Here is a 56,521-nt window from a genome sequence, read left to right on the forward strand (position 1 = left end):
ATCTCTCGCCGAGCCTGTCCGTCCGGGTCGGCGTGCCGGTCCATCTGAAGCACGAGCACCGGCAGATCACCGGCGCCTTCAAGCTGCGCGGCGCGACCAACGCCCTGCTCCAATTGACGCCAGAGCAGCGCGCGAAGGGCGTGACCGCTGCCTCGACCGGCAATCATGGTCGGGCGCTGGCCCATGCGGCGGCCGCCGAGGGCGTGCGCTGCATCGTCTGCATGTCGGCGCTGGTACCGCGCAACAAACTCGATGCCATCGCCGCGCTGGGCGCCGAGATCCGGATCGTCGGCCGGTCGCAGGACGAGGCCCAGATCGAGGTCGACCGGCTGGTCGCCGAGGAAGGCATGACCAATGTGCCACCCTTCGATCATCCGGCCATCGTGGCAGGCCAGGGCACGATCGGCCTGGAGATCGTCGCCGACCTGCCGGACGTCGAGACGGTGCTGGTGCCACTGTCGGGCGGCGGTCTCGTCGCCGGCATCGCCGCGGCGGTGAAGGGCCTGCGCCCGGATGTGCGGGTGATCGCCATCTCCATGCGCCGCGGCGCCGCCATGCAGGCGAGCCTCGCCGCCGGCCATCCGGTCGAGGTAGAGGAATTGCCGACCTTCGCCGATTCCCTCGGCGGCGGGATCGGTCTCGGCAACGCCTGGACCTTCGAGGCCGTGCGCAGCCTCGTCGACGAGGTGGTGCTGCTCGACGAGGCGGAAATCGCTGCCGGCATCCGCCACGCCTATACCGAGGAGCGCGAGATCGTCGAAGGCGGCGCCGCCGTCGGCATCGCGGCGCTTCTGGCCGGCAAGGTGCGGCCGAACGGGCCGACGCTGGCGCTTCTGTCGGGCCGCAACATCGACATGCAGCTGCATCGCGCCATCCTCAATGGGGCGAACACGCTGGAGGAGGCTGCCTGATGCCGCAGATGCGCATCCTCACCGAAACCGATCTGCGCGGGCTGGTGCCGCTCGATCTCGAGGCCATCGCCGCCGTCGAGGGCGCCTTCGAGGCGCTGGCGACCAAGGCCGTGGCGATGCCGCCGATCCTGCGGCTCGACATTCCCGAGCATCGCGGCGAGGTCGACGTGAAGACCGCCTATGTGCCGGGCCTGTCCGGCTTTGCCATCAAGATCAGCCCGGGCTTCTTCGACAATCCGAAGCTGGGCCTGCCGAGCGTCAACGGCATGATGGTGCTGCTGTCCTCCACCACCGGGCTGGTCGAGGCGCTGCTACTGGACAACGGCTATCTGACCGACGTGCGCACGGCCGCGGCCGGCGCGGTCGCCGCCCGGCATCTCAGCCGGCCGGATTCCAGCATCGCCGCAATCTTCGGAGCCGGCGTCCAGGCGCGGCTGCAACTGAAGGCGCTGACCCTTGTGCGGCCGATCACCGAAGCGCGGATCTGGGCCCGCGACGCCGGCAAGGCGGACAGAGCGGCGGCCGAGCTTTCGGCGGAGCTGGGGATCGCGGTCACCGCCGTCGCCGACGGCGAGCGGGCCGTTGCGGGCGCCGACATCGTGGTGACGACGACCCCGTCGGAAACGCCGATCCTGATGGCGGGCTGGCTGGCGCCCGGCCAGCACGTGACCGCCATGGGCTCCGATGCCGAGCACAAGAACGAGCTCGATCCGGCCGCCATCGCGCGCGCCGACCTCTATGTCGCCGACAGCCTGTCGCAGACCCGGCGGCTCGGCGAACTGCACCATGCGATCGCCGCCGGCGCGGTCTCTGCGGACGCGCCTTCCGCTGAACTCGGCGCCATCGTCGCCGGCCGCAATGCGGGTCGTCCCTCGCCTGAGGCCCTGACGATCTGCGATCTGACCGGCACCGGCGTCCAGGACACCGCGATCGCCACCCTGGCCAACGACCGGGCGGTCGCGGCCTCTGCCGGCACATCCTTTACCAGCTGACCCCTCCGACCACAGGTGCACCCATGCGTGAGCCGCGATTCAAGTTTACCCGACCGGAATATGCCGAGCGGCTGGAAAAGACCCGGGCGGCGATGGCCGAGAAGGACATCGAACTCCTGTTCGTGTCGGACCCGTCGAACATGGCGTGGCTGACCGGCTATGACGGCTGGTCCTTCTACGTCCACCAGGGCGTGCTGGTGCCGCCGGAGGGCGACCCGGTCTGGTTCGGCCGGTCGCAGGACGCCAACGGTGCGCGCCGCACCGCCTATATCGGCAATGACAACATCGTCGGCTATGCCGACCACTACGTGCAGTCGTCGGAACGCCATCCGATGGACTACCTCGCCACGGTGATCAAGGATCGCGGCTGGGCGAACCTCTCCATCGGCGTCGAGATGGACAATTACTGGTTCTCCGCCGCCGCCTTCCTGTCGATGCAGACCTATCTGACCGAGGCGCGCTTCGTCGACGCGACCGGCCTCGTCAACTGGCAGCGCGCGGTCAAGAGCACGCAGGAACTGGAATATATGCGCATCGCCGGGCGCATCGTCGGCGCGATGCACAAGCGCATCCTGGAGAAGGCCGAGCCGGGCATCCGCAAATGCGATCTCGTCGCCGAGATCTGGGACGTCGGCACGCGCGGCGTCGACGGCTATGGCGGCGACTACCCGGCCATCGTGCCGCTGCTGCCGTCGGGGCTCGACGCCTCGGCGCCGCACCTGACCTGGGACAATTTGCCGATGGAGCGCGGCGAAGGCACCTTCTTCGAGGTCGCCGGCTGCTACAACCGCTATCACTGCCCGCTGTCGCGGACGATCTTCCTCGGCAAGCCGCCCCAGAGCTTCCTCGACGCCGAGAAGGCGACGCTGGAGGGCATGGAGGCGGGCCTCGAGGCGGCCAAGCCCGGCAACACCTGCGAGGATCTGGCCAATGCCTTCTTCGCGGTACTCAAGACCTACGGCATCATCAAGGACAACCGCGCCGGCTATCCGATCGGCCTGTCCTATCCGCCGGACTGGGGCGAGCGGACCATGAGCCTGCGTCCCGGCGACCGCACCGAGCTGAAGCCCGGCATGACCTTCCACTTCATGACCGGCATCTGGCAGGAGGACATGGGCATCGAGATCACCGAGTCGATTGCCATCACCGAGACCGGCTACGAGCTTCTGGCCGACGTGCCGCGCCAGCTCTTCGTGAAGGACTGAGCCATGCGGCAGGACAATCTGGCGCCCTCGCCGCTGGTGGAGACGGTCGACTTTCAGGCCGAGGGCATCCAGCACGGCTTCCTGCGGATGCCCTACAGCCGCGACGATTCGGCCTGGGGCTCGGTGCTGATCCCGATCACCGTCGCCAGGAACGGCGACGGTCCGACGGCGCTCCTGACCGGCGGCAATCATGGCGACGAATATGAGGGGCCGATCGCGCTGTTCGACCTCGCCCGGCGGCTGACCCTGGAGGAGATCACCGGCCGGGTCATCATCCTGCCAGCGATGAACTATCCGGCCTTTCGCGCCGGCACGCGGACCTCGCCGATCGACAAGGGCAATCTGAACCGGCTGTTTCCCGGCTCCCCGGTCGGCACGCCGAGCCAGAAGATCGCCGACTACGTAACCCGCTATTTGCTGCCGATGGCGCATGTCGTGCTCGACTTCCATTCCGGCGGCAAGACGCTGGACTTCCTGCCCTTCGCCGCCGCCCATGCGCTGGACGACAGCCGGCAGGAAGAGGAGTGCATCGCGGCCGTGGCCGCCTTCGGCGCCCCCTGGTCGGTGAAGATGCGCGAGATCGACGCGGTGGGCATGTTCGACACCACGGTGGAACAGCTCGGCAAGGTGTTCGTGACGACCGAACTCGGCGGCGGCGGCACGGCGACGGCCCAGAGCGCCGGCATTGCCAAGCGCGGCGCGGCCAATCTCCTGCGCCATGCCGGCATCCTGTCGGGCGCGGTCGAGGAACGGCAGACCCGCTGGCTCGACATGCCGTCGGACGACTGCTTCACCTTCTCGGAGATCGACGGGATGATGGAGCCGCTGGTCGATCTTGGGGACTCGGTCCGCAAGGGCCAGCCGATCGGACGAGCCTGGCCGATCGACCGCACCGGCGTCGCGCCCTACGAATACACCGCCAAGATGGACGGCATCCTCGCGGCGAGGCACTTCCCCGGCCTCGTCAAGGCGGGCGACTGCATCGCCGTGCTCGGCGTCACCGACTGACGGCGCGCGAACAGCCGCGCAGTCAGCCGACCCAGTCGACCCGCGTCGCGAAGACATAGCCGGCGCCATAGACGGTGCGCACATGGACGGGCTTCTTCGGGTCCTCGTCCAGCTTCTTGCGAAGCCGCGAGACGCGCACGTCGACGCTGCGATCAAAGGCCTCCTCGCCGCTGGCCGAGAACAGCTCCAGCAGGAAGTCGCGGCTGAGCACCCTGCCCTGCGCTTCCAGGAAGGCGCGCAGGAGTTCGGCGTCGGAGCGTGACAGCGGCTGTTCGGCGCCGCCGGGCGCACGCAGGGTCAGCGAGCCGAAATCGGCCCGCCAGCCGGCGAATTCGGCAATGTCGGTGCGCGCCGTCGCGCCGGCGCGCTGCGTCGGGTGGCCCTCGCGGTTGCGCGACGTGCGCCGCAGGACGCTGCGGATACGGGCGGCCAGTTCCAAGGGCTCGACCGGCTTGGTCAGGTAGTCGTCGGCGCCGCTTTCCAGCCCCTGCAACCGGTCGTCCAGCGCGCCGCGGCCGCTGACGATGACGATCGGCAGGCCGTGGCGGCCGAGTTCGTCCTTCAGGAGCGCCAGCCCGTCGCCGTCGGGCAGGCCGAGATCGACGATGCACAGATCCGGCGGCGCGGCGCCGAGCTGGCGGCGGAACTCGGCGATCCGCTGGAAGGTCGCGACCACGAAGCCCTGCTCGGTCAGCTCGCGGGCGAAGACGGCCGCGAGATCGCGGTCGTCCTCGAGGATGAAGATGCGCTCATGCATCCGTCGGCACCCTCCGGGCACGGCTCGGCTCCGGCATGGTCAGGCTCCCGCCGTGAAAGCGGAGACGATGGCCCGCCGCTCGAACGGTTTCTGCAGGACGCGCACCCGCGGCGAGAGATCGGCCCTTATGCCGTCCTGGCCGAAGCCGGTCATCAGGACGATCCGCTTGCCCGGATGGCGGCGCTCGATCTCGGCAGCGAGGTCGATGCCCGACATGCCGCCCGGCATGGTGATGTCGCTGAGGACGAAATCGATGCCATCCACCGCTTCGAGAAGCTGCAACGCCTCGGCCCCGCCGCTCGCCTCGATCAGCCGGGCCCCGCAGCCGAGGAGATCGCGGCGCAGCACGGTGCGGACCTCCTCGTCGTCGTCGACCAGCAGCACGAAGCGGTCCTTCAGCCCGTCGGAGCAGTCCAGGGCCGCATCGCTTCCGGCTGCTGTCCTGTCTTCTGCCGGCACCTCTGCGGCGGGCAGGCGCAGGGTGAAAGTCGTGCCCTCACCGGGCGCCGTGTCGAGCGCCACCGTGCCGTGCGAGGCGGTGACGAAGCCCTGCACCATGGTCAGGCCGAGACCGGAGCGTTCGGTGCCGGTCTTGGTGGAGAAGAAGGGTTCGAAGATCTTCCGCCGCGTGGCCTCGTCCATGCCCTTGCCGTCGTCGGCAACGACGATCACGACCGCGCCGCTCGCCGCGTCGTTTTCCGCCGCCACCCGGATACGGCCGCCGGTCAGGCAGGCATCGGCGGCGTTGACCACGAGATTGATCAGGCTGGCTTCGAGCTGGGCGGGATCGACGAAGGCGTAAGGCGTGCCGTCGGTCTCCACCACGATGCAGGTGCCGTCATGCAGCGACGGGCGCACCAGTTCGACGATCGTGCGGATCGTCTCGCCGATATCGACCACGGCGGGCTCCAGCGGCTGGCGACGCGCGACCGCCAGAAGCCGCCGCATCAGGTCGGCGCCGCGCCGCGTGGCGCGGATGGCCGGCTCCAGCATCTCCGCCTTCAGAACCGGATCGTCGATCCTGGCCACGAGCGGCGTCAGATTGCCGAGAATGATAGTCAGGAGATTGTTGAAGTCATGGGCGATGCCGGACGAAAGCTGGCCGAGCGTTTCCATCTTCTGGGCCTGCAGGAGTGCTGCCGCGGCCTCCTTTTCCTTGGTGACGTTCACCGTCAGCACGTAGAAGCCGCGCGGCGTGCCGTCGGGGTCGCGGTCGGGCCGGAGAAAGGTCCGCGTGTCGAGAACCCGCCCGTCCGGAAAGGCGATCTCCTGGTCGAAGTCGAGCGCCTCGCCGGTCTTGGCGCGGGCGAAGAACGGCCGCACGCGGGCCATGGTGGCGGCGCTCAGCACCTCGTCATGGCGCAGGCCGGGGATCGCGTCCGGTGACAGGCCGTAGGCCCGGGCGAAGCGGCGATTGACGAAACGGAACACCTCGTCCCGGTCGAGATAGGCGATGCCGGCCGGCACCTCGTTGGCGATCAGCCGCAGCCGCTCCTCGCTGCGCCGGAGATCCTCGGTCTGACGCAGGAGCCGCTGCTCCAGCCGCAATTCGCGCCGGCGCTGGTCGGTGATGTCGGTATAGACGGTGGCAAAGCCTCCCTCGGGCAGCGGCCAGCCGCTGACCCGGATGACGACGCCGTTGGGCCGGGTGCGCTCCAGCGTGTGCGGCTCGAAGCGCCGGGCCGCCGCGACCCGGTCGGCGACCATCGCCTCGATGTCGCCATGGCCGTATTCGCCATGGGCCGCATTGTGCCGGACGATCGTCTCGAAATGCGTGCCCGGCTCGGCCAGCGCCTGCGGCAGGCCGACCAGTTCCACCAGCCGGCTGTTGGCGAAGACCAGCTTCAGATCCGGCCCGAACAGGGTGATTCCCTGATCGAGCCGGTCGAGCCCGGCCATCAGCATGGCGAGTGTTCCCGCCTGCCCCCGCTCGGATGCCGCGACGCCCGCGCCCGTCTGTCTCTCTCCCAACGCCGCCGATGCCTCCCTGTCCGGCCACGCGGCAGCCTAGCAAGGCGCAACCGCCATTGCATCGCTTCTGGAAAAACTCTCGCAACAATTGCCTGCCAGCGTGACACAGTGCCCTCGGGAGCGGGCATCGAAACGTGGGCCGCACGGCACAGCAGCCGGTGCCCCGCGGACAGGTCGGCGGGCAGAGGCCGACGGGAGGATGAATTGTGACGTCAGGCGAACGCCTCCTGGAGGTCCGTGATGTCTCGCTGCGCTTCGGCGGCGTGCGCGCCCTGAGCAATGTCAGCTTTCACGTCGAGGCCGGCGAGCTGTTCTCGATCATCGGGCCGAACGGCGCCGGCAAGACCTCGATGCTCAACTGCATTTCCGGCCGCTACAAGCCGACCGAGGGCGACGTCCTCTACAAGGGCGGCTCGCTGCTGAAGCGCTCGATCAACGATCGCGCCCGCCTCGGCATCGGTCGCACCTTCCAGAACCTCGCGCTGTTCGGACATATGAGCGTCCTCGACAACATCCTCGTCGGCCGCCACCACCGTCTGAAGAACAACCTTTTCACCGGCATGGCCTACTGGGTCGGCGGTGCCCGCACCGAGGAACTGGCCGAGCGGCGGCGGGTCGAGGAGATCATCGACTTCCTCGAGATCCAGCATGTGCGCGGCGAGCCGGCTGGCACCCTCTCCTACGGGTTGCGCAAGCGGGTCGAGCTGGCCCGCGCCATGGCGATCGAGCCGGAGCTGATCCTGCTCGACGAGCCGATGGCCGGCATGAATCTGGAAGAGAAGGAAGACATCGCCCGCTACGTCGTCGCGCTGAACCAGGAATTCGGCATGACCATCGTGATGATCGAGCATGACATGGGTGTCGTCATGGACCTGTCGGACCGGGTGATCGTGCTCGATTTCGGCAAGGTGATCTCCGCCGGCACGCCCGACGCGGTGCTGGCCGACGAGCACGTCAAGCGCGCCTATCTCGGCGAGGACGACGAGACGCTGGACGCGCTGGCCGCCGAGACGGGAGAACCGGCATGACCGCCCCCCTCGCCGTCAGCGGATCGGAGCTGCCCTGGCCGGACGACACGCCGGAGGTGAAACAGGCCGCCGGTCTCGACACCCTGCCGAAGCTTCTCGCCCACAACGCCCTCCTGCACCCCAAGGCCATCGCCCAGCGCGAGAAGGAATTCGGCATCTGGGTGCCCTATGACTGGGAGAGCGTCGAGACGCATGTCGCGCGCATGGCCGTCGGCTTCGCCGGCCTCGGCCTCGGTCCCGGCGACATCGTCGCGCTGATCGGCGACAACCGGCCGGAATGGGTCTGGGGCGAGGTCGCCGCCCATGCCTGCCGGGCGATGAGCCTCGGCATCTATCGCGACGCGCTGGAAGAAGAGATCCGCTACCTCTTCGACTACGCCCAGCCGAAGATCGTCGTGGCCGAAGACGAGGAGCAGGTCGACAAGCTGCTCGCCCTCGGCGACGCCATCCCGAGCGTCGTCGCCATCGTCTACACCGACCCGCGCGGCATGCGGAAATACAACGATCCGCGGCTGATCCCGATCGAGACGCTGGAAGCGGCCGGCAAGGACGCGCTCGACCTCTCCCCCAATCTGTGGCGCGACATGGTCGGCGCGACGCGCGGCGAAGACGTCGCGATCCTGTGCACCACCTCCGGCACCACGGCCCATCCCAAGCTGGCCATGTGGACCGGTACCGCCTTCATCGGCCATGCGGCGAGCTATCTGCGGGCCGACCCGCGCGGACCCGACGACGAATATGTAGCAGTCCTGCCGCTCTCCTGGGTGATGGAGCAGATGTATTCCGTCGCCTGGAACTTCCTTGCCCGGATGAAGGTGAACTTCCCCGAGGAAGAGCAGACCACCATGGCCGACCTGCGCGAGATCGGGCCGACCTTCGTCCTGTTCTCGCCGCGCGTCTGGGAAACGGTCGCCGCCGACATCCGCGCCCGGATCATGGACAGCAAGCGCTGGAAGCGCGCGATCTACGACTGGGGCGTCGCCAAGGGCATGGCCGCGGTCGAGCATGGCGGCCATTCGGGCGCTGCGGACCTTCTCCTGTTCCGGCACCTGCGCGACCGGCTCGGCTTCACCAATCTGAAATCCGCGGCCACCGGCGGCGCCGCCATGGGGCCCGACACCTTCCGCTTCTTCCAGGCCATGGGCGTGCCGCTCAAGCAGCTCTACGGCCAGACCGAGGCGATGGGCGCCCATACCATCCACAAGGATGGCGAGGTCGACAACGAGACGGTGGGCTATCCGATGCCCGGCTGCGCGCTGAAGATCCGCGACCCCGATCCCGAGGGGCTCGGCGAGGTGCTGGTCAAGCATCCCAACATGATGAGCGGCTACTACCGCAACGAGGCCGATTCCGCGGCCAGCCTCGATGCCGAGGGCTGGTTCCAGACCGGCGACGCCGGCTACCTGACCGAGAAGCGCCACCTCGTCGTCATCGACCGGATCAAGGATCTGGCAACGACGGCGAAGGGCGTGCGCTTCTCGCCGCAATTCATCGAGAACAAGCTGAAATTCTCGACCTATGTCGCCGAAGCGGTGATCCTCGGCAACCGGCGGGACTATCTGACCGCGATGATCTGCATCCGCTTCCCGATCATCTCGAAATGGGCGGAGGAGCGGCGGATCTCCTTCACCACCTATTCAGACCTCGCCGCCCGGCGCGAGGTCTACGACCTCCTGCGCGCCGAGGTGGAGCGGGTCAATGCGACGCTGCCCGCCCAGCAGCGGATCGCGAGGTTCCTGCTTCTCTACAAGGAGCTCGACGCCGACGACGGCGAGCTGACCCGCACCAAGAAGGTCCGGCGCAGCGTGATTGCCGAGAAATACGAGGACATCATCGCCCGCCTCTACTCCGGCGCCGACCACGTCGACGTCGACACGGTGATCCACTTTCAGGACGGCTCGAAGCAGCGGATCGTCACCACGCTGCCGATCGAGACCCTGGTACCGGATGCGGGCCACAGGCAGGAGGCAGCCGAATGAACACCGAACTCCTTCTCCAGCTCGTCATCAACGGCGTCATTGTCGGCATGCTCTACGGCATCGTCGCGATGTGCTTCGTGCTGATCTACAAATCGACCCAGGTGGTGAATTTCGCGCAGGGCGAATTCGTCGTCCTCGGCGCCTGGGTGTGCCTTGCCCTCGTGGTCTCCCTCGGCCTGCCCTTCTGGCTGGCCTTCGTCTTCTCCCTCGTCTTCATGACGCTGTTCGGCATTCTGGTGCAGGTGCTGCTGCTGCGCCCGCTCGTCGGCGAGCCTGTGATCTCGGTCATCATGGCGACGATCGGCCTGTCGATCTTCATGCGGGCGCTGATGAACTGGATCTTCGGCAACAACGCGGTGCGCTTCCCGCAGGTCTTCGACCGGAGCACCGTCTCCATCGGCGGCCTCAACGTCGAGACCGCCTATCTGATGAGCCTCGTCCTGTCGCTCATCGTCATGGTGATGTTCTTCTGGTTCTTCCGCTATTCGCGCTGGGGCCTCGCCATGCGCGCCACCGCCTACAACCAGCAGGTCGCCCAGTCGCTCGGCGTCAATGTCGGGCGCGTCTTCGCCATGGCCTGGGCGATCTCGGCGGTGGTGTCGGGGATCGCCGGCGTGGTCATCGGCCTCGTCAGCGCCGTGTCCAACTCGCTGGCGATCATCGGCATCAAGGTGTTTCCGGCGGTCATCGTCGGCGGCCTCGACTCCATCGTCGGGGCGATCGTCGGCGGCCTGACCATCGGGCTTCTGGAGAACCTCGCCGAATTCGTCGACGGCCAGTATCTGCAGGTCGGCAACATGTACCAGGTCGCGCCCTTCTACGTCCTGATCGTGATCCTGATGATCCGTCCCTACGGGCTGTTCGGCACGCCCGACATCGAGCGCATCTGATGGCCCACGTTCCCAATCCGCGCCCGGCGGGCGACTTCCGGACCAGCTACAAGGCAGACCAGTCGCTGTTCCGCACCCATTTCGAGCAATGGGCGGTGGTCACGCTGGTCGTGCTGGTGGCGCTGATGCCGCTGGTCTTCGGCGGCTATGTCCTGTCGCAGATGATCCTGATCGGCATCTACGGGATCGCCGCTTTGGGCCTCAACGTCCTCACCGGCATGACCGGGCAGATCTCGCTCGGTCATGGCGCGTTCTTCGGCTTCGGCGCCTTCGCCTCGGCCTGGATCGCGTCCAAGGGCATCCCCGTGCTCATCGCCATCCCGCTCGCCGGCCTGATGACGACGGCGGTCGGCATGATCTTCGGCATCCCGGCGGCGCGGCTGAAGGGCCTCTATCTGGCCATCGCCACTCTCGCCTCGCAGTTCATCCTGGAGGATTTCTTCGGCCGGGCGGCATGGTTCACGGGCGGCCCCTACGGCTCGCTGGCCGAGACCGCGACCCTGTTCGGCTTTCCGCTGAACACCGACGAGCGCTATTTCTACCTCGTCCTGTTCTGGGTGGTGATCTGCTTCCTGGCGGTGGCCAACCTCGCCCGCACCCGGGACGGCCGGGCGCTGGTGGCGGTGCGCGACCATTATCTCTCGGCCGAGATCATGGGCATCAACCTGACCCGCTACCGGATCATGTCCTTCGGCATCTCCAGCTTCTTCGCCGGCATCGGCGGCGCCCTCTACGGCCATTATCTCGGCTTCGTCTCCGGCGAGGGCTTCACCATTCTCCTGTCGATCGAGTTCCTGGCGATGATCATCATCGGCGGCCTCGGCTCGGTCTCGGGATCGCTGCTCGGCGCGGCCTTCATTCTGCTCCTGCCGCAGGTGATGGAGATCTTCGCCAACGGCCTCGCCGACGTGTTTCCCGCCATCGCCCAGGGCACCGCCTACATCAAGCAGATGTCGGTGGGTGCGGCGATCATCCTGTTCCTCGTGCTCGAGCCGGAAGGGCTTGTCCATCGCTGGCGGCTGATGCGGGCCAGCTGGAAGCTCTTCCCCTTCTCGCACTAGCCATCTTGCCCCGAACCCGGCGTCAGACCGGACGGGCACCCCGGGTCCGGCGGGCTTCGCGGCACCGCCGCCTTCGGATCGAACCAGTCCGCGAACGGGAGGAAGACATGACCAAACTGAAGATCCTGGCCGGCGCGGCGCTCGCCGCCGGCACCATGCTCGGCACCGCGCACGCGCAGGACAGCGTGCTCGTCGGCCATCTCGCCGACTATACCGGCCCGACCTCCTTCGTCGGCAAGCAGTATGCACCGGGCGTGACCGACGCCTTCAAGCAGATCAATGCCGATGGCGGCATCGACGGCACCATGGTCGAGCTCGACACGGTCGACTACGCCTACAAGGTCCCCGAGGCGATCTCGCTCTACAAGCGCTGGATCGGCAACGGCATGGTCGCGCTGCAGGGCTGGGGCACGGCCGACACCGAGGCGCTGATCACCTTCATCACCCGCGACGAGATCCCCAACATCTCCGGCTCCTATTCGGCCCACCTGACCGATCCGAGCGGCAAGAACCCCAACACCAAGCTGCCGGCGCCGTTCAACTTCTTCTACGGGCCGTCCTATTCCGACGCCTGCCGGGCGCTGGTGCAGTGGGCCTCAGAGGACGCCAAGGGCAAGGGCATCGACAACCCGACCTTCGTCCATACCGGAGACAACCATCCCTATCCGAACGCCCCCAAGGAGGCCTGCGCCGCCTATGCCGAGGAGCTCGGCATGACGGTCGCGCCGCCGGTGGTGGTGCCGCTGGCACCGGGCGACTTCAAGGCCCAGTGCCTGACCATCAAGGATACCGGCGCGCAATACGTCTACATGGGCAATCTCGGCGGTTCGGTCGTCTCGCTGATCAAGTCCTGCAACACGGTCGGCGTCGAGGCGACCTACATGGGCAACCCCTGGGCGGGCGACTACCAGACGGTGGAAGCGGCCGAGGCGCAGAACCTGATCTTCCCGACCTCGACGCCGTTCTACGGTGCCGACGTGCCGGGCATGGCGCTGGTCAAGACCATCCTCGAAAACGGCGGCGGGCAGGTCGGCGACCGGCCGACCCACCATTACCTGCGCGGCGTCTGCGCGGCCTACTACATGAAGGAAGCCATGGAGTGGGCGAAGGCCAATGGCGGCATCACCGGCAAGGGCATCCGTGACGGCATGTACCAGAAGAGCGAGTGGGTGCCCGAGGGGCTGGAAGGCGTCTGCCTGCCCTCGACCTGGACCCCCGAGGATCATCGCGGCCTGATGACCGTGGCGATCAATTCCGGCTCGATGACCGACGGCAAGGCGGAGATCGAGGAGATCGCCGAGATCGACCTGCCGCGCCGCGACGACTGGCTCGGCCAGTAAGCCCGACCGCATCGGCCGGGGCGCTCGATGTCCCGGCCGGCCGCATCCAGGGAAACGAAAAGGGTCGCCCCATGACCGTCGCAGAGCCACTTTCCGCCCCCGAGCCCCTGTCGGCGCCGGCCGAGGACATTCTCGCCCTCAACAATGTCGAGGTGGTCTTCAACGATGTCATCCTCGTCCTGCGCGGCATGTCGATGGCTGCCAAGCGCGGGCAGATCACGGCCCTGCTGGGCGCCAACGGCGCCGGCAAGTCGACGACGCTGAAGGCGATCGCCGGCCTGCTGCACACCGAGGACGGCGCCATCACCCGCGGCTCGGTCTCCTATGAGGGCCAGGACATCACCCGCATGTCGCCGGACCAGAAGGTCTGCAACGGCATCTTCCTGGTCATGGAAGGCCGCGGCATCGTCCAGGACATGACGATCACCGAGAACCTGCGGCTCGGCGCCTTCACCCGTCCGAAGGCCAATATCCGCGAGGAGATCGAACAGGTCTACGAGTTCTTCCCGCGGCTGCGCGAGCGCAGCGGCCTGGCCGGCTATCTGTCGGGCGGCGAACAGCAGATGCTGGCGATCGGCCGGGCGCTGATGGCCAAGCCCAAGCTGATCCTGATGGACGAGCCGTCCATGGGCCTGTCGCCGCTCCTGGTAAAGGAGGTGTTCGGCATCATCCGGCGGCTGAACCGCGAGCTCGGCATCTCGATCCTGCTGGTCGAGCAGAACGCCAACATGGCGCTGAAGGCGGCGGACTACGGCTACATCATGGAGAACGGCAAGATCGTCCTCGACGGCACCGGCGCCGAGCTCGCCGACAACGAGGACGTCAAGGAATTCTATCTCGGCGGCGGCGAGCGGCGCTCGTTCAAGAACGTCAAGAGCTTCCGCCGGCGCAAGAGATGGCTGTGACGGCGCCGCGCGCCCTGCCCCCGACCTGCACAGAACGATCCCGGAAGGCTCCGGCATGAGCGACTATTTCGACGACCGCGAGACCCGCGCCCCCGCCGCCCGCGAGGCCAACCTGTTTGAGCGGCTGCGCGTACAGTTGCGGCATGCGATCGCCACGTCGCCGCATTACGCCGGCAGCCTCGCCGACATCGACCCCGACACCATCGGCAACCGGGCAGCGCTGGCTGCGCTGCCGGTCCTCTACAAGTCCGACCTGATCGAGATGCAGGAGGCCCACTCACCCTTCGGCGGGCTGACGCCGCGCAGCGCCGGCGGCTTTCGCCGGCTGTTCCTGTCGCCCGGCCCGATCGTCGAGCCGGAGGCCGAACACGAGCACTGGCGCATGGCCCGGGCGCTTCATGCCGCCGGCTTTCGCCGCGGCGACATCGTCGCCAACTGCTTCGCCTACCATCTGACGCCGGCGGGCTTCATGTTCGACCACGCCGCCGCCGCGATCGGCTGTGCGGTGTTTCCGGGCGGCGTCGGCAATACCGAGACGCAGGTCGAGGCCTTCGCCCGGCTTGGGGTCCGCGGCTATATCGGCACGCCGGACTTTCTGAAGATCATCCTGGAAAAGGCCGATGCGGCCGGCGTGGCGCTGGGCTCGGTGACCAGGGCGCTGGTCAGTGGCGGACCGCTGTTTCCCAATCTGCGGCAATGGTACGCCGAGCGCGGCATCGCGGTGCGCCAGTGCTACGGCACCGCCGAACTCGGCCTGATCGCCTATGAGGCGGCCGGCCCCGGCGACGGCATGGTGATCGACGAGGACGCGCTGGTAGAGATCGTACGCCCCGGCACCGGCGATCCGGTTCCCGACGGCGAGGTCGGCGAGGTCGTGGTGACCACCTTCAACGCCGCCTACCCGCTGATCCGCTTTTCTACCGGCGACCTGTCGGCGGTGATGACCGGGCAAAGCCCCTGCGGGCGCACCAACCGCCGGCTGAAGGGCTGGATGGGCCGGGCCGACCAGACCACCAAGGTGCGCGGCATGTTCGTGCATCCGCGCCAGGTCGCCAACATCGTGCGGCGCTTCCCGCAGATCGCCCGGGCACGGCTGGAGGTCGGCGAGGATGGCGGCCGCGACACGCTGCTGCTGCATATCGAGAGCGCCGAGCGCGGCGCGGCCTTCGCCGAGACGGTGGCCGAGGCGATCCGTGCCGAATGCCGGGTGCGCGGCGAGGTCGCCTTTGCCGAGGACGGCGCCCTGCCCAATGACGGCAAGGTCATCGACGACAAGCGCGCCCTCGGCGTTTGAGTCGGGGGGCGTTGTCTAGAGGACGCCTACTGCGCTGCGGGGAACGCCGCGTCATAGGCGGCGACCGCCTTGTCGGCGCGTGTGCGCACCGTCGCCGCATCGTCGCCCGGCTTGTAGAGCGACGAGCCGAGCCCGAAATGCCGGACGCCGATGGCGCCATAGGCGGCAAAGTCCGCTTCCGAGACGCCGCCGACAGCACCGACCGCGAGGCCCTTGGGCAGCACGGCGCTGATCGCCTTGATGCCGTTCGGCCCGAGGACATTCGCCGGGAAGAATTTCAGCGCCGAGGCCCCTGCCGCCGCCGCTGCCAGCGCCTCGGTCGGGGTGAAGACGCCGGGCATGGTCACCATGCCGTGGACCGCCGCGCGATGCAGCACCGCCGGGTCGACATTCGGGCTGACCAGCAGCCGGCCGCCTGCCGCGTGCAGCCGGTCGGTGTCGTCCGGTGTCAGCACGGTGCCGGCGCCGATCAGCACGCCATCCGGCGCCATGCGGGCCGCGGCGGCGATCGAGGTGAAGGCGTCCGGCGAGTTCAGCGGAATCTCGATGGCCTCGAAGCCGGCCTCCAGCAGCGCGCCGACGACCGGCTCGCACTCGTCCGGCGTCAGGCCGCGCAGGATCGCGACGAGGTCGCGCTTCAGCGTCGGCCATGGAGCGGAGCGAAGGTCGGTCATGCGAGGATCTCCCTGGCGGCGGCGAAGAGGCCGCGGCGCACCGCCGCGTCCGCATCGGCGGCCACGGCTTCGATGCCCGCCAGTTCGCATGCCACCGTATAGATGTCGAGGAGCTGTCCCGAGGCGACCAGCGTGACCGCCGGCGTCGCGCCGAAGCGGCTGCGGGCGCCGGCGAATTCAAGGCCGAGAACGAGGCCGGAGAGTTGCGATCCGCCGTCGCCGCCCGCACCGACATCGAGGAGCCCGCCGGCCCGGATCGCGAACATGCGGTTGGTGGCTTCGGCGGGCGATTCCAGCCCGGCCCGGAAGCCGTCGGCAAAGCCGGCCCGATCGAAGGGCGCGGCCGGATCGGCCACCGAATGGCGCAGGATGGTGTGCTTGGCCACCGCGGCGAAGAGGTCGCCGGTGATGAAGGTGGCAAAGCCGGCGATGCGGCCCGCCTCCAGCGCGACCCATTTGGAATGGGTGCCCGGCATGCAGACGAGATCGCGGCCATCGCCGCCGCCCCGCTCGGGCAGGCCGAGGATCTGGGTCTCCTCGCCGCGCATGACATCGGGCGTCGACGCGTTGCGCTGCGCGACGCCCGGCAGGATGTAAACGGGACGCTCCAGCCCCGGCACGCGGCAGGCGCTCGCGGCGATGGAGGCGGCGGTCGCCGGGGTCTCGACATAGGGCGCCTCGACCCAGCCCTGGCGCGCACCGACCATGCCGCAGGCGATGACCGGCAGATCGGCGGCTGCACCGACGGTCGACAGATGCGCGTCGAGGATGGCGGCAAAGCCGTCCGGCCCGGCGGTGAGCATGCCCTCGCCGCTGCGGCGTTCGGCGAGGATCTCGCCGGCGGCGTCCAGCAGCCAGAGACGGAAGCTGGTGGTGCCCCAGTCGACGGCCGCGCAATAGGCGTTCATGCAGTGTCCCGGTTCGGTTGGTCGTGGAACGGCTCGACCGTCAGATGACGGCCCAGCATGAACGCGTCGGCGACATGGCGGAGCGGCGCGAGATCCACGTCGGACCCGCCGCTCGCCACCAGTTCGGCGAAGCGTGCATAGATGCCGTCATATTCGGCTTCGGCCTGATCGACCACCGATTCCCCGTCGATCCACAGGCGCGCGCCGCCCGACGACAGGAGAAGATCGCCGGCATCGGTGCCGACATGGATGTCCCAGGTCTGCGGCCCGGTCTGGCGCCAGTCGAATTCGGCAGTCATCGCCGCACCGGACGCGCCGGCAAAGCGCAGCGAGGCGGCGATGGGCGCGGCACGGTTCTCGGGGAAGGACAGTTCGCCGCCGGTCAGGAACATTGGCTCCGGCAGGATGTCCGTGACGATCGACAGGGCATTGATGCCCGGATCGAAGACGCCGAGCCCGCCCGGCTCCCAGATCCAGTCCTGGCCCGGATGCCAGTGGCGGACATCCTCCTTCCACTCCACCCGCACCGATCGCACCTGCCGTCCGGCAAGCCAGCGACGCGCGGGCGCGACGCCGGGGGCAAAGCGCGAATGCCAGGTGGCGAACAGGCTGACGCCTTGCGTCTCCGCCAGATCGGCGAGATGCACGACCTCGGACAGCGTGGCGCCGGGCGGCTTTTCCAGGAGCACGTGCTTGCCCCGGCGCAGCGCGTCAGCCGCCATGGCGTGACGCACCTGGGGCGGCACGCAGAGGGCGACCGCATCGATCTGCGGCATGGCGTCGAGCATCTCGGCGGGCGTCGCAAAGCGCGCGACCCCGTCGACAGACGCGCTGCGGCTCGCCGTCGCGACGAGCTCGAAGGCCGGGTTGCGGCGGATCGAGGGAATATGCTGGTCGCGGGCGATCTTGCCGACGCCGACGAGGCCGAGCCGGATCGGCGCGGTCATCGGGAGAGGCTCGCCGCAAGCCGACGATCGTCAGGCCGGGCCGCAGGCGGTTCTGGTTGGCGGCGCACCAGGCTCACCCCTTGTTCTTGTTGTAGACGTCGAAGATGACGGCGAGCAGCAGGACGAGGCCCTTGATGACCTGCTGGTAGTCGATGCCGATCCCCAGGATCGACATGCCGTTGTTCATCACGCCCATGATGAAGGCGCCGATCACCGCGCCGACGATGGTGCCGACGCCGCCAGACATGGAGGCGCCGCCGATGAAGACCGCGGCGATGACGTCGAGCTCGAAGCCGAGGCCGGCCTTGGGCGTCGCGGTGTTGAGGCGCGCGGCGAAGACGAGGCCGGCCAGCGCCGCCAGCATGCCCATATTGGCGAAGGTCAGGAAGGTCAGCCGCTCGGTCTTGATGCCGGAGAGCTTGGCCGCCTTCTCGTTGCCGCCCAGGGCATAGATGCGCCGGCCGACGGTCGTGCGCGAGGTGACGAAGGAATAGAGTGCGATCAGCAGCGCCATGACGATGAGGACGTTCGGGAAGCCCCGGAAGGTCGCGAGCATCCAGGCGAGATAGAGGATCGCGCCGACGACGATGACGATCCGCGCCGCGAAGAAGGCGAAGGGCTCGTCCTCGCCGCCATGGGCCTGGCTGCGCATGCGTGCACGCACCGCCAGGAACAGGATCAGCCCGGCCAGCGCCACGCCGAGAGCCAGCGACAAGAGGTTGATGTCCTCGCCGCCGAAGAGGTCCGGCAGGAAGCCCGAGGAGATCAACTGAAAGCCGCGCGGGAACGGCCCGACCGACTGGCCGGCCAGGAGCCAGAGCGTCAGACCCTTGAAGACCAGCATGCCGGCCAGCGTGACGATGAAGGAGGGAATGCGCCAATAGGCGATCCAGTAGCCCTGCATGGCGCCAATCACCGCGCCGACGAACAGGCAAATGACCCCGGCCAGGACATAGTTCATGTCCCAGTTGACGATCATCACGGCGGCCAGCGCGCCGACGAAGCCCAGCACCGAGCCGACCGACAGGTCGATGTTGCCCGACACGATCACCAGCAGCATGCCCAGGGCCATGATGATGATGTAGCTGTTCTGCAGGACGAGGTTGGTCAGGTTGATCGGCTTCAGGAGAATGCCGTCGGTCATGATCTGGAAGAAGGCCATGATGACGACGAGCGCGACGAGAATGCCGTATTCGCGCATGTGCCGCCGCACGAAGCCCCAGGACGCGCCGGGTGCGGCCCGGTCCTTTTCCAGATCGATCTGCTGCGTCGCCTGATCAGACATCGCTGTTTCCTCGGTTTCGGTGCCCGGCGCGGATGATCATCGCCATGATCTTCTCCTGCGTGGCTTCTGACGTGGGGAGTTCGCCGACGAAGCGGCCTTCGTTCATGACGTAGACGCGGTCGGTGATGCCGAGCAGCTCGGGCATTTCCGACGAGATCACGATGATCGCCTTCCCGCTGGCGGCGAGCTGGGCGATGATCGCGTAGATCTCATATTTGGCGCCGACATCGATGCCGCGCGTCGGCTCGTCGAGGATCAGCACCTCCGGACCGGCGAACAGCCATTTCGACAGCACCACCTTCTGCTGGTTGCCGCCGGACAGGTTGATGACCTCCTGGCCGATGCTCGAACTCTTGATGCGGACCCGGTCGCGATAGTCGCGCGCGACGGCCGTCTCCTTCTCGGAATCGAGCACGATGCCGTTGGCGACGCCCGGCAGATTGGCCAGCGGAATGTTGCGCCGGATCGTCTCCTCGAGGACGAGACCGTAGGTCTTGCGGTCCTCGGTGACGTAGCAGAGGCCGTTGTCGATCGCCCGCGAGATGGTCGAGACGTCGACCTTGCGGCCGTCGATCTTCACCTCGCCGGAAATGTTGACGCCATAGGCGCGGCCGAACAGGCTCATGGCGAGCTCGGTGCGCCCGGCCCCCATCAGCCCGGCAATGCCGACCACCTCGCCGCGCTTCACATGCAGGCTGACATCGTCGACCACCTTGCGATCGGAATGGATCGGGTGGTGCGCCGTCCAGTTCGACACCTCCAGCACCGTCTCGCCGATCTTCGGCTCGCGCGGCGGAAAGCGGTCGGTGAGGCTGCGGCCCACCATGTCGCGGATGATGTCGTTCTCGCTGATCGTGCCGGTGCCGCAGTCGAGCGTCGAGACGGCGCTGCCGTCGCGCAGGACCGTGATGGTGTCGGCGACCTTGGCGATCTCGTTCAGCTTGTGGGAGATCAGAATCGAGGAGATGCCGCGCGCCTTGAACTCCAGGAGCAGCTTCAGCAGCGCCTCGGAATCAGTCTCGTTGAGGCTCGAGGTCGGCTCGTCGAGGATCAGGAGCTTGACCTCCTTGGACAGCGCCTTGGCGATCTCCACCAGCTGCTGCTTGCCGAGGCCGATATCGGTGACCAGCGTCGTCGGCGATTCCTTCAGCCCGACCTTGGCGAGCAGCTCGCGGGTGCGCGAGAAGGTCTCGTTCCAGTCGATGATGCCGTTCGTCGCCCGCTCGTTGCCGAGGAAGATGTTCTCGGCGATCGACAGGAGCGGCACCAGCGCCAGCTCCTGGTGGATGATGATGATGCCGAGGCGTTCGGAATCGGAAATGCCGGAGAAGCGGCACTCCTCGCCCTGATAGGTGATGGCGCCGTCATAGGAGCCGTGCGGATAGACGCCGGACAGCACCTTCATCAGCGTCGACTTGCCGGCACCGTTCTCGCCGACAAGAGCGTGGATCTCCCCGGCCTCGACGCTCAGGCTGACATCGTCCAGCGCCTTCACACCCGGGAAGGTCTTGGTGATGTTGCGCATTTCCAGGATGGTCGTCATGGCGGCTCTTCCGGCAGATCGGCAGCCGCGGGCGGCGCCTCGATCCGAATGGATGGGTCACGGCGCTTCGGCCGTCCGTCTGGAAGCCGCGGCCGCTCTGGTGAACGGCCACGGCATGGCAAGGGCGGACGCCGGCAGGCGCCCGCCGGATCGCCCTACTTGATCTGGTCTTCGGTGTAGTAACCGCCGCCGACCAGGACCTCTTCCCAGTTCTCCTCGGTGACCAGCACCGGCTTGAGCAGGTAGGACGGCACCACCTTGACGCCGTTGTCGTAGGTCTTGGTGTCGTTGACCTCGGGCTCGTTGCCCTGCAGCACGGCCTCGACCATGTTCACGGTCACCTTGGCGAGCTCGCGGGTGTCCTTGAAGATGGTGGAATACTGCTCGCCGCGCAGGATCGCCTTGACCGAGGGGACCTCGGCGTCCTGACCGGAGACGATCGGCATCTTCTGGTCGCCCGAGCCGTAGCCGACGCCTTTCAGCGAGGAGATGATGCCGATGGACAGGCCGTCATAGGGCGACAGCACGCCATGCAGCTGCTGGTCGGTGTAATTGGCCGACAGGAGGTTATCCATGCGGGCCTGCGCCACCGCGCCGTCCCAGCGCAGCGTGCCGACCGTGTCCATGCCCATCTGGCCGGAGACGATCTTGACCTTGCCCTCGTCGATCAGCGGCTGCAGCACGCTCATGCCGCCGTCGTAGAAGAAGTAGGCGTTGTTGTCGTCCGGCGAGCCGCCGAACAGCTCGACGTTCCAGGCCTCGGCATCGGGGAAGCGCTGCTCCAGGCCGGCGACCAGGGACTCGGCCTGCTGCACGCCGACCTGATAATTGTCGAAGGTGGCGTAGTAGTCGACATTCTCGCTGTCGCGGATCAGGCGGTCATAGGCGATCACCGGAATGTCCATCGCCGCGGCATTGGCCAGCACGTTGGAGAGCGTCGTGCCGTCGATCGAGGCGATGACCAGCGCGTCGACGCCCTTGGTCACCATGTTCTCGATCTGGGCGAGCTGGTTGGGGATGTCGTCCTCGGCATATTGCAGGTCGGTGGCATAGCCGGCCGCTTCGAACTGCTTGACCATGTTGTCGCCGTCGGCGATCCAGCGGGCCGAGGATTTCGTCGGCATGGAGATGCCCACGGTGCCCTTGTCCTGCGCGCTCGCACCGAGCGGCACCGACAGCGCCATGACCGTCGCGGCAAGCCCCGCGATCAGCGTCTTCGTCACGTTCATGATTGTCCTCCCTGGACCTTGGTTCGGCGCATGACGCGCCCTCTGCAATGCTCCCGTCACGGCGCAGACCTTGCGCCGTGATCCCGTTCGCGGATGCCGGCATCGGTATCGCCGGCCTCGCCCGCATCTTCGCCCCGGCTGCCGTCATCGGCGTAGAGGGCGAGGATGACGTCGTTGAAGGCACTCTCGATGAGCCTTCGCATGAACAGTTCCGCCGCCTCCCGGTCGCCGGCGAGGATGGCGTCCATCACCCGGCCATGCTGGCGCAGCGTCTCCTCCTGCGGGTTCTGCCGCCAGGACAGGGAGAAGGAGATCGACAGGCTGCGCTCGATCATCGCGCCCAGCGACACCAGCATGGGGTTTCCGGTCGCCTCGAGGATGACCCGGTGAAAGGCGAGATCGGCGGCGATCAGCTCCGGCGAGCCGCGCGGGTTCTCGCGCATGCCGGCCATTGCCGCCTGGAGCCGCGCCGCCTGGTCCGGCGAGATCCGGTCGCAGGCGAGCCGTGCCGCCTGGGGCTCGTTGATCAGCCGCATCTCGTAGAGCGACTCGATGAAGGGGCGCCGGATCGCGGCGGTCAGGTGCCAGCCCATCACGTCCGGGTCGAGCATGTTCCACTCGATCCGCTCGCGCACCCGCGTGCCGACCTTCGGACCGACGCTGACCAGCCCCTTGGCGACCAGATGGCGGACGGCCTCGCGCACCACGGTCCGCGAGACTCCGTATTGCGTCTGCAACTCCTTTTCGGTGGGCAGTGCCTCGCCGCAGGCCAGCCGGCCGGACGCGATCCGGCGGCCGAAAGTGGCCGCCAGGCTCATGGTGCGGCTGGCCCGCTCTCCATGCATCGTCCGCGCATTCGCCTGAAGCACCTTGCCGAGCCTCCCCTCTCTGCAATGGTCGGATGATTGCGTGAAGTACCGTCCGGAGGCAACCGCAAATTGCTTCGACTATGGTCTATAGTCGTACCTTACCTCGCGGATCGGCGAGCCGTGTCGGTCGACGATGCCGACGGGGCGCCCCCGCTGCCGGCGCGGCCAGACCGGCCCATCCCGTCGCCGGATCAACGTATACATTGCAACCGCCGGGTGGATATGGCATCCCGGCGGGAACGCGATGGCGGCGAAGCCGCGGGGACCGGCTCGGCGGGACGGTGCGAACGGCCATCGGCGCGACTTCTGGGGGGATGTCATGAACAAAATCGATCTCGAAGGCCGCATCGCGATCATCACCGGCGGGGCGCGCGGCATCGGCTATGCCACGGCCGAGCGCATCATCGAGAGCGGTGGATCCGTCGTCCTCTGGGACATCGACGGCGCGGCGGTCGACAAGGCGGTCGCGGATCTGGGCGCGCGCGCCAGCGGCACGGCCGTCGAACTGACCGACGAGGCGGCCGTCGCCGCTGCCACGCGGCAGGCGATGGACGCCGCCGGCAAGATCGACATCCTGGTCAACAATGCCGGCATCACCGGCGGCAACGGCAAGACCTGGGACTTGGCGCCGGACGTCTGGCGCAAGACCATCGAGGTCAATCTGATCGCGCCGTACATTACCAGCCGGGCGATCGTGCCGCTGATGATGGACGCCGGCTACGGCCGGATCATCAATGTCGCCTCTATCGCCGGCAAGGAAGGCAATCCCAATGCCTCGCATTATTCCGCATCCAAGGCCGGCCTGATCGGGCTGACCAAGTCACTAGGCAAGGAGCTCGCCGGCACCGGCGTCCTCGTCAACTGCATCACCCCGGCCGCCGCGCGCACCTCGATCTTCGACCAGATGAGCCAGGAGCATATCGACTTCATGCTTTCGAAGATCCCGCTGCAGCGCTTTCTGGAGCCGGCCGAGGTCGCCGCGATGATCGCCTGGCTTGCTTCGGAAGACTGTTCCTTCACCACCGGTGCGGTGTTCGACATTTCCGGCGGCCGCGCCGTCTACTGATCCCTCCCCAACCCATCGACACAATGCGAAAGGACGCCATGAAACTCGTTCGCTACGGCCCTGCGGGCCAGGAAAAACCCGGCATGATCGACGTCGACGGCCAGCTGCGCGATCTCTCCGGCCAGGTCGCCGACATCTCCGGCGATATCCTGTCCGACGCCGGCATCGCCAGGCTCGCCGCGCTCGATCCGGCCTCACTGCCGGCGGTCGACGGTTCGCCGCGCTTCGGCCCCTGCGTCGGACAGACCAGCAAGATCCTGTGCATCGGACTGAACTATTCCGACCATGCCGCCGAGACCGGCGCCGAGCCGCCAACGGAGCCGATCGTCTTCGCCAAGGCGCTCAACGCGCTGTGCGGCCCGAATGACGACGTCGAGATGCCGCGCAACTCCGAGGCCCTAGACTGGGAGGTCGAGCTGGCCGTCGTCATCGGCACCAAGGCGAAATACGTCTCGGAAGCCGACGCGATGAACCATGTCGCCGGCTTCGCCGTGATGAACGACGTTTCCGAGCGCGACTTCCAGACCAAGCGCCAGGGCCAGTGGACCAAGGGCAAGAGCCACGACACCTTCGGCCCGCTCGGCCCCTGGCTGGTGACGCGCGACGCGGTCGCCGACCCGCACAACCTCTCCATGTGGCTCGACGTCAATGGCGAGCGCCGCCAGACCGGCAACACCAACACGCTGATCTTCAACGTGCCGCATGTGGTGTCGTACCTGTCGCAGTTCATGACGCTGATGCCGGGCGACGTCATCTCCACCGGCACGCCTCCGGGCGTCGCCATGGGCATGAAGCCGCCGCAGTATCTGAAGGTCGGGGACATCATGACCCTCGGCATCGAGGGTCTGGGCGAGCAGAAGCAGACCGTCATCGCCGCCTGAGCGGCCATGCACTGACATCGAAAGGCCTCCGTCGCGATTCGCGGCGGAGGCCTTTTGCATTCGGGCTGTAAAACGCCGCCGGCAACTGCGTCTTGCGCACCGCTGGCGCCTACAACGCCAGCCCCGCCGGGCGCTCGGCACCACGGCCCCTTAACGTTGGGGAATACGTGCGTTTCGACGCGAAAACCGGACACGTCTTTCTTGCGACCGATGGTCTATCGAAAGTACTCTTCGCTGCGTATTGGGCCTGACCCGGCCAGCAAACACCGGAGTCAGATGACGATCGTTCGCGCCCCTGCGGCACGAGAGCGGCAAGCGAGTGCCGGCGGCGTCCCTAGCCAACGCAACGAATGCAGTCACGAAATCCGCAACAATGGAAGGACCACCATGCGCGAGAGCACTGAATTCAAGAACCAGCGGGATGGCATGCGGGCAGCGTACCGCACGACGGGCAATGAGGAAGGCGCTGTCGCTCTATACGCCAGCTTCGAACGAGACGGTCGTGTGACCCGTCGTAGCGACGTTCGGGGTACTACCCCCGAACAGTATGCGCGCGCGCTACTGCATGACGGCCAGCGCAAGGGTTGGCTTTGACTGCGCGATTACAGGACAAGCACCATGCCCAAACGCCAGAACGCCTCAGGACGCTCCTCGTACAAGCACTTACGGTTCACCGCAAAGGTGCCAACCAACCCGCGCCGGCCCAATACCCACGGCGGTCGCGTGTTCGAGCTGATCCTCCGCAATCCCGGCATCGGATATTATGATCTGAAGCACAAAGCCATTGCCGTGGAGCAGGCCCTCGGCATACCGCAAGGCCGCATGTCTGGCCTCAGCAACCATCTCGCGTGGGACCTAAATCGCGGGCACATCGAGGGCGAAGGCTAAGGCCTTCGCCACCCGCGACCGACCTGAACACAGCCCACCGGCATGTGAACCGCGCTCGCCTCACGTGCCGCCTGCCTTCGATTGGCCAGAGACTAGACGAGCTGGATCGTCCAGGCGACGATCTCGGCCGAGACCTGTTCGAACGCCTTGTCCAGCGCTGCGACGAAGGCCGGGTTGCCGGCGCCGTTGACGGGGGCCTGGGCACTGAAGATGCGGGTGCGCACGACGGTGCCGTTGCGATCGTTCAGCACCTTCACCGAGATCTGCACCTCGGCGGTCGGCGCCCCGGTTACGTCCACCTCGAAGCGGCGGATCTCCATCACCAGCTGGTAGTCGATCGCCAGCCCCTGCCCCGGCACGCCGATGGCGCCGATCGAACCGGTGTTCTCGAAGGCCTGCAGCAGGCGCAGCTGGACGAGCCGCGGCAGGCGGTCGCTCCACTGGCTGTCGCCGAGGAACTGGATCGAGTTGGGCGACGGCTTGACGATGATCCGCTTGCTGTCGATCGTCTCAAGCGCCGTCGGCTCCGGAATGAGGAGCTGGCGCCGGGACTTGCCCTCGCGCACCTCGCTGAACGGCGGCGGCGAGATCTCGTAGGTGTCGGGCGGGGTCGACGCGCAGGCCGAAAGTCCGAGCGCCAGAAGCGCGACAAAGCTCGATTTCAGTGCTGCGCGCATAAAATTGGTACACCTTGACCCGGTCGCCGACAGCCCCGGTTGCTTGCATCCGCAACCCGGCCTGTCAACGAAAGCTTTCGTTTACCCACAGCCGCTAGCGGCGGGTGCGGCCGTCATACTGCTTCACATCCTCGCCGCCGTAGATCAGCCGGCTCGGATTTGTGGTGAAGTCCTCGACGGCACTGTCGATGCGATCGACCGTGCGATTGACGTTGCTGATCAGCCCGCGCACCTCGCGCAGGCCCTCGCCGGAGAAGCGCTGGAGATTGGCCGAGATCGGCGTCACCTGAGTCTGGATCGAATCCGCCGCCCCGCGCACCGAGCGCAGTGCCCGGGCCAGATCGACGCCCAGGCTCGTGCCGTCGCCGGCGCCCGCCAGCACCCGGTTGACCGAGTTCACGACGCTGTCGATGCGGCCCGACGCGGCCGAAAGCTGCTCGCTGGTCGTCTTGGCATTGGTGATGATCGCGTCGATGTCCTCGCGCCGGGCGCCGACATCATTGGCGACCTTGGCGATGGAATCGGCTGCGGCGGCGACGTTGCCGGTAGCGGCGGAGACGTTCTCGACCGCCGTGTTGACCTTGCCCGGATCGATCGAGGCGAGCAGCGTGTCGAACTGCGTCCGCGTCTCGGTGAAGCCGGTCAGCGTCGTGTCGAGGGTCTGCACCGTGCGGTCGACGCCGTCGATGATCGACTGGATCTGCTCGGTCTTGCCGCTGACGGCGCCGGTCACGCGCTGGACGTCGCCGATGGCCTGGTTGACCGTGGCGGAATCGACCGAACCGATGAGCGCGTTCGCCGAGGCGACCGCCTCGTTGAAGCCTGTGCTCGCCTGGGTGATGTTGTCGGTGATCGGGCCGAGGCTCGCCAGGAGCTTGTCCACGTCTTCGCTGCGCTCGACGATGGTGGTGGTGATCCGGTTGACGTTCTGCGCGGCGTTGGACGCGCCGGCAATCGCCGAATTGATCGCTTCCTTCTGGGCGCCGATGGTCTCGGCCAGCGACGAGACGTTCTCGGCCGCCGAGGAAATGCCCTCGATGGTCTTCGACACCTGCGCCGGGTCGATCGCCGCGACGACCGTGTTGGCCGATTGCAGCGTCGTGTCGAGCCGGTCCGCCACCGCCGTCGCCTTCTCGGCCAGCGGACCGAGATTGCTGACGAAGCTGTCGATGCCGGTGGTGTTGCGGCGGATCACGTTGCCGACCTCGCCTACGCTGTCGGCCGCCGTCTGCACCGAGGCGAAGATGCTGTCGAGATTGTCCGACTGGGCACGCAGCGTGTCGGAGACGGCGGCGACATTGTCGACCACTGTGCTGACCGACGTCGGGTCGACCGCGTCGAGAATGTTCTTGGCCTGCTGGATGGCGCCCGGCAGCTCTTCAGCCACCGTGTTCGCCGAACTCGACAACTGGCTGAGACTGGTGAGGAAATTGTCGATGTCTTCGGAGTTCTCCGCAAGGCTCGCCGTGAAGGTCTCGATGTTGCGCGAGGTCTGGGCGACGTTCTCGACGGTCGTCTCGACCGACGGCCCGACGGTGCCCACGAGGCTCTCGAACTGGCCGAGAATGCTGTTGGCGCGGTCGGCGATGTCGCGCGCCGTCGCCAGGATGTCGGTCACGTCGGACGGATTGGCCTTGATGACGGGCACGGTCCCCTGCTCGGCGGCTTCGCCGATGATGTCGGCCTCGTCGGCCTGGCCGCCCTTCAGCTCGACGAAGGCGGCGCCGGTGAGGCCCTGGAAGCCGATATTGGCCTGTGTCGATGCCTTGATCGGCAGGTCGGGATCGACCTCGGTGGTCGCGATGACGACTTCGGGATTGTTGGAATCCAGCCGCAGCGCCTTCACCGAGCCGACCGGCAGGCCGTTGAACAGCACCTGGCTGCCCTGCTGCAGGCCGGTGACCGAGCCCTCGATGCGCACCAAAAGCCGCACGCGTTCGCTGCCGCTGGTGGCGAAGATCGCCCAGTAGACGAAGCCGAAGGACAGGGCGATGACCAGCATCGTGAACAGCCCCACCCGGACGTAATTGGCTTTGGTTTCCATCAGGCGGCTCCCACGGGGGCATTGGCGGTTTGGGTCGGCTGGACGATCGTGCGGGCGCGCTTGCCCCGGAAATACGAATGCACCCAGGGATGGTCGAATTCCAGCATCATCGACAGCGGCCCCTCGACCAGCACCTTGCGTTCGCCGAGAACCGCGATCCGGTCGCAGGCCTGGAACAGGCTGTCGAGGTCGTGGGTCACCATGTAGACGGTGAGGCCCAGCGTATCGCGCAGGGTCATGATCAGCTGGTCGAAATCGGCGGCGCCGATCGGGTCGAGACCGGAGGTCGGCTCGTCGAGAAAGACGATGTCGGGGTCGAGCGCCAGGGCGCGGGCCAGCGCCGCACGCTTGATCATGCCGCCCGACAATTCGGACGGGAACTTGTCGGCGGCGTCCGGCGCAAGGCCGACGAGGTCGATCTTCAGCCGCGCCAGCTCTTCCATCAGGCCGGGCGACAGGTCGAGATATTCGCGCATCGGGACCTGGATGTTCTCCAGCACAGTCAGCGACGAGAACAGCGCGCCGTGCTGGAACAGGACGCCCCAACGACGCTCCACGGCCAGCCGCTCGGCATCATCGGCCCGCTCGTAGTCGGTGCCGAGAATCTCGATCGTGCCGGCCTGCTTGGGATTCAGCCCCAGGATGGTGCGCAGCAGGACCGACTTGCCGGCGCCCGACGGCCCGACGAAGCCGAGGATCTCGCCGCGCCGCACGTCGAGGTCGAGATTGTCGAGAATGGTCTTCTCGCCGAAACTCACGGTCACGCCGGTCGCGCGGATGATGACGTCGTCATCGTCCGGCGTGGCGCGGCCGTTGGGCGAAGGCCTATCAGAGTCCGATGGATGCATAGAAAATCGCGAACAGGCCATCCATCAGGATGACGAGGAAAATGGATTTGACGACGGATGCGGTGACGCGCAGGCCGAGGCTTTCGGCGCTGCCGCCGACCTTCATGCCCTCGGCCGAGGCGATCAGGCCGATCATCACCGCCATGAACGGCGCCTTGATGACGCCGGAGAACACGGTGAACATGTCGACGGAGTACTGCACGCCCTGGCCGAAGCTGGCGAAGCTGATCCCCGAATACATGTTCAGCGTCAGCATCGCGCCGAGCAGGCCCGCCAGATTGGCGATGAAGGCCAGAAGCGGCAGCACGATGACCAGCGCCACGAGGCGCGGAAACACCAGGACGCCGATCGGGTTCAGGCCGATGACGTGCAGCGCGTCGATCTCCTCGCGCATCTTCATCGAGCCGATCTCGGCGGTGATCGCGCTACCGGACCGGCCGGCGATCATGATCGCGGTCAGGAGCACGCCGATCTCGCGCAGGATGAGGATCGCGGCGAGATTGACGGCGTAGAGCTCGCCGCCGAAGCGGCGCAGCTGGAAGGCGCCCTGCTGGGCGATGATGGCGCCGATGAGGAAGCTCATCAGGAAGATGATCGGCACCGCGCGCAGGCCCATCTGCTCGACCTGCGCGAAGATCGCGGCGGGGCGGATCTGGGTCTTGCCGGTCAGGCGCTGCACGCCGCCGACCATCGCGCCGCCGATGATGTTGAGGGCGACGACCATCTCGTCCTTCACCGCGACCGATCCCCGGCCCGTGGCCGCGACGAGGTCGACGATGCGGTTGGTCTTCCGCTTTTCCGGCTGCGGCCGTTCCCGGTCGAGCGCCTTGCGCACGACGTCGAAGAGCGGCTGGTCGCGATCGCTGACCGCCTCCAGCCGGACGTCGCGGCCATTCGCTTCGAGGTCGCGGACGAGCTTTTCCAGAAGCAGTGCACCGGCCGTATCGATCCGCGCGACGTCGCCGCAATCGACGACGACCTGCCGGCCGAGATCGGCCGCGCCGGCCTCGGCGACGGTGTCCTCGACCGAGCCGACGGTGCGCGCCAGCCAGTCGCCCGACGCCCGCAGCACAAGCCCGCCGTCACGCTTCTCGCCTTCGAGAGCAGGCGCCACCGTGGAACGGCGGCCTCCGGCCGGACCGGAGGATGGGGCTACGGAGCCATCAAGCATCGATATGCGACTTCACTCCCTTGGAAGAACCTGCTCGAGAACCATGTCAGCGCCACAGGCGGGCACCACGCTTGACGCGGTGCCGATTCGCGGCGACGCAGAGCCGGGGCCTATCTGGCACCACCTTTAGGCGTCCAGTCACGTCTTGTCATGGAATGACCGCCGCAGCGGCGGCCGTTGAGGATGTTTTCACCATGCCGCGTCGTCTTTCAGTCACAGTCGAGCATTTCCCGCTGGCGCAGGAGTTCCGGATCGCCCGCGGCGCCAAGACCGAGGCGGTGGTCGTGACGACCCAGATCGGCGACGAGTTCGGCGAGGGCCGCGGCGAATGTGTGCCCTATGCGCGCTATGGCGAGAGCATCGACAGTGTCCGCGAACAGATCGAGGAGGTGCGCGCGGCGATCGAGGCCGGCGCGTCGCGCGAACGGATCGGCGAGCTGCTCCCGGCGGGTGCCGCCCGCAACGCGGTCGACTGCGCCCTGTGGGACCTGGAAGCCAAGTCGAACAGCCGCAGAGCCGCATCGATCATCTGCGGCAGCGCCCCGCGCCCGGTGGAAACGGCCTATACGATCGGGCTCGGCGATGCCGACAGCATGGGGGCCGCCGCCCGCGTCGCCAACCGCTCGCTGTTGAAGGTCAAGGTCGGCACGGACAACGATGTCGGCCGCATCCGGGCCGTTCATGCCGCCTCGCGGCACTCGAAACTGATCCTCGACGCCAATGAAGGCTGGAGCGCCGACAATATCCGCGAGCACATGCTGGCGGCGGCCGCGGCCAACGCCGTCCTCGTCGAGCAGCCGCTGCCTGCCGGTAACGACGCCATCCTCGCCGACATTCCGCATCCGGTGCCGATCTGCGCCGATGAATCGGTGCACACGGCGGACGATCTCGACAAGCTGGTCGGGCGCTATGACTTCGTGAACGTCAAGCTCGACAAGACCGGCGGCCTGACTGAAGGCCTGCGGCTGGTTGAGCGCGCCCACGAGATGGGCTTCGGCGTGATGATCGGCTGCATGGTCGGCACCTCGCTGGCGATGGCGCCGGCGGTGCTGCTCGCGCAGGTGGCCGAGTTCGTCGATCTCGACGGGCCCCTGCTCCTGGCCAAGGACCGCAGCGGCGGCCTCGTCTATACGGATGCAACCGTCTCGCCGCCGAGCCCGAAGCTCTGGGGCTAGGCGATTTGTCTCTGCCGAGGATGCAACGCATTTGGCGCTTGCGTCGAAGCGGTCAGCCGGCGAGCTGCAGTTCCGGCTGCACCTGCAGGGCCTCGGTCGCCGACAGGAAGATGTCGGCGCAGGCTTCCCAGCTATAGGCGAGCGAGCGCTCCAGCGCGTCGGCCCGCTCCAGCGTCAGCGCGGCAAGGCACGCCTCGCGCAGATCTGAGGAGATGCAGCCGGCCTTCGTGTCGCCGACGACATCCAGCGGTCCGGGCTCCGGATAGGCCGCCACCGGTACGCCGCAGGCCAGTGCCTCGATCAGCACGATGCCGAAGGTGTCGGTGAGCGAAGGAAACACGAAGACGTCGGCAGCGGCGTAATAGCTGCTGAGTGCCTCCCCGGTCTGGCTGCCGGCAAAATGCACGCCCGGATAGCGCCGGCGCAGTTCGGGCAGCATCGGCCCGTCGCCGACGACGACCTTGGAGCCCGGCAGGTCGAGATCGAGAAAGGTCTCGATGTTCTTTTCCGGCGCGACCCGCGAGACGGTCAGGAAGACCGGTCCCGGCAGTCCGAGATCGACCTTCGGCTGCGGCCGGAACAGGCTGCGGTCGACGCCGCGGGTCCAGGTCACGAGATTGGCGAAGCCGAGCCCCGCCAGCGTCTGGCGCATCGATTCGGTCGGCACCAGGCAGGCGGTGGCCGGCGCATGGAAACGCCGCAGCAGCGCATAGGTCAGGTTCTCCGGGATCGGCGCCCGCTTGCTGAGATATTCGGGAAACCGCGTGTGGAAGCTGGTGGTGAAGGGACGGCCGGCCCGCAGCGCCGCCCGGCGCGCCGCATAGCCGATCGGGCCTTCGGTGGCGATGTGGATGACGTCCGGCTGATAGTCGCGGATGATGCGGCCGAGCGCGTCGGCCGACGCCAGCGCCAGCCGGATTTCCGGATAGGTCGGACAGGCGACGGTGCGAAAGTCGGTGGGGCCGACGATGCGCACGTCCCTGCCCCGGCCGCGAAGCTGCTGGGCAAGGCTCGACAGCGTGCGCACCACGCCGTTGACCTGCGGCTCCCAGGCGTCGGTGGCGATCAGGATGCGGGTCATGTCAGGCCGCCTCGACGCGCGCCGCGTCTGGTTCTGCCGTCTCGCGCTCGGAGGCCGTCTCGGGCGCCGCTGAGCGCTCGCCGACCAGATGCGCCCAGTGGATGAGCTCGAAGGAGCCGTCATGGCGCTCGGCTACGGCGGTGCAGCTTTCGACCCAGTCGCCGGTGTTCACATATTCGACCGCGCCGTGGCGGGTCATCTGGGCATGGTGGATATGGCCGCAGATGACGCCGTCGCAGCCGTGGCGCGCCGCCTCGTCGGCAAGCGCGGTTTCGAAGGCGCCGATGAAATTGACGGCGTTCTTGACCTTCAGCTTGGCCCATTGCGAGATCGACCAATAGGGAAAGCCGAGCCGGCGGCGGACATAGTTGAAGACGACATTGATCGAGATCGCCATGTCGTAGGCCCAGTCGCCGAGATAGGCGAGCAGCCGGGCGTTGCGGACCACCACATCGAATTCGTCGCCATGCATCACCAGGAAGCGGCGGCCGTCGGCGGTGGTGTGAATGTCGGTGCGCTTGACCTCGACACCGCCGAAATGATGGCCGGGAAAATCGCGCAGGAACTCGTCGTGATTGCCGGGCACATAGACGATACGGGCGCCCTTGCGCGCCTTGCGCAGCAGCTTCTGCACCACGTCGTTATGGGCCTGCGGCCAGTGCCAGGAGCGTTTCAGCCGCCAGCCGTCGATGATGTCGCCGACGAGATAGATCGTCTCGGCATCGTGCAGACGCAGGAAGTCGACCAGCATCTCGGCCTGGGCCGCCTTGGAGCCCAGATGCACGTCGGACAGGAACAATGTCCGGAAATGCCGCGCCGTCGTCAGCTTGTGCATGGTCGCCATCCCGTGCCTTGCCCCGGTTAAAGCCTTTGCGTTGCTCGGGAAATGCACGATTCTGATTGCAGTCGTGTGACGCTCCGGCAGCTCGCTTCCGGCGGTGGACGAGCGGCGTGGTCCGGTTGCCTGCCGGGATCGATACGTTAGAAGAAGCGCGACACGTCGCCGCCGCCATCATCGCGCTGCGACGCCGGGATGGAGGAGCAGGAATGTCCGAACAGGAAACCGCCAAGGATCGGCCGAACATGGGCGATCTCGACGAACAGGCCCTCTTCTATCACCGCTATCCCAAGCCCGGAAAACTGGCGATCCAGGCGACCAAGACCCTGGGCAACCAGCGCGATCTGGCGCTGGCCTATTCGCCGGGCGTCGCCGCGCCGTGCCTTGCCATCGAGGCCGATCCGTCGCTGGCCGCGATCTATACCAGCCGCGCCAATCTCGTCGGCGTGGTCTCCAACGGCACCGCCGTCCTCGGTCTCGGCGACATCGGTCCCCTCGCCTCCAAGCCTGTGATGGAAGGCAAGGCGGTCCTGTTCAAGAAATTCGCCGACATCGACGTCTTCGACATCGAGATCGACGCCCACGAGATCGACCATATCTGCGACGTCGTCGCGGCGATGGAGCCGACCTTCGGCGGCATCAACCTCGAGGACATCAAGGCGCCGGAATGTTTCGAGGTCGAGTCGCGGCTGCGCGAGCGCATGGCGATCCCGGTCTTCCACGACGACCAGCACGGCACCGCGATCATCGTCGCGGCGGCGATCCGCAACGGCTTGATGCTGGCCGGCAAGTCGCTGGAGAACGCCAAGATCGTCACCTCCGGCGCGGGTGCGGCGGCGATCGCCTGCCTCAATCTCCTGGTCGAGCTCGGCGCCAAGCGCGAGAACATCACCTGCACCGACATCGAGGGCGTGGTCTATGAAGGCCGCGAGAAGCGGATGGACCGCTGGATGGCGGTCTATGCGAAGAAGACCGACAAGCGGACCCTCGCCGAGGTCATCGACGGGGCCGACGTCTTCTTGGGCCTGTCGGCCGGCGGTGTCCTGAAGCCCGAGCTCCTGGAAAAGATGGCCGCCAAGCCGATGATCATGGCGCTGGCCAATCCGAAGCCGGAGATCATGCCGGACCTCGCCAAGCAGGTGCGGCCCGACGCGATGATCTGCACCGGGCGGTCGGACTTCCCGAACCAGGTCAACAACGTCCTGTGCTTCCCCTACATCTTCCGCGGCGCGCTGGACTGCGGTGCCACCGGCATCACCGAGGGCATGAAGACCGCAGCGGTCGACGCCATCGCGGCGCTGGCCCGCGAGGAGGTTTCCGAGGTCGCGGCCAAGGCCTATGGCTCGGACACGCCGGTCTTCGGGCCGGATTATCTGATCCCCGCCCCCTTCGATCCGCGGCTGATCCTGAAAATCGCCCCGGCGGTTGCCAGGGCCGCCGAGGCCGACGGCGTCGCGGCGCGCCCGATCGAGGACATGCCGGCCTATCTCGACCGGCTGAACCGCTTCGTCTTCCGCTCCGGCCTGATCATGAAGCCGATCTTCCGCATCGCGACGGATTCCGGCAAGCGGGTGATCTTCTCCGACGGCGAGGACGAGCGGGTGCTGCGCGCCGCCCAGGTGCTTCTGGAAGAGAAGATCTGCGCGCCGATCCTGATCGGCCGTCCCGGCGTCATCGCCGCCCGGCTCGAGCGCTACGGCCTGCGCATCCGGCCGAACGAGGATTTCGAGGTCATCAACCCCGAGGACGATCCGCGCTACCGCGACTATGTCGACCATTATTTCTCGAAGGTCGGCCGCAAGGGCGTCAATCCGGACACCGCCCGCACGATCGTGCGCACCAACACCACGGTGATCGGCGCCGTCGCAGTGTCGCGCGGCGAGGCCGACGCGCTGGTCTGCGGGCTGGAGGGGCGTTTCCCGCACCATGTCCGCGACATCAGCCAGGTCGTCGGCGTGCGTGACGAGGCGCACAAATTTGCCGCCATGAGTCTCCTGATTTCGCAGGAGGACACCAAGTTCTTCCTCGACACCTATGTCCAGCGCGATCCGTCGGCGGAAGATCTGGTGGAGATGACGCTTCTGGCGGCGGCCGAGATGCGCCGCTTCGGCATCGAGCCGAAGGTCGCCCTCGTCTCGCATTCCAATTTCGGCTCCGACGACACCAGCGCGACCCGCAAGATGCGCGACGCCGTGAAGATGCTGAAGGCGCGGGCACCGGAACTGGAAGTCGACGGCGAAATGCATGGCGATTCGGCGCTGAACACGACGATGCGCGAGCGCACCATGCCGCAGTCGACGCTGAAGGGCGAAGCCAACCTGCTGGTCTTCCCGAATATCGACGCCGCCAACATCACGCTGAACGTGGTCAAGGAAATGACCGGCGCCCTGCATGTCGGGCCGATCCTGCTCGGCGTGTCGTCGCCGGCCCATGTGATGACGCCGTCGGTGACCTCGCGCGGCGTGGTCAACATGGCCGCCATTGCCACCGCCCAGGCGGTGCAGCTCAGCGACTGATCAGACGCGCCCGGCGAATCCTCGCCGGGCGCTCACCTAACCCAGGCGGGCGAGCGTGCGCTGCCGGCCAATGAGCGGCAGCAGGGCGGCGAGTTCCGGCCCGTGGTCGCGGCCCGTCAGCGCCAGGCGCAGCGGCATGAACAGCGCCTTGCCCTTGCGCCCGGTCGCCTGCTTCAGGGCGCCTGTCCATTCGCGCCAGGTCTCGGGGCCGAACGCTCCCTCCGGCAGACTGTCGCGCGCCGCCGTCACGAACTGCCGGTCCTCGTCGGAGAGCTCGGGCGTCCGGTCGGGATCGCCGAAGGCCACCTCGACCCATTCCGCCGCATCGGCAACACGCGCGCAGTTGGCCCGCACCGTCAGCCAGAACGCCTCGCCGTCTTCCGACGGTACGCCCATGGCCGCGAGCCGGTCCGCGACATCGGCGTAGAGCATGGCATGGACGAGATCGGCGTTGAGTCGGTCGAGCTCGGACGGATCGAATTTCGACGCCGATTGCGAGCTGCCCTCGAACTGCATCCGCTCCGCCAGCGCCGCGAGATCCGGCATGGCGTCAATGGCGCCCGGCAGGCCGACCAGCACCGCGAGGGACGCCACGGCCATGGGTTCGAGGCCGGCTTCGCGCAGCGAGACCAGCGACAGGGCGCCGGAGCGCTTCGACAGCCCCTCGCCCGACACCGTGGTCAGCAGATTGTGATGACCGAAGACCGGCGGCGTCAGGCCCAGCGCCTCGAAGATGGCGATCTGGACGCCGGTATTGGTGACGTGGTCGTCGCCCCGGATGACATGGGTCACGCCGACATCGCCGTCATCGACGATGGACGGCAGGGTGTAGAGATAGCTGCCGTCGCCGCGTATCAGTACCGGGTCCGACAGCGAGGCGAGATCGACGGTCTGGGGACCGCGCACGAGGTCGTCCCAGTGGATCTCGGTGCGCTGCGGCCGCAAGGGATCGTCGGCGAAGTTCGGCAACAGGAACCGCCAATGCGGCCTGCGCCCCTCGGCTTCCAGGGCCTGCCGCTCGTCGTCGGTCAGGCGCAACGCCTCGCGGCCATAGACCGGCGGCAAATTGCGGGCGGCCAGCCGCTTGCGCTTGCGGTCGAGTTCGTCCGGCGTCTCGTAGCAGGGATAGAGCAGGCCCGCCGCCTTCAGCCGCTCGGCGGCGGCATCGTAAAGCGCCAGGCGCTCGGACTGGCGGATGACGCGATCGGGCGCGAGGCCGACCCAGGCGAGATCGACGGCGATCTGGTCGGCGAATTCGGTGCGCGAGCGCTCCTTGTCGGTGTCGTCGAAGCGCAGCACGAAGCGGCCGCCCTGCCGCTGCGCGAACAGCCAGTTGAACAGCGCGGTGCGCAGATTGCCGATATGCAGATGCCCGGTGGGCGACGGCGCGAAGCGGACGGTGACGGTCATGGCCTCGACCTAGCGAACGCCGCGCCGGGTGGCAATCGGCACAGGTGGCGACGGGCCAATCAGGTCTCGTGCGGCTGCGGGTCGATGCGGTCGACGGTGCGGCCTGCCCCCGGCGCGGGCGCGTTGCCCAGATTCGCTTTCGGCGCCAGCCGGCCGGCAAGCAGCGCCATGGCGATGGTCATCACCAGGCAATAGACGCCCATCGCATCGATCTGCAACGGGTACGGCACGCCCAGATCGATGAGGATGCCGGTGACGCCTGGCCCGAGAGCCGAGGCCAGCACCATCAGAGCCACGGTCAGCGAGCGGATCGCACCGAGATGCTTGACGCCGTAGAGCTCCGGCCAGAGGGCGCCGAGCAGCGTCGAGGAGAAGCCGTTCGACACGCCGAGGCAGATCATGAAGACGAAGATCGCCGCCTCGGCGGTGAAATTGGCCGCGATGAAACAGGCGATCGCCAGCGGGATCAGGAAATAGGGCAGCAGCCGGAGCGCGCTGTAGCGATCGACCATCCAGCCGCAGACCAGCGCGAAGACGACGGTGACCGCCGACATCACCGCGAAGCCCGCGGCGAAGACCTCCAGCGACCAGCCGCGCAGCTCGGTCAGGTAGACCTGATGGAAGAACAGGGTGGTGCCGATGAAGGGCGGCGCCAGAACGCTCATCGACACGAGGTAGAAGCGCGGGCTGCGCAGGACCTCGGCCATGGTCCAGTCGGCAACATTCGGGATCGGCGTTCCGGGCGGCTCGGACTGGGGATCGCGCTCGCGATGGACCAGCGCGACGATGGTCGGGAGCGCGACGAGGATCAGGATCGCGGCGCTCGCGACCCAGGTGCCGCGCCAGCCGAAGGCACCGGCGGCGAGCACGAAGATCAGCGGAAAGAAGCCGGTGCCGGCGTGATTGCCGAGGGTGACCAGCGCCATGGCCCGGCCGCGATTGGCGGCGAACCAGCGCCCCGTGGTGGTCATGGAGATCTCGGTCATCATGCCCTGGCCGAACAGGCGCAGCAGGTAGATGGCAAGGATCAGCAGCGGCACCGAGCTCGACACCGCCATGGCCAGCGTTGCGATGGCGAGGCAGACGACGGTGACCGCCGCAACCCGCCAGGCCGGATAGCGGTCGAGGGTCCAGCCGAGAAACGGCAGCGTCGCGGCGCTGGCGAGGGTCGCCAGCATGTAGATCATGCCGAACTCGCCATTCGTCAGATTGTAGTCGCGGCGGATATCGCCATTCGACAGCGAGACGAAGAAGGTCTGGCCGAAGGACGAGAAGAAGCACAGGAGGAAGCCGCCGCCGAGCCAGCGCGCATTCGTGCCGATGAAGGTCAGAAACTGCATGGAACTCCGGGCCGTAGGCGGCATCGCCGGGCGGGCCCGAAGGCGGCGCGGCGGAAAAGACCGTCTCCCTTAGCATTTGCGGGGCCGCGCGCGCCAGAGCGCCCGTGTCGCGACATCGCAGAGCGTCAGCCAGCCATGGTTCCGAGGGTCAGACCGCGACGCGAATGGGCATGCCCGTCGCCAGCAACCAGCCGAACAGTAGCAGGCCGGCGATCAGGAAGACGCCACCGAGCACGAGCTGGCGCGCGGCATAGCGGCGTTCGGGCTCGAGCTCGGCACCGAAGGCACCGGCCCGCAGGACCTGGAAATAGTCGCCGAACTGGAAGCTCGCGCGGTGCCCCTTCGCCTTCCAGATGCGGCGCATGACGAGGAAATACCGCAGCATGAACAGCGCCCCGACGGCAACGCCGACGGTGGCGAGCGTATCGGGCGGTGGTATCTCCATCGGGTCGTCTCCTTGCGTGTCGGCCGGCGAAGCGGCGGTCAGATGCGGCGGGTGCGCGGTTGGGTGTCTCCTGTGTCCAGTCGCAGACCGGGCGTGGTCGGCGGCCGGAGCAGCGCAGTCCGGATCAGCTTCGCGGCGATCGCTTGTACCGTTGCCCGGTCGAATCCCGCCGCTGCGACCGCGTCGACATCGCCGCCGCAGGCAGCAAGCCGCTCCGCGACCATCTCGGCGTCCTGCGCACCCGTGTCGTCTGTCGACATTCCCGACGGGTTGGCGACCGGCCATTCGGGGATCGGCATTGCGTCCGCACCAAAACCATCGGTAGGACGATGGCCGCGGCGCCACTGTGCAAGGTCGGCGAGATCACTGCGGGACAGATCGGCGATCGGGTTCAGACCGGCGGCCCAAACGCCATCGGCCTCACCGTTGCCGAGGCGCAAAGCCGTCCGGCTTGCCGCCCCGAGCACAGCCGCGCCGGTGCGCTCGGCCAGGGCGACAAGCAAGGCCCCACGCATCTGCGCGCGCGCCGCTCTCGACGCGGCGACGCCCGACACGTGGTCGCCGGTATCCAATGCCGTGAAAACAGATCCCATCGGCGCGACGTGGCACGCAATCCCCAGCGCGGCAGCGCCGGCCATCACCGCGTCCGTATCGGCAGCTTCGCTGTCCGGGTCCGGCGTCAAGAGGCCCTGCACGCGCGACGGCCCCATCGCATCCACGGCCATGGCCGCGACGATCGCCGTGTCGGCGTCGCCATGCAGTCCGAGCGCGACCGTTTCCGCGCCCTGCACTTCGGCATGGGCGCGGATGGCGCTGACGCAGGCGCACCAGATGGCTTCCTCCGGCCCCGGCAGATCGACCACCTCCCGGGTCTCGCAGCGCCAGCCCGCCTCGGTCCGCTGCCAGTCGGACAGGAAGAGTCCGGCCGCGAATTGCGGGCCTTGCAGCGCCAGCGTCCGGTCGGCCTGGAAGGCGAAGCCGCCGCCATCCATCACGCCGTCGCCCGTCCCGCCGATGCCATTGACGAACACCAGCGGCAGATCGGTCTCGATCACCTGCCGCAACACCGCCTGATGGCGCCGGTCGATCCCGTCGCGGCGAAACGGCACGGCGCTGGGCGCCAGCAGCATCTCGGCGCCGGATTCGGCCAGGGTCTCGCAGACGTCGAGATCGCCCCAGAGATCGTCGCCGATGGGTATGCCGAGGCGGAGGCCGCGAAACGCCACGGGCCCGGGCATCGGTCCTGCCCGGTAGGCGGGCGGCGCCTCGAAGCTGCGGACGTGCGGCAGGTCGACCCGGTCGCGCCAGGTCAGGATGCGCCCGGCATCGAGGACAGCGACCGAATCGTACACGCCGTCATCGCTGCGGCGCGGGCTGCCGATCACAAGGCCGGGTCCGCCATCGCCGGTGTCGGCCGCCAATTGGTCGACCGCGTCCATGCAGGCCGACACGAAGGCGGCGGCGAGCGGAATGGCGGGATGCGGAGAGCCGGCCAGGAAGCTTGCGGGAAAGACGATGAGTTGAGCCCCCGCGCGAGCCGCCTCGTCGCGGGCCGCCCGTGCCTTCGCGAGATTGCCCGCGATGTCGCCCGGGATCGCCGCGATCTGGGCGATGGCGAGCCGCAGCCGTCCGTTGAGATTGTCGTCGTGCGGCATCGTCAGCCTGTTCCGGTTGTCGCCGCGCCGCGCCTTGCGGGATGGCGTTGCCGCCCCTTAGCAAGGCGGCTGGCCGCATGCGAGCCCACCCGGCATGCGAGCGCTCCGGCCCGTTTCCGGAACGCTGCGGACCGCACCTGTGCGACACCGTGCATAGCGAGAACGCACGAAGCCACTTTTTTGCGCCTCAAAACTCTGCAACAAGCGCCGCCAGACTGGAACGCGACGGGACGGTCGGCGGCTGCACGCCGTTTTCGCCGCGATGTTCGGAGCCCACGTGTACGAAATCCTGCGCCTCATTTCCGAATTCGGACCGATCATCGTCCTTGCCGGGACGTTCTTCGAAGGCGAGGTTTTTGCGATCATCGGCGGGTTTCTGGCCTATCGCGGCACCTATCCGTTCCAGATGATGATCGCGCTGGCCTTCGTCGGCTCCTTCATCGGCGACTTCGCCGTGTTCCTCTTTGCGCGCTATTCGTCGAATCACCGTTGGGTGGCGCGTTGGCGCAGCCGCAAGAAATTCGCCAAGGCTCTGCAGCTCGTCGAGCGCTACCAGGCGTTCTTCGTCATCGTGAACCGCTATATCTACGGCCTGCGCATGCCGGGGCTGATCGCACTCGGCCTGTCGCGCATCTCGATCGCCCGCTTCGCCATCCTCAATCTGATCGGCGCGGCGCTCTGGGCCGGCATCTTCACCAGCGTCGGCTATGTCTTCGGCTATTCCATCGGCTCGGTCTTCGCGCGGCTGGAAGTTATGGAGCGCGGTCTCGGCATCACGCTGGCGGTCATCGCCGTCGCACTGACCCTGTGGTTCGCCTGGCGGCAATGGGGACCGGCCCTCATCAGCCGGGTGCGCAACGGCCGCGGCCCGGACGACGACCAGCGCCGGCTGCCCTCCAAGCTCGCCCGGATCAAATCCCGATCGCAGCCTCTCCGCGGTCCAGGATCAGAGGAATGATCAGGTCCTCCTCGTCGGCGAGATGCCGCACGAGGCGATCGAGCAGCCGGCCGCTCGCTTCGGCATAGGCGTCGCCCGCATAGCGCGCTGCATCCGGCGGCACCGCCCCGCCGCCCGTCTCCTCGGCCAGAAACCGGTTCGCCGTTTCGGCGACCGCCATCAGGTCCGCGTGGATCACCTCATGGTCGTTCTCCAGGAGCTCGAAGCCCGGCGCGAGGCCGGTTTCGGCGCGCACGAAGACCGGAAAGTAGTGGTGGTCCTCGATCTGGTGATGCTCCTCGAGTTGGGTCAGGAAGAACTGCAGCCGCGGCGCGAACCAGCGGCGGAACGGGTCGAGCGCCACCTCGCCCTCGCGGTGCTGCGACAGCGCCTCCTGCATGGCCGCACCGAGTTCGCGGAACATGTCGTGGCGCTGCAGCCAGAACCGGGCCGTCGCGCCGAGATTGGCATGATCGGTCCATGTCTCCCGCGGGTATTTCCGCAGCAGTTCGGTCAGATCGGCCGGCAGGCCGGTGCGGGTGTCGAGGTCGAAACTCTGCTTCATCGCTGCTGAACCTGCGTGCTCATTCCCATGTCCGCCGTCAGCGGAACGCGAAGGCGTCCATGGACAGGACGCCGAAATCCCGGCTGGCATGCAGCCATTCGCCTTTGGCGCCCGACCCTGCCGCCCCGAGTGCGACATGCAGCGGCATGAGATGCTCGTCGGTCGGATGGTTCTTCTCGGCAAACGGCGCCCGTCGGCGGTAGTCGGCCAGGGCCGCCCGGTCGCCGGCAACGAGCCGGTCGCCCATCCAGTCGACGAATTGCGTCACCCAGTCGGGCGTCGCATCGACCCGGATGCCCTGCCTGATCCGGTCGAACGCTTCCGGCAGATTGTGGGTGAAGGACCCCGAGCCGATCACCAGCACGCCCTCGCCCCGCAGATCCGACAGCGCCCCGCCGAGGTCCAGATGATAGGCGGCATCGCGCGTCGGATCGACCGACACCTGCACGACCGGAATGTCGGCGCCCGGATACGCCAGCAGGAGCGGCACCCAGGTGCCGTGGTCGAAGCCACGCCCGGCGACGGCTTCCGCATCGAACCCCGCCTCCGCAAGAAGGGAGACGATCCGCTGCGCCAGTTCGGGATCGCCCGGCGCCGGATAGCGCATCTGGAACAGCCGCGGGTCGAAATTGCCGAAATCGTGGATCGTCTCCGGCGCCGCATCGCTCGTGACGCCGACGCGGCCGTCACGCTCGAAATGGGCGCTGGCGACGAGGATCGCGCGCGGCACCGGCAGGTCGGCGGCGAGCCTCCGCAGGAAGGCGGCGGCCTGCGTATCGGCGACGGCGGTATCGGGCGCGCCGTGGGAGAGGAAGAGCGTCGGCATCGCGGACATGGCGGGAACTCCGTTCGTGCCTCCCAGCCTAACCCGTCACGGGCGCGGCGGCAGGCCCGCATATCCCGACAGACCGTCCACCCCTCAAACGAAAACCGGGCGCATCGCTGCGCCCGGTTCCCATCTTATCCTGTGCGCCGGCCGTTGCCGACAGCGCGAAGTGGCATGAGCCTCAGCCGGCGGCGACCTTGCGGGCCGCGTCCTCGGCATGGTCCTTCTTGACCAGCTCGGCGACGAGGAAGGCCAGTTCCAGCGCCTGGTTGGCGTTGAGGCGCGGATCGCAATGGGTGTGGTAGCGATCCGACAGATCCTCGGCCAAGACCGGCCGCGCACCGCCGGTGCACTCGGTCACGTCCTTGCCGGTCATCTCGATATGGATACCGCCGGCATGGGTGCCTTCCGCCCGGTGGACGTCGAAGAAGGTCTGCACCTCCGACAGGATCCGGTCGAAGGGCCGGGTCTTGTAGTCGTTCAGCGTGATCGTGTTGCCATGCATCGGATCGCAGGACCACACGACCTTGCGCCCTTCCCGCTCGACCGCGCGGACGAGCTTGGGCAGATGCGCCTCGACCTTCTCGTGGCCGAAGCGGGTGATCAGCGTCAGCCGGCCGGCCTTGTTGTCCGGGTTCAGCCTGTCGATCAGGCGCAGCAGCGCATCCGGCTCCATGGACGGGCCGCATTTGAGGCCGATCGGGTTCTTGATGCCGCGGCAGAACTCGACATGGGCATGGTCTTCCTGGCGGGTGCGATCGCCGATCCAGATCATGTGGCCCGAGGTCGCGTACCAGTCGCCGGAGGTCGAATCGACCCGGGTCATGGCCTCTTCATAGCCGAGCAGCAGCGCCTCGTGGCTGGTGAAGAAATCCGTTTCGCGCAGCGAGGGATGGCTCTCCGCGTCGATGCCGATCGCCCGCATGAAGTTCATGGTCTCGGAGATGCGGTCGGCCAGCGCCCGATAGCGCTCCGCCTCGGGGCTGCCCCCAACGAAGCCGAGCATCCACTGATGGACGTTGTCGAGATTGGCGTAGCCACCCTGGGCGAAAGCGCGCAGCAGGTTCAGCGTCGCCGCCGACTGCCGGTAGGCCATCTCCTGGCGCTCCGGGTTCGGAATGCGCGAGGCCTCGTCGAACTCGATGCCGTTGATGATGTCGCCGCGATAGGACGGCAGCGTCTTGCCGTCGCGGGTCTCGTTGTTGGACGAGCGCGGCTTGGCGAACTGACCGGCGATGCGGCCGACCTTCACCACCGGCTGCGAAGCCGCGAAGGTCAGGACGACGGCCATCTGCAGGAAGGCGCGGAAGAAGTCGCGGATGTTGTCCGCGCCATGCTCGGCGAAGCTCTCGGCGCAGTCGCCGCCCTGCAGCAGGAATCCGCGGCCTTCTGCGACTTCGGCCAGCGAACGGGTCAGCTTGCGCGCCTCACCCGCAAAAACGAGCGGCGGATAGGTCGCCAGACGCTTCTCGGTGTCGGCGAGCGCCGCCGGATCCGGATAGTCCGGTACCTGCTCGATCGGCATGTTGCGCCAGCTCGACGGGGTCCAGTCCTTCGCCATCACATCACTCCTGACCGGTGCGCGCCGGCCGTTCTTCTCGTTGTTCGCTTTGCGAAATTGCGGCCGTGGACGTCACGATCTGACCATCCGCTCCGGCCGGGGCCGCGTTTAAGCATGTCCGGCTGAAATTGTCATCCTTCTCGGGTTCCGCGGCGTCAGATGGCCGGATCCGGATCGATCAGCCGTGCCCCGCGCGCCGCGACCAGCCGGTCGAAGAGCTCGGGTTCCCCGGGCTCCAGCGTCACCGGACGCGGGTAGCGCGGCGCGGCGCGATCCCGCAGCACCCGGGTCTCGAAGCCTTCCGTCTCGTCGACGAAACGGCGCAGGCCGTCGTCGCCGTAAAGGGTCCGGAACCCCTGCATCACCGCATCGAGATAGCTCTGCAGGATCGCGGCCTGCAAGTCGCCGGCATCGGCCGCGCCGCGATGCGCCTCGTAGATATAGATCGGAATGTCGGCGACAGGCGGTCCGTCTACCGTGAGCTTGGAGAGATCGACGATCCGCCGGGCATAGCCGGCCTCGCGCTCGTCCACCGACGGCAGATGGTCGGCGAGATCGTAGACGACGACGCCGTCGATGGCATGGGTGTCGTTCGGCTTGACCGACAGGAGCGCCATCTCGGCGGCAGCGTCGCGCGGCAGCCAGAAGCGCTGCCAGCCGGCCACGCTGGCACGGCGAATGCCGAGAAACTTCGTGCGCAGCGTCCGCCGGTTGACCAGCGAGCCATAGCCGAAATAGGCGACGACCCGCCCCTCGGCGGCCAGCCGCGGCAGGTCCGGGTGATCGTCGTGAATATCCATGGCGCGGCTCTAACGGAATGGGCGCGCAGATCAAGAGCGGCGGCCCCCTCGTCGCGGCGGTGTGACCGACGGTGCGGTATGCCCCGTCGCGATTTAAACGTTGACGTAAACGGAAGACTGGACACATTGGCGGCATGGATATCGCCGCGACTGCTCCCGCCTCCGCCCGCCCCGTTGCTGGGCGCGACCTCACCCTGAAGACGGCCGATGGCGTGACGCTGCCGGCGACGCTGTTTCGCGCCGAACCGGCCGGCGACGGGCCGGCCGTGCTGATCTCGGCGGCTGCGGCCGTCGAGCGCCGCTTCTATCGCGGCTTCGCACAGCATCTGGTCGACCAGGGCGCCCGCGCCGTTCTCACCTATGATTATCGCGGCATCGGGGCTTCCGCCCGTGATCGGGGCGCCGGCGCATACCGGATGCAGCATTGGGGCACGCAGGATTTTCCGGCTGCCCTCGCCGCGCTGGAAGCGGCCGCAGGTGAAGGGCCGGTCGTCGGCATCGGCCATTCCTTCGGCGGGCTCGCCATCGGCCTCAGCGGCCTCTCGGCGCGGTTCGACCGCTATGTGATGGTCGCCTCGCTCAACGGCTGGTACGGGCGCACCCGCGAGCCCCTGTCGGTGTTCGCCCGGATGAACCTTCTCGGCGTGCCGATGTCGCGGCTAACCGGTCGCATTCCCGGTTCGATCGGCTTCGGCACGGCGCTGGCCGGCCCGGTCTTTCGCGACTGGGCGCGCTGGTGCCGCCGGCGCGACTTCTTCTTCGGCGATCCGGCCGTTCCGGAAGCCGCCCGCTTCGCCGATGTCCGGCTGCCCTTGCTGTCGGTGGGGATCGAGGACGATCAATGGGGCACGCCGGCCGCCGTCGGGGCCCTGCTTCAGCGCTTCGAAAATGCCGAGCTGTCGGAGATCTGGCTCTCGCCACGCGACGCCGGCGGCCCGATCGGACACAACGGCTTCTTCCGGCGCGACATGCAGGCGAGCCTCTGGCCGGTCGTGACCGACTACCTCCTGACCGGCGTCGAGCCGGTCCGGCCCCCGTCGCCGGCCTGAGGGTTTCGCCTCAGCCGGTGATCTTCTCGCCGCCGCGGACCCGGTAGCTCGGCTCGTACATGGTCACCAGTTCCTCGGCGGCCGTCGGATGCACCGCCATGGTCGCGTCGAACTGGTCCTTGGTCACGCCCGCCTTCAGCGCGATGCCGAGCGCCTGGCTGAGTTCGCCGGCATCGGCGCCGAGAACGTGGGCACCGACGACCTTGCGGGACGCCGCGTCGACGATCAGCTTCATCATCATCTTGCCGCTGCGGCCCGACAGCGTGTTCTTCATCGGCCGGAACGAGGTCCGGTAGATCTCGATCTCGTCATAGGTCTTGCAGGCCTCGGCCTCGGTGATCCCGACCGTGCCGATCTCGGGCTGCGAGAACACCGCCGTCGGGATCGTCGTATAGTCCGGCTTCGTCGGATTGTTGCGGAACGCCGTCTCGACGAAGCACATCGCCTCGTGGATCGCCACCGGGGTCAGCTGCACCCGATGGGTGACGTCGCCCAGGGCCCAGATGTTGTCGACACTGGTGCGCGAATAATCGTCGACGACGATGCCGCCGCGGGAATCGAGCTCGATGCCGGCCGCCTCGCAGCCGAGATTCTCGGTGTTCGCCTTGCGCCCGATGGCCAGCATCACCTGGTCCACCACGCGCACCTCGCCGCTGTCGCAGCGCGCCTCCATGCGGCCGTCGTCGAGCTGCTTCACCTCCACAAGGGTATCCTGGCAGATGACGTTGAGCCCCTTGTCGACCATCGCCTGGTGCAGTTCGTGGCGCAGATCGTCGTCGAAGCCGTTGAGGATTTCCTTGCCGCGATAGACCAGCGTCGTCTCGACATCGAGCCCGTGGAAGATGTTGGCGAATTCGACCGCGATGTAGCCGCCGCCGAGGATCAGGATCGACTTCGGCAGCTCCGTCAGATGGAAGGCTTCCTCGGAGGTGATGCAATGCTCGGCGCCGGGCAGGCCCGGATGCGGGTTCGGCCGGCCGCCCACGGCAATGAGGATCTGGTCGGCGGTGACGACGCGATCGTCGGCCAGAAGCCGGATCTCGTGCTGGCCCTCGAGCACGGCGCGGCTGTTGAAGATCTCTGCCCCGGTCCTGGCGACATTGGCCGCATAGAGGTTTTCCAGCCGTTCGATCTCGCGATCCTTGTTGGCCATCAGGGTCGGCCAGTCGAAGGAGCGTTCGCCGAAGGACCAGCCATAGCCGGCCGCATCCTCATGCGCCTCGGAGAATTGCGACGCGTAGACGAAGAGCTTCTTGGGCACGCAGCCGCGGATCACGCAGGTGCCGCCGAAGCGGTATTCCTCGGCGATGGCGACCCGCTTGCCGAGCATGGCCGCGCGCCGTGCGGCGCGTACGCCGCCCGAACCGCCGCCGATGACGAAGAGGTCGTAGTCGTAGCTGTTGCCGCTCACGCTGGCGCTCCCGCTGCTGTCGCCGCCGTCATCCGGACCGCCGTCGAAACGGTCGCGCTTGCGGCGCATCGTCGTCTGTCGCCAAAGCGTGCGGCGAGCGCCGCAGGATCGACGGACGTCATATCGGCACGATGACGGACGGCCGCTCCGGCCGAACCCGCCTTCAGTGCTGCCGCATCTTTACTGCGCGGCGTCTGCCGGCGTCATCGGCTCGATCGGCGCCTGGGCTTCGCCGTTCAACGGCGCGTCGCCGGCCGTGCCGTAGAGCTCGTTCATGCCCTGGAAGGCGCTTTCGCGCAGATCACGGACGATGCCGTTGCTCCAGACCTGCGCCGCCGCCATCATCTCGCGGGTGGCCGTCGGGCCCTGCGCCAGAAGCTTCTTGCCGGGCTCGGACTGGTAGAAATCGGCGATGGCGCGCAGCTCTTCCTCGGTGAACAGCTTGGCGTAGACGCGGGCGACCTCGTTCTCCAGCGCCGCCCGGCGCGACGCGAGCGCCAGCGCCCGGTCGTCGACCATGGCGGAGATCTTCTCTTCCATGTCGGGATTGTTCGGGATCAGCTCCGACTTGGTCTGCGTCGCCGCATTCATCAGGATATTGTCGAACTGGTCCGTCGCGTCGATGGCCTCGATCGTGTCGCGGGCCGCGGCGAGATGGGATTCGGTGTATTCCTGGGCGATGGCGTTGGCCGGCAGCACCAAAAGCAGCGCTGCGGCGGCTGCGATGCGGCCCTGGCGTGTCACTCGACTAAACATCATGAACGTCTGTCTCCGTTCGGTTCGCTCCGACGCTGGTCGGACGCGTTCGGCGCTTGAGTATTGGAACTGGCAGCATGCTGGCAAGGGGAAGCCGGTCGCAGGCACGGCGCGAAGCGCCCGCCATGCTCAGGCTTCGAGCGTTTCCAGCCCGTCGTCCCCGGCCAGGATCACGGTGTTCGCCATGCCGAGGAACAGGCCGTGCTCGACGACGCCAGGCACCGCGAACAATGCCTGCGAGAGGGCTTCTGGATCGCCAATGCGGCCAAAAGATGCGTCGAGAATCAGGTGGCCGTTGTCAGTGATGAAGGGCTCGTCGCCGCTGCGCCGCAGGATCATGTCGCCTTCCAGGCCGAGCCCGGCCGCCGCCTTGCGGATGGCCAGATAGGTGGCGATCATGCCGAAGCCGTTGATCTCGATCGGCAGCGGAAAGGCGCCCAGCGTCTCGACCTTCTTGGAGGCGTCTGCGATCACCAGGAAGCGCTCTGACGCGGCCGCGACGATCTTCTCGCGCAGGAGCGCCCCGCCCCCGCCCTTGATCAGCCGCAGCGAAGCGTCGACCTCGTCGGCGCCGTCGATGGTGAGATCGAGCTCGGGCACGGTCTCCAGCGTCTCGGTCGGCACGCCCAGTTCGGCGCACAAAGCCTCGGTGCGGTTGGAGGTCGTCACGCCGACGATCTTCATGCCGTCGCGGACGCGCTCGGCGAGCACCCGCACGAAGGCTTCGGCGGTCGAGCCGGTGCCGATCCCGAGGCGCATGCCGTCCTCGACATGGGCCAGCGCAGCCTCACCGGCCATGGTCTTCAGTGTCGCCGAATCCGTCATGGGCGTTCAATCCTCCGCTTGCGCCTTCGAAGCGTCTAGACGGTCCGGCCGGGACTGTCGATGTCACGCCCCGGCCAGTTCCCTGCCAGGCTTGACCTTGCGGACGCGGATTGCGAAGCAAACGCCGATCCGCGGCGCCAGCGCCGGTTCCCGTCACCCGCAAGGACAGATCATGACCGGCATCGCCGTCTTCGACCTCGACGGCACGCTCGTCGACACCGCCCCCGACCTCGCCGCGAGCCTCAATCATTGCCTCGCCGCCAGGGGCATGGCGCCGATGCCGCTCGACGTCGTGCGCCCGCATGCCGGCCATGGTGCCCAGGTGATGCTGCGCGAGGCCTATCGCCGCGACGGCCGCGACCTCGACGACGCCGAGATGCGCGATCAGGTGACGCGCTTCATCGCCTATTACCAGGACCATATCGCCGACCAGTCGCGACTGTTTCCCGGCGTCCTCGAATCGATGGACCGGCTGGAAGCCGCCGGCATGCGGCTGGCGGTCTGCACCAACAAATACGAGCGGCTTGCCGGCCTGCTCCTGAACGCGCTGGCCGTCGCCGATCGCTTCGCCGCGATCTGCGGCGCCGACACGTTTGCCCGGCGCAAGCCCGACCCGCTGCATCTCCGCGAGACGATCGCGCTGGCCGGCGGGCGGTCCGACCTGTCGGTGATGGTCGGCGACACGGTGACCGACATCGACACCGCGGTGGCCGCGGGCGTGCCCTCGGTGCTGGTGGATTTCGGCTATGCGCCGGACGCGGCGGCAAGAGCCCGCGCCAGCGTCATCATCGAGGATTATGCCAGCCTCGATATCGGCCTCGTGGAACGGCTCGTCGCCAATGCGGGCGAGGCAACGCGAACGAAGCCGTGAATGGCGGTTGACGCGGGCCACGAAGCGGCACTATATCGCGGCGTCCCCGACGCGGCTCGCCGCGCCGGCTGGGGCGCGTAGCTCAGCGGGAGAGCACCTCGTTCACACCGAGGGGGTCACAGGTTCAATCCCTGTCGCGCCCACCATCTATTTCCAGACAGATATCGACCCCGAAAGCCGGCCAGCCTTTCCGGGATCAGCCGCTGTAGATCCGCGGCCTGCGGCTGCACGACCGCATGGCGGATCCGTCGCCGGTCAGCCCGGGCGCAGGGCGCGCAGGGCGTTGAGGATGACGGCGACGTCGATCACCTCCTGCAGGAGTGCCCCCTGCACGGGCGGCAGATAGCCCGCGGCGGCGGCGAGCATGCCGAGACCCGACAGTCCCAGCCCGACGACGACGCTCTGCAGCGCGATGCGGCGCGAGCGGCGGGCGATCGCCATGGCGTCGGCCAGCCCGTCCAGATCGTCGCGCAGGAGGATGATGTCGGCCGCCTCCGCCGAGGCGGCGGCGCCCTCGACGCCCATCGCCACGCCGAGATCGGCCGCAACCAGCGCCGGCGCGTCGTTGATCCCGTCGCCGACCATCATCACCGAGCCGCCGGCCTTTTCGCGGCCGACCAGCGCGATCTTGTCCTGCGGCACGAGGTCGGCGGCGACGGCGTCGAGGCCGAGGTCCCCCGTCACGGCCAGCGCGACATCGCGGCGGTCCCCCGTGGCCAGGACGATCCGGCCGACGCCGAGGGACCGCATCCGGGCGAGCGTCGCACCGACACCGTCGCGCAGGCCGTCCTGCATAAGGATGAGACCGGCGAGCCGGCCCTCCACCACCAGCGCGACGATCAGCGCGCCAGCCGGCACCGCCGCATCGAGCGCCGCAAGTTCGTCCGGCGCCATCGCCGACGCGACGTGATGGCGTCCGCCGACACGCATGGCGCGGCCATCGATCGTGCCTTCCACGCCCTCGCCCGCCACTTCGCGCCCGTCCTGCGGCATGACGAGGGCGAGGTCCCGGCGATGCGCCTCGGCGACCAGCGCCCGTGCGATCGCATGCTGCGACAACTGGTCGAGGCTTGCGGCCAGACGCAGGATTTCCGCCTCATCCCAGCCCTTGGAAGCGACGATCCGGGTGACCTTGGCAATGCCGTGGGTCAGCGTGCCGGTCTTGTCGACGACGAGCGTGTCGATCCGGCCGAGGGTTTCCAGCGCGCCGCCGCCCTTGACCAGGACGCCTCTTCCGGCCGCACGGGACATGCCGGCGACGATGGCGACAGGGACCGCCAGGATCAGCGGACAGGGTGTCGCCACGACGAGGACCGCGACGGCGCGCACCGCGTCGCCCGACAGCCACCACGCGCCGAGCGAGAGGGCGATGGTCACCGCCATGAAGCCCAGCGCGTAGCGATCGGCGAGCCGGGCCATCGGAGCCTTGGCCCGCGCCGCCTCCTCCACCATGCGCACGATGCCGGCATAGGTGCTGCGCGCCGCCGATTCGCCCGCCACGAGATCGAAGGCGGCGCCGACATTGCTGGCGCCGCTCATCGCGGCCTCGCCGTCGCTGCGCGCGACCGGCAGCGATTCTCCCGTCAGCGCCGACTGGTCGAGCAGCGCCGCGCCGGAGACGGTTCCGTCCACCGGCAGCACGTCGCCGAGATGGATCAACAGCCGGTCGCCGGGCGCGATGGCGGCGATGGGCACGGTTTCCAGCGCGCCGTCGCGATAGCGCGTCGCATGTTTTGGCACGCGGTCGAGCAGCGCGGTCATCTCGCGGCCGGCGCGGCCTTCGGCAAACGCCTCCAGCGCCTGGCCGCCGGCATACATCAGCGCCACCACCGCGGCGGCCAGCGTCTCGCCGACAAGAAGCGCCGCAAGCATCGCCAGTGCCGCGACGATGTCGAGGCCGAAATTGCCCTGCCGCAGGCTGACGACGATCTCGCCGACGAGAATGACCAGAACCGGGATCACGCCGGCCGTCCACGCCAAGTCGGCGATGTCGGGCCGGCCGATGCCCCAGGCGAGCAGGCCGACCGCCAGCCCGGTCAGCGCGCAGACGATCGCCCCGACCCGCGCCAGACGCCGGACCAGCGCCCCGTTCGGAGCAGCGGCCTTACGCCCGTCCCTCGCCTCAGCCATACGCGCGCTTCATTCCGGTCTTCCCTGCGATAAGACGATGCGTCGAAACACAGAACCACATGACATGCGAAAAACGTAATGTTTTCGCTCTGCGCGAACGGACGGGCGTCCGAAGGTCGCGGGATGACCTACTGCTCTCGATCTGCCACCTCCTCGGGAGCTGAAGCGGCACGACCTCGTTGCCACGTGCGAACGCCGCCGCATGTTGCGGCGGCGCTCCGTCTGACGTCATTCGCCCCGGCGCGGCCAGCTGCCGGGCAGATGCGCGCCGGGTCTCGTTGGCTCAGGCCGCGGCGGCGCGTTGGGTGCGGGCGCGATCCTCCATCGTCCGGCGGATCGTCACGGCCTGGCTCTCGGTCGCCTCGACATCGTCCCAGCTCAGCATCTGCCCCTCGGCGACGGCGCGCTTCAGCGGCATGTTGTGCGCCAGGCCGATCGGCAGGCCGCCCATGGCCAGGGAATCCTCGGCGCGGGCGATCCGGCCCCAGACGGTGAAGCCGCCCTCGCCGTCGAGCACATCGCCGGGCTTCAGGGCCTTCTTGGCGACGGCCACGACATCGGAGACGAGCCCGTTGGTCCGGCCGGTCGGCTCGCCGCGGAGCGCCGCGTTGGCGACGCTGACGCCGAGCTCCAGCCCGATGAGATGGGAGGGCCGGAACAGGGTCGCATAGCGGCCGGAACTGTCGGTGACGACCTGATATTCGCGGAAGCAGCGGCGGACGTAGTCGGCGCCGCGGCCATCGTCCTCCATCGCCTCGAAGGTAATGTAGACGCCCCATCTCAGATCGCCGAAGACGTGCCGGCCGTCACGCTCCAGGCTGGAGATCACCTCCACCATGCCGGCCTGTTCGAGAATGCCGCCGTGAGAACGCGGCTTCAGGATCTCGGCTAGGTCATGGGTGCCGACGGGGGGAAACAGCAGCCCGTCGCGCGGCGCCAGGAGGCCCGACGCGTTGGAGATCGCCGCCATCTCGAGCGCCGATTTGGTGCCGTCCAGAAACGAGTTGAACATCTGCGGGTTCATGCCGCCCTTCGCCGCCTCCTCGGGCGTCAGGCCGTAATAGTCCCAGACCGTGTCCGGCGTCGAGGCGGCGTATTGCGGCAGGTATTTGGTGCCCTTGCCGGCCGCCACGACGCGGAAGCCGCAGGTGCGGGCCCAGTCGATCATCTCGCAGACCAGCGCCGGCTGGTCGCCATAGGCCATCGAATAGACCAGCCCGGCGCGGTCGAACTCCTCGACCAGATAGGCGCCGGCCAGAACGTCGGCCTCGACATTCACCATGACCATGTGGCGACCGTGCTCCGCCGCCAGCAAGGCGTGCCGGATGCCGGCCGACGGATGGCCGGTCGCGTCGATCACCACGTCGAGGCCGTCGGCGCGGATCAGCGCCTCGCCATCCTCGGTGATGCAGGTCCGGCCCGAAGCCAGCGCATCCTCGAAGCTGTGCGTCGTCGCCGCCTCGGCGTCCCAGCCGGTGTTGGTCAGCGCCGCCTTCGCGCGGTCGGCGGACAAGTCCGCGATGCCGTAGAGATGCATGCCGGGAATGTGCCGGACCTGCGACAGGAACATCGATCCGAACTTGCCCGCGCCGATCAGGCCGACGCGAATGGACTTGCCGGCAGTCTGACGTGCGAGAAGCTTTGTGTAGAGGTTCATGGCGAAGGGTCTCCCTAGAAAATGATGCTCAAACGGCCCGGACAGTTCCGCTGGATCGGTGATGCGGGATCCGGCGATGCCCACGCGGAGCGACCGCCGCCGATTGCTGGGCGCCGACGTCTCCCGCCGGCGTCCCGGCGTGGGCGCTCGTTTCGCATCGGTGCAGGGCCTCCCTCCCCGGCCTGATGCGTGTCTCCCCGATCGGCGGCGGGCCTTCGCCCGATCCGATCGCGCGTCCATCCTCCCGGACGCACGATGGCCTGACGTCTGGAATACTGGCCGAAGAAGAGACGAGGCAAACGACTTTCGCCGGCGCATTGATTAGAATATCTAAATCCGATGCCGATCCCGTTCCGTGCCATTCTCGCCTTTCACGCCACCGCCCGCGCCGGCAGCATGGTCGAGGCGAGCGACAGCATCGGCGTCACGCCCTCGGCGATCAGCCAGCAGATCCAGCTTCTGGAAGCCTATTTCGGCATGCGCCTGTTCTCGCGGACCGGCCGTGGCGTCATCCTGACGGAAGCGGGCGAACGCTACTTCGACCTGATCCGGCACGAGGTCGAGCGCGTCGCGAGCGTCACCGAACAGATGCGCGAGCGCCATTCCTACACGGTGCTGAACGTGCGCATCGCGCCGACCTTCGCCAACACCTGGGTGCTGCCGCGCCTGCCGGGCTTCATCACGGCGAACCCCGACATCGAACTGCATGTCGACGCCACGAACGAGCCGCCCGACTACAGCCGCGAGGCGATCGACCTGGAGATCCGCCACGGCTCGGGCGGCTGGCCGGGCCTCTACACCGAGTGTCTGCGGGACGAGGAAATGTCGGTCCTGTGCGCGCCGGGCTGTGCGTCGGCCGGCTCGCTCGAAATCGCCGATCTGGCCCGCTTCCGGCTGCTGCATTCGGTCAAGAACGTCGTGCAATGGTCGCACTGGTTCGATGCCCAGGGCGAGGCGCCGCCCAAGGGCCTGCAACGCGCCCTCTTCGACCGGGCGCACATGTCGATCGACATGGCGGTCGCCGGTATCGGGCTGGCGCTGGAATCGGACCTCACCGCCCAGCGCGAGATCGCGGACGGCCGGCTGGTTCGCCCCATGCGGCACGAAACGCGCGTGACACAACGCTCGCTCTGGCTGGTCTGCCCCCACCAGCACCTCAATCGCCGCAAGGTGCAACGCTTCGTCGAGTGGTTGAAAGCAACGCTCGCCGAGTAAGGCCCACGCGGCATGGTCAGGATGTTTCCGGTCAGGCCTCGAGCGTCCGTTCGACCGCCGCAGCAGCTCGCACGACGCTCGCCTCGTCTAAGGCCGCGCCGGCGATCTGGAAGCCGATGGGCAACCCGCCACTGTCGGTCCCGCAGGGCAGGCTGATTGCCGGCAGGCCGAGCAGGTTCCACGGATAGGTGAAGCGCCAGGAGGTCTCCAGCACGCTCTCGCGCCGGCCATCCAGCACCACCTCGCGCTGGCCGATCTCCCAGGCGGTGATCGGCATGGTCGGGCCGACCACCACGTCGACCCGATCAAACACCGTCTGGAACTTGCCGGCCAGGAGCCGGCGGTAGCGTTCCGCCTGGAGGTAGTCGGAGCCCGTCACCAGCCGACCCATCTCGACCAGCAGCCTGACGTCCTCGCTGTAGTCGTCGATGGCGCCGGAGGTCAGATGCGGGAGATGGTAGGCGGTCGAGGACGACAGTTCGATGGCGAAGATCGCGCCGAGGCCACAGGCGAGTTCCGGCACCTCGAATTCGACGATCTGTGCGCCGGCAGCGGCCAGGCGCTCGATCGTCGCCTCAACCGCGGCTGCGACTTCGCTGTCCAGAGCCTCGAAGAAATGGTTGCGGCAGACGCCGATGCGCAGCCCCTTGGGCGGCGCGGCCGCGAGCGACGCCAGATCGGTGGGCGGCTCGTTCGCCGATGCCGCGTCGTCTGGATCGTGCCCCGACATCACGTCGACGAGCAGCGCCGCATCGGCGACGTTGCGGGTGAGCGGGCCGGCATGGTCCAGCGACCAGCTGTGCGGCACGATGCCGGAGCGGCCGATCCGACCGAAGGTCGGCTTGAAGCCCACCGTTCCGCAGAGACTGGCCGGGATGCGGATGGAACCGCCGGTATCGGAGCCGGTCGCGGCGAGGCAGAACCCGGCGGCAACGGCAGCCCCCGACCCGCCGCTCGATCCGCCCGGTACCCGCCCCTCGTCATGGGGGTTGCGGGCCGGCGGGGTCTCCATGCCCCAGGCGAATTCGTGCATCCGCGTCTTGCCGATGAGGATCGCCCCGGCCTTGCGCAGCCGGGTGATGGCGGC

General features: G+C 67.8%; 49 protein-coding genes and 1 tRNA gene (2 of these 50 only partly in view). 21 read left to right on the plus strand and 29 right to left on the minus strand.

Features of this window, described 5'->3' with window-relative positions:
- The 4 genes in view from eutB to doeB are tightly spaced (at most 23 nt apart) and all read left to right on the plus strand, a layout consistent with a single transcriptional unit that may run on beyond the window.
- Positions 1-911: the 3' portion of a hydroxyectoine utilization dehydratase EutB gene (gene eutB, locus ACEQX1_RS00605; RefSeq protein ID WP_370192832.1), read on the plus strand. The gene continues 76 nt to the left of window position 1, outside the view; 911 of the gene's 987 nt are visible here — the last part of the coding sequence; its start codon lies beyond the left edge, outside the window; its stop codon occupies positions 909-911.
- Positions 911-1,903, plus strand: coding sequence for an ectoine utilization protein EutC (gene eutC, locus ACEQX1_RS00610; RefSeq protein WP_370192833.1), 993 nt, complete (start codon positions 911-913; stop codon positions 1,901-1,903). Before eutB ends, eutC begins: the two co-directional genes overlap by 1 nt.
- Before the next feature lie 23 nt (positions 1,904-1,926).
- On the plus strand, positions 1,927-3,108 hold the full coding sequence (gene doeA / locus ACEQX1_RS00615; protein WP_188077137.1) for an ectoine hydrolase DoeA: 1,182 nt from the start codon (positions 1,927-1,929) through the stop codon (positions 3,106-3,108).
- Positions 3,109-3,111: 3 nt separating this feature from the next.
- A complete protein-coding gene (gene doeB, locus ACEQX1_RS00620; protein ID WP_370192834.1) occupies positions 3,112-4,116 on the plus strand; it encodes a N(2)-acetyl-L-2,4-diaminobutanoate deacetylase DoeB in 1,005 nt (334 codons plus the stop codon).
- A 22-nt stretch (positions 4,117-4,138) separates the two neighbouring features.
- On the opposite strand, the gene ACEQX1_RS00625 is transcribed toward doeB, so the two are convergent.
- Together ACEQX1_RS00625 and ACEQX1_RS00630 are read right to left on the minus strand one after the other, a co-directional pair.
- Positions 4,139-4,873, minus strand: a complete 735-nt coding sequence (locus ACEQX1_RS00625) for a response regulator transcription factor (RefSeq protein ID WP_370192835.1) — start codon at positions 4,871-4,873, stop codon at positions 4,139-4,141.
- A gap of 39 nt (positions 4,874-4,912) precedes the next feature.
- Positions 4,913-6,844: a PAS-domain containing protein gene (locus ACEQX1_RS00630; RefSeq protein ID WP_370192837.1), complete on the minus strand. Its 1,932-nt coding sequence runs from the start codon at positions 6,842-6,844 to the stop codon at positions 4,913-4,915.
- 206 nt (positions 6,845-7,050) lie between these two features.
- Between ACEQX1_RS00630 and ACEQX1_RS00635 the strand changes: the two genes are divergently transcribed.
- The 7 genes from ACEQX1_RS00635 (at position 7,051) to ACEQX1_RS00665 (ending at position 15,341) form a co-directional block, all read left to right on the plus strand.
- Positions 7,051-7,872, plus strand: a complete 822-nt coding sequence (locus ACEQX1_RS00635; RefSeq protein WP_024351099.1) for an ABC transporter ATP-binding protein — start codon at positions 7,051-7,053, stop codon at positions 7,870-7,872.
- The gene (locus ACEQX1_RS00640; RefSeq protein ID WP_370192840.1) at positions 7,869-9,851 is read left to right on the plus strand and encodes an AMP-binding protein; all 1,983 of its coding nucleotides are present in this window, start codon (positions 7,869-7,871) and stop codon (positions 9,849-9,851) included. The genes ACEQX1_RS00635 and ACEQX1_RS00640 overlap by 4 nt, the downstream gene beginning before the upstream one ends.
- Positions 9,848-10,741 carry a branched-chain amino acid ABC transporter permease gene (locus tag ACEQX1_RS00645; protein ID WP_228240866.1) on the plus strand — a complete coding sequence of 298 codons (894 nt, stop codon included), beginning with the start codon at positions 9,848-9,850 and terminating at the stop codon, positions 10,739-10,741. The genes ACEQX1_RS00640 and ACEQX1_RS00645 overlap by 4 nt, the downstream gene beginning before the upstream one ends.
- Positions 10,741-11,802 (plus strand): branched-chain amino acid ABC transporter permease, encoded by a 1,062-nt coding sequence (locus tag ACEQX1_RS00650; protein WP_024351096.1) that lies wholly within the window; start codon positions 10,741-10,743, stop codon positions 11,800-11,802. Before ACEQX1_RS00645 ends, ACEQX1_RS00650 begins: the two co-directional genes overlap by 1 nt.
- Before the next feature lie 107 nt (positions 11,803-11,909).
- On the plus strand, positions 11,910-13,142 hold the full coding sequence (locus tag ACEQX1_RS00655) for an ABC transporter substrate-binding protein (protein WP_188077141.1): 1,233 nt from the start codon (positions 11,910-11,912) through the stop codon (positions 13,140-13,142).
- Between the two features lie 71 nt (positions 13,143-13,213).
- Positions 13,214-14,047 carry an ABC transporter ATP-binding protein gene (locus ACEQX1_RS00660; RefSeq protein ID WP_370195415.1) on the plus strand — a complete coding sequence of 278 codons (834 nt, stop codon included), beginning with the start codon at positions 13,214-13,216 and terminating at the stop codon, positions 14,045-14,047.
- A 55-nt stretch (positions 14,048-14,102) separates the two neighbouring features.
- Positions 14,103-15,341, plus strand: a complete 1,239-nt coding sequence (locus ACEQX1_RS00665; protein ID WP_370195414.1) for a phenylacetate--CoA ligase family protein — start codon at positions 14,103-14,105, stop codon at positions 15,339-15,341.
- A gap of 26 nt (positions 15,342-15,367) precedes the next feature.
- Here the strand turns inward: ACEQX1_RS00665 and ACEQX1_RS00670 are convergent, their stop codons facing one another.
- The 7 genes from ACEQX1_RS00670 to ACEQX1_RS00700 form a co-directional block, all read right to left on the minus strand.
- The gene (locus tag ACEQX1_RS00670; protein ID WP_370196409.1) at positions 15,368-16,015 is read right to left on the minus strand and encodes a 2-dehydro-3-deoxy-6-phosphogalactonate aldolase; all 648 of its coding nucleotides are present in this window, start codon (positions 16,013-16,015) and stop codon (positions 15,368-15,370) included.
- Positions 16,012-16,923 carry a 2-dehydro-3-deoxygalactonokinase gene (locus ACEQX1_RS00675; RefSeq protein ID WP_370195412.1) on the minus strand — a complete coding sequence of 304 codons (912 nt, stop codon included), beginning with the start codon at positions 16,921-16,923 and terminating at the stop codon, positions 16,012-16,014. Before ACEQX1_RS00675 ends, ACEQX1_RS00670 begins: the two co-directional genes overlap by 4 nt.
- Complete coding sequence (locus tag ACEQX1_RS00680) at positions 16,920-17,870, minus strand: Gfo/Idh/MocA family protein (protein WP_370195411.1); 951 nt, start codon at positions 17,868-17,870, stop codon at positions 16,920-16,922. Before ACEQX1_RS00680 ends, ACEQX1_RS00675 begins: the two co-directional genes overlap by 4 nt.
- A 73-nt stretch (positions 17,871-17,943) precedes the next feature.
- The gene (gene mmsB / locus ACEQX1_RS00685; protein WP_188077147.1) at positions 17,944-19,155 is read right to left on the minus strand and encodes a multiple monosaccharide ABC transporter permease; all 1,212 of its coding nucleotides are present in this window, start codon (positions 19,153-19,155) and stop codon (positions 17,944-17,946) included.
- On the minus strand, positions 19,148-20,698 hold the full coding sequence (gene mmsA / locus ACEQX1_RS00690; RefSeq protein ID WP_024351088.1) for a multiple monosaccharide ABC transporter ATP-binding protein: 1,551 nt from the start codon (positions 20,696-20,698) through the stop codon (positions 19,148-19,150). Before mmsA ends, mmsB begins: the two co-directional genes overlap by 8 nt.
- 155 nt (positions 20,699-20,853) lie before the next feature.
- A complete protein-coding gene (chvE, locus tag ACEQX1_RS00695; RefSeq protein ID WP_370196410.1) occupies positions 20,854-21,927 on the minus strand; it encodes a multiple monosaccharide ABC transporter substrate-binding protein in 1,074 nt (357 codons plus the stop codon).
- Between the two features lie 56 nt (positions 21,928-21,983).
- The gene (locus ACEQX1_RS00700; RefSeq protein ID WP_370196411.1) at positions 21,984-22,796 is read right to left on the minus strand and encodes a FadR/GntR family transcriptional regulator; all 813 of its coding nucleotides are present in this window, start codon (positions 22,794-22,796) and stop codon (positions 21,984-21,986) included.
- A 319-nt stretch (positions 22,797-23,115) separates the two neighbouring features.
- Between ACEQX1_RS00700 and ACEQX1_RS00705 the strand changes: the two genes are divergently transcribed.
- From ACEQX1_RS00705 to ACEQX1_RS00715, 3 genes are all read left to right on the plus strand, one after another.
- Positions 23,116-23,862, plus strand: a complete 747-nt coding sequence (locus tag ACEQX1_RS00705) for an SDR family NAD(P)-dependent oxidoreductase (RefSeq protein WP_370195406.1) — start codon at positions 23,116-23,118, stop codon at positions 23,860-23,862.
- Between the two features lie 38 nt (positions 23,863-23,900).
- Positions 23,901-24,743, plus strand: a complete 843-nt coding sequence (locus ACEQX1_RS00710; protein WP_370196412.1) for a fumarylacetoacetate hydrolase family protein — start codon at positions 23,901-23,903, stop codon at positions 24,741-24,743.
- 618 nt (positions 24,744-25,361) lie between these two features.
- On the plus strand, positions 25,362-25,631 hold the full coding sequence (locus ACEQX1_RS00715; RefSeq protein WP_370195404.1) for a hypothetical protein: 270 nt from the start codon (positions 25,362-25,364) through the stop codon (positions 25,629-25,631).
- A 92-nt stretch (positions 25,632-25,723) separates the two neighbouring features.
- Here ACEQX1_RS00715 and ACEQX1_RS00720 read toward each other — a convergent pair whose 3' ends face one another.
- From ACEQX1_RS00720 to ACEQX1_RS00735, 4 genes are all read right to left on the minus strand, one after another.
- Positions 25,724-26,308, minus strand: coding sequence for an ABC-type transport auxiliary lipoprotein family protein (locus ACEQX1_RS00720; protein ID WP_370195403.1), 585 nt, complete (start codon positions 26,306-26,308; stop codon positions 25,724-25,726).
- Positions 26,309-26,402: 94 nt separating this feature from the next.
- Positions 26,403-28,352: an MlaD family protein gene (locus tag ACEQX1_RS00725; RefSeq protein WP_370196413.1), complete on the minus strand. Its 1,950-nt coding sequence runs from the start codon at positions 28,350-28,352 to the stop codon at positions 26,403-26,405.
- Complete coding sequence (locus ACEQX1_RS00730; protein ID WP_024351081.1) at positions 28,352-29,200, minus strand: ABC transporter ATP-binding protein; 849 nt, start codon at positions 29,198-29,200, stop codon at positions 28,352-28,354. Before ACEQX1_RS00730 ends, ACEQX1_RS00725 begins: the two co-directional genes overlap by 1 nt.
- Positions 29,181-30,314: an ABC transporter permease gene (locus ACEQX1_RS00735; RefSeq protein ID WP_035695022.1), complete on the minus strand. Its 1,134-nt coding sequence runs from the start codon at positions 30,312-30,314 to the stop codon at positions 29,181-29,183. The genes ACEQX1_RS00730 and ACEQX1_RS00735 overlap by 20 nt, the downstream gene beginning before the upstream one ends.
- A 251-nt stretch (positions 30,315-30,565) precedes the next feature.
- On the opposite strand from ACEQX1_RS00735, the gene dgcA reads away from it, so the two are divergent.
- On the plus strand, positions 30,566-31,546 hold the full coding sequence (gene dgcA, locus ACEQX1_RS00740) for an N-acetyl-D-Glu racemase DgcA (RefSeq protein ID WP_370194025.1): 981 nt from the start codon (positions 30,566-30,568) through the stop codon (positions 31,544-31,546).
- 52 nt (positions 31,547-31,598) lie between these two features.
- Here the strand turns inward: dgcA and ACEQX1_RS00745 are convergent, their stop codons facing one another.
- Together ACEQX1_RS00745 and ACEQX1_RS00750 are read right to left on the minus strand one after the other, a co-directional pair.
- Positions 31,599-32,627, minus strand: coding sequence for a glycosyltransferase family 4 protein (locus tag ACEQX1_RS00745; protein ID WP_370194023.1), 1,029 nt, complete (start codon positions 32,625-32,627; stop codon positions 31,599-31,601).
- Between the two features lies 1 nt (position 32,628).
- On the minus strand, positions 32,629-33,471 hold the full coding sequence (locus tag ACEQX1_RS00750; RefSeq protein ID WP_188077157.1) for a UDP-2,3-diacylglucosamine diphosphatase: 843 nt from the start codon (positions 33,469-33,471) through the stop codon (positions 32,629-32,631).
- 203 nt (positions 33,472-33,674) lie between these two features.
- Here ACEQX1_RS00750 and ACEQX1_RS00755 point away from each other — a divergent pair, with 203 nt between their 5' ends.
- The gene (locus tag ACEQX1_RS00755) at positions 33,675-35,981 is read left to right on the plus strand and encodes an NADP-dependent malic enzyme (protein WP_370196414.1); all 2,307 of its coding nucleotides are present in this window, start codon (positions 33,675-33,677) and stop codon (positions 35,979-35,981) included.
- 36 nt (positions 35,982-36,017) lie between these two features.
- Here ACEQX1_RS00755 and gltX read toward each other — a convergent pair whose 3' ends face one another.
- From gltX to ACEQX1_RS00775, 4 genes are all read right to left on the minus strand, one after another.
- Positions 36,018-37,391, minus strand: a complete 1,374-nt coding sequence (gltX, locus tag ACEQX1_RS00760; protein WP_370194020.1) for a glutamate--tRNA ligase — start codon at positions 37,389-37,391, stop codon at positions 36,018-36,020.
- Between the two features lie 59 nt (positions 37,392-37,450).
- Positions 37,451-38,731, minus strand: coding sequence for an MFS transporter (locus ACEQX1_RS00765; protein WP_370194019.1), 1,281 nt, complete (start codon positions 38,729-38,731; stop codon positions 37,451-37,453).
- 148 nt (positions 38,732-38,879) lie between these two features.
- Positions 38,880-39,176 (minus strand): hypothetical protein, encoded by a 297-nt coding sequence (locus ACEQX1_RS00770; RefSeq protein WP_370194018.1) that lies wholly within the window; start codon positions 39,174-39,176, stop codon positions 38,880-38,882.
- Between the two features lie 38 nt (positions 39,177-39,214).
- Entirely contained in the window at positions 39,215-40,831 is a 1,617-nt protein-coding gene (locus tag ACEQX1_RS00775; RefSeq protein ID WP_370194016.1) for a nitrilase-related carbon-nitrogen hydrolase, read from the minus strand.
- Positions 40,832-41,108: 277 nt separating this feature from the next.
- Between ACEQX1_RS00775 and ACEQX1_RS00780 the strand changes: the two genes are divergently transcribed.
- Entirely contained in the window at positions 41,109-41,789 is a 681-nt protein-coding gene (locus tag ACEQX1_RS00780; protein WP_009209888.1) for a DedA family protein, read from the plus strand.
- Here the strand turns inward: ACEQX1_RS00780 and ACEQX1_RS00785 are convergent.
- From ACEQX1_RS00785 to ACEQX1_RS00800, 4 genes are all read right to left on the minus strand, one after another.
- The gene (locus ACEQX1_RS00785) at positions 41,743-42,333 is read right to left on the minus strand and encodes a hemerythrin domain-containing protein (RefSeq protein ID WP_370194015.1); all 591 of its coding nucleotides are present in this window, start codon (positions 42,331-42,333) and stop codon (positions 41,743-41,745) included. The genes ACEQX1_RS00780 and ACEQX1_RS00785 overlap by 47 nt on opposite strands.
- Before the next feature lie 37 nt (positions 42,334-42,370).
- A complete protein-coding gene (locus ACEQX1_RS00790) occupies positions 42,371-43,168 on the minus strand; it encodes a dioxygenase (RefSeq protein ID WP_370196415.1) in 798 nt (265 codons plus the stop codon).
- A 172-nt stretch (positions 43,169-43,340) separates the two neighbouring features.
- Positions 43,341-44,720, minus strand: a complete 1,380-nt coding sequence (locus tag ACEQX1_RS00795; RefSeq protein WP_228240911.1) for a class II 3-deoxy-7-phosphoheptulonate synthase — start codon at positions 44,718-44,720, stop codon at positions 43,341-43,343.
- A gap of 155 nt (positions 44,721-44,875) precedes the next feature.
- Positions 44,876-45,520 (minus strand): gamma-glutamylcyclotransferase family protein, encoded by a 645-nt coding sequence (locus tag ACEQX1_RS00800; RefSeq protein WP_024351068.1) that lies wholly within the window; start codon positions 45,518-45,520, stop codon positions 44,876-44,878.
- A gap of 134 nt (positions 45,521-45,654) precedes the next feature.
- Here ACEQX1_RS00800 and ACEQX1_RS00805 point away from each other — a divergent pair, with 134 nt between their 5' ends.
- Positions 45,655-46,569 (plus strand): alpha/beta fold hydrolase, encoded by a 915-nt coding sequence (locus ACEQX1_RS00805; protein WP_370196416.1) that lies wholly within the window; start codon positions 45,655-45,657, stop codon positions 46,567-46,569.
- A gap of 10 nt (positions 46,570-46,579) precedes the next feature.
- Here the strand turns inward: ACEQX1_RS00805 and gor are convergent, their stop codons facing one another.
- The 3 genes from gor to rpiA all read right to left on the minus strand — a co-directional run bounded on the left by gor (position 46,580) and on the right by rpiA (position 49,561).
- Complete coding sequence (gor, locus tag ACEQX1_RS00810) at positions 46,580-47,980, minus strand: glutathione-disulfide reductase (RefSeq protein ID WP_370195574.1); 1,401 nt, start codon at positions 47,978-47,980, stop codon at positions 46,580-46,582.
- 180 nt (positions 47,981-48,160) lie between these two features.
- The gene (locus ACEQX1_RS00815) at positions 48,161-48,739 is read right to left on the minus strand and encodes a DUF2059 domain-containing protein (protein ID WP_228240917.1); all 579 of its coding nucleotides are present in this window, start codon (positions 48,737-48,739) and stop codon (positions 48,161-48,163) included.
- 126 nt (positions 48,740-48,865) lie between these two features.
- Positions 48,866-49,561 (minus strand): ribose-5-phosphate isomerase RpiA, encoded by a 696-nt coding sequence (rpiA, locus tag ACEQX1_RS00820; protein WP_187391699.1) that lies wholly within the window; start codon positions 49,559-49,561, stop codon positions 48,866-48,868.
- Between the two features lie 172 nt (positions 49,562-49,733).
- Here rpiA and gph point away from each other — a divergent pair, with 172 nt between their 5' ends.
- Complete coding sequence (gene gph, locus ACEQX1_RS00825) at positions 49,734-50,432, plus strand: phosphoglycolate phosphatase (protein ID WP_370195575.1); 699 nt, start codon at positions 49,734-49,736, stop codon at positions 50,430-50,432.
- Between the two features lie 71 nt (positions 50,433-50,503).
- Positions 50,504-50,578, plus strand: a tRNA-Val gene (locus tag ACEQX1_RS00830).
- A gap of 109 nt (positions 50,579-50,687) precedes the next feature.
- Here ACEQX1_RS00830 and ACEQX1_RS00835 read toward each other — a convergent pair.
- Positions 50,688-52,562 carry a heavy metal translocating P-type ATPase gene (locus ACEQX1_RS00835; protein WP_370195576.1) on the minus strand — a complete coding sequence of 625 codons (1,875 nt, stop codon included), beginning with the start codon at positions 52,560-52,562 and terminating at the stop codon, positions 50,688-50,690.
- Between the two features lie 283 nt (positions 52,563-52,845).
- A complete protein-coding gene (locus ACEQX1_RS00840) occupies positions 52,846-54,219 on the minus strand; it encodes an NAD(P)H-dependent oxidoreductase (RefSeq protein ID WP_370195577.1) in 1,374 nt (457 codons plus the stop codon).
- 339 nt (positions 54,220-54,558) lie between these two features.
- Here ACEQX1_RS00840 and ACEQX1_RS00845 point away from each other — a divergent pair, with 339 nt between their 5' ends.
- A complete protein-coding gene (locus ACEQX1_RS00845) occupies positions 54,559-55,434 on the plus strand; it encodes a LysR substrate-binding domain-containing protein (RefSeq protein WP_370195578.1) in 876 nt (291 codons plus the stop codon).
- 31 nt (positions 55,435-55,465) lie between these two features.
- Here the strand turns inward: ACEQX1_RS00845 and ACEQX1_RS00850 are convergent, their stop codons facing one another.
- Positions 55,466-56,521, minus strand: partial view of an amidase gene (locus ACEQX1_RS00850; RefSeq protein ID WP_370195579.1) — the 3' portion only. It continues 318 nt past the right edge of the window; 1,056 of the gene's 1,374 nt are visible here — the last part of the coding sequence; its start codon lies off the right edge, out of view; the stop codon is at positions 55,466-55,468.

Source organism: Aurantimonas sp. (assembly GCF_964217435.1).
GTDB lineage: Bacteria > Pseudomonadota > Alphaproteobacteria > Rhizobiales > Rhizobiaceae > Aurantimonas > Aurantimonas coralicida.

Bases quoted from the DNA above. Each gene is read 5' to 3' on its own strand.
- eutC (WP_370192833.1), top strand. From the start codon at position 911: ATGCCGCAGATGCGCATCCTCACCGAAACCGATCTGCGCGGGCTGGTG.
- doeA (WP_188077137.1), top strand. From the start codon at position 1,927: ATGCGTGAGCCGCGATTCAAGTTTACCCGACCGGAATATGCCGAGCGG.
- doeB (WP_370192834.1), top strand. From the start codon at position 3,112: ATGCGGCAGGACAATCTGGCGCCCTCGCCGCTGGTGGAGACGGTCGAC.
- ACEQX1_RS00625 (WP_370192835.1), bottom strand. From the start codon at position 4,873: ATGCATGAGCGCATCTTCATCCTCGAGGACGACCGCGATCTCGCGGCC.
- ACEQX1_RS00640 (WP_370192840.1), top strand. From the start codon at position 7,869: ATGACCGCCCCCCTCGCCGTCAGCGGATCGGAGCTGCCCTGGCCGGAC.
- ACEQX1_RS00645 (WP_228240866.1), top strand. From the start codon at position 9,848: ATGAACACCGAACTCCTTCTCCAGCTCGTCATCAACGGCGTCATTGTC.
- ACEQX1_RS00650 (WP_024351096.1), top strand. From the start codon at position 10,741: ATGGCCCACGTTCCCAATCCGCGCCCGGCGGGCGACTTCCGGACCAGC.
- ACEQX1_RS00655 (WP_188077141.1), top strand. From the start codon at position 11,910: ATGACCAAACTGAAGATCCTGGCCGGCGCGGCGCTCGCCGCCGGCACC.
- ACEQX1_RS00660 (WP_370195415.1), top strand. From the start codon at position 13,214: ATGACCGTCGCAGAGCCACTTTCCGCCCCCGAGCCCCTGTCGGCGCCG.
- ACEQX1_RS00665 (WP_370195414.1), top strand. From the start codon at position 14,103: ATGAGCGACTATTTCGACGACCGCGAGACCCGCGCCCCCGCCGCCCGC.
- ACEQX1_RS00670 (WP_370196409.1), bottom strand. From the start codon at position 16,015: ATGACCGACCTTCGCTCCGCTCCATGGCCGACGCTGAAGCGCGACCTC.
- ACEQX1_RS00675 (WP_370195412.1), bottom strand. From the start codon at position 16,923: ATGAACGCCTATTGCGCGGCCGTCGACTGGGGCACCACCAGCTTCCGT.
- ACEQX1_RS00680 (WP_370195411.1), bottom strand. From the start codon at position 17,870: ATGACCGCGCCGATCCGGCTCGGCCTCGTCGGCGTCGGCAAGATCGCC.
- mmsB (WP_188077147.1), bottom strand. From the start codon at position 19,155: ATGTCTGATCAGGCGACGCAGCAGATCGATCTGGAAAAGGACCGGGCC.
- mmsA (WP_024351088.1), bottom strand. From the start codon at position 20,698: ATGACGACCATCCTGGAAATGCGCAACATCACCAAGACCTTCCCGGGT.
- chvE (WP_370196410.1), bottom strand. From the start codon at position 21,927: ATGAACGTGACGAAGACGCTGATCGCGGGGCTTGCCGCGACGGTCATG.
- ACEQX1_RS00705 (WP_370195406.1), top strand. From the start codon at position 23,116: ATGAACAAAATCGATCTCGAAGGCCGCATCGCGATCATCACCGGCGGG.
- ACEQX1_RS00710 (WP_370196412.1), top strand. From the start codon at position 23,901: ATGAAACTCGTTCGCTACGGCCCTGCGGGCCAGGAAAAACCCGGCATG.
- ACEQX1_RS00715 (WP_370195404.1), top strand. From the start codon at position 25,362: ATGCCCAAACGCCAGAACGCCTCAGGACGCTCCTCGTACAAGCACTTA.
- ACEQX1_RS00720 (WP_370195403.1), bottom strand. From the start codon at position 26,308: ATGCGCGCAGCACTGAAATCGAGCTTTGTCGCGCTTCTGGCGCTCGGA.
- ACEQX1_RS00725 (WP_370196413.1), bottom strand. From the start codon at position 28,352: ATGGAAACCAAAGCCAATTACGTCCGGGTGGGGCTGTTCACGATGCTG.
- ACEQX1_RS00730 (WP_024351081.1), bottom strand. From the start codon at position 29,200: ATGCATCCATCGGACTCTGATAGGCCTTCGCCCAACGGCCGCGCCACG.
- dgcA (WP_370194025.1), top strand. From the start codon at position 30,566: ATGCCGCGTCGTCTTTCAGTCACAGTCGAGCATTTCCCGCTGGCGCAG.
- ACEQX1_RS00745 (WP_370194023.1), bottom strand. From the start codon at position 32,627: ATGACCCGCATCCTGATCGCCACCGACGCCTGGGAGCCGCAGGTCAAC.
- ACEQX1_RS00750 (WP_188077157.1), bottom strand. From the start codon at position 33,471: ATGGCGACCATGCACAAGCTGACGACGGCGCGGCATTTCCGGACATTG.
- ACEQX1_RS00755 (WP_370196414.1), top strand. From the start codon at position 33,675: ATGTCCGAACAGGAAACCGCCAAGGATCGGCCGAACATGGGCGATCTC.
- gltX (WP_370194020.1), bottom strand. From the start codon at position 37,391: ATGACCGTCACCGTCCGCTTCGCGCCGTCGCCCACCGGGCATCTGCAT.
- ACEQX1_RS00765 (WP_370194019.1), bottom strand. From the start codon at position 38,731: ATGCAGTTTCTGACCTTCATCGGCACGAATGCGCGCTGGCTCGGCGGC.
- ACEQX1_RS00770 (WP_370194018.1), bottom strand. From the start codon at position 39,176: ATGGAGATACCACCGCCCGATACGCTCGCCACCGTCGGCGTTGCCGTC.
- ACEQX1_RS00775 (WP_370194016.1), bottom strand. From the start codon at position 40,831: ATGCCGCACGACGACAATCTCAACGGACGGCTGCGGCTCGCCATCGCC.
- ACEQX1_RS00785 (WP_370194015.1), bottom strand. From the start codon at position 42,333: ATGAAGCAGAGTTTCGACCTCGACACCCGCACCGGCCTGCCGGCCGAT.
- ACEQX1_RS00790 (WP_370196415.1), bottom strand. From the start codon at position 43,168: ATGTCCGCGATGCCGACGCTCTTCCTCTCCCACGGCGCGCCCGATACC.
- ACEQX1_RS00795 (WP_228240911.1), bottom strand. From the start codon at position 44,720: ATGGCGAAGGACTGGACCCCGTCGAGCTGGCGCAACATGCCGATCGAG.
- ACEQX1_RS00800 (WP_024351068.1), bottom strand. From the start codon at position 45,520: ATGGATATTCACGACGATCACCCGGACCTGCCGCGGCTGGCCGCCGAG.
- ACEQX1_RS00805 (WP_370196416.1), top strand. From the start codon at position 45,655: ATGGATATCGCCGCGACTGCTCCCGCCTCCGCCCGCCCCGTTGCTGGG.
- ACEQX1_RS00815 (WP_228240917.1), bottom strand. From the start codon at position 48,739: ATGATGTTTAGTCGAGTGACACGCCAGGGCCGCATCGCAGCCGCCGCA.
- rpiA (WP_187391699.1), bottom strand. From the start codon at position 49,561: ATGACGGATTCGGCGACACTGAAGACCATGGCCGGTGAGGCTGCGCTG.
- gph (WP_370195575.1), top strand. From the start codon at position 49,734: ATGACCGGCATCGCCGTCTTCGACCTCGACGGCACGCTCGTCGACACC.
- ACEQX1_RS00835 (WP_370195576.1), bottom strand. From the start codon at position 52,562: ATGGCTGAGGCGAGGGACGGGCGTAAGGCCGCTGCTCCGAACGGGGCG.
- ACEQX1_RS00840 (WP_370195577.1), bottom strand. From the start codon at position 54,219: ATGAACCTCTACACAAAGCTTCTCGCACGTCAGACTGCCGGCAAGTCC.
- ACEQX1_RS00845 (WP_370195578.1), top strand. From the start codon at position 54,559: ATGCCGATCCCGTTCCGTGCCATTCTCGCCTTTCACGCCACCGCCCGC.